The following is a 56,700-nucleotide window of genomic DNA, read 5'->3' as shown; positions in this document are numbered from 1 at the left end:
GCCTCGACCACCTCCTTGAGGCGGCCGTCCACGGTGGAGCCGGTGAACATTAGCCCGGCATCGCGCAGCAGCTCGTAGTACTGATTGTTGAACTCGTAGCGGTGGCGGTGGCGCTCCACCACCTCCTCGCGGCCGTAGGCGCCGCGCACGGTGGAGGTCTCCTCCAGGATGCAGGGATACTCGCCCAGGCGCATGGTGCCACCCAGATCGCCCTCGGCTTGGCGAGTAACCACGTGACCCTCCTCGTCCAGCCACTCGGTGAGCAGAGCGACCACCGGGTGCTGGGCCTGGCCGTCGAGCTCAGTGCTGCTGGCCCCTTCCAGCCCGGCAGCATTGCGGGCGAATTCCACCACCGCTAGCTGCATGCCCAGGCAGATCCCCAGATAGGGCACCTGCTGGGTGCGGGCATGCCCGATGGCAGCTATCTTGCCCTCACTGCCCCGCTCACCGAACCCCCCAGGCACCAGTACGGCGTGCACCCCGTCCAGGTGGGCGGCGGCGCCGTCGCGCTCGATGGCCTCGGCATCCACGTAGCGCACCGCCACCTTGTTCCGGTGATGGATGCCGGCATGGGTCAGGGCCTCGTTAAGGGATTTGTAGGACTCGGTAAGGTCCACATATTTGCCCACCATGGCGATCGCCACCTCACCCTCGGGCTGGTCGAGGGCGTTCACGATGCGCTCCCAGGGGGCCAGGTCGGGGCCGCCGGCTTCAATGCCCAGCCGCTCCAGAACGATGGAATCCAGCTCTTGGCGGTAGAGCCCCAGTGGCACCTTATAAATGGTATCCACGTCCCGGACGGTAACCACGGCCCGCTCGGGAACGTTTGAGAACAGTCCCAGCTTGCGTCGCTGATCCTCGGGGATATCGCGATCGGCGCGGCACAGCAGGATATCGGGCTGGATGCCGATCTCCCGCAGCTCCTTGACCGAATGCTGGGTGGGCTTGGTCTTCATCTCACCGGCGGAGGGGATGTAGGGCACCAGGGTGAGGTGGATGTAGAGGCAGCTGCCGGCGAGCTCCACCCCAAGCTGGCGGATGGCCTCCATGAACGGCAGGGACTCGATATCGCCCACGGTGCCGCCGATCTCCACCAGGGCCACATCGGCGCTGTCCCCCACCGACAGGATGGATGCCTTGATCTCGTCGGTAACATGGGGGATGACCTGCACCGTGCCCCCCAGATAATCACCGCGGCGCTCCTTCTTGATCACCGACTCGTAGATCTGGCCCGTGGTGAAATTGTTCCGGGCCGACATGCGGGCGTGGGAGAAACGCTCATAGTGACCCAGGTCCAGGTCGGTTTCGGCACCGTCGGCGGTGACGAACACCTCGCCATGCTGGAAGGGGCTCATGGTCCCCGGGTCCACGTTGATGTAGGGATCGAGCTTCTGGAAGGTGACCTTGAGACCGCGCGCCTCCAGCAAGGCCCCCAGCGAGGCCGAAGCGATGCCTTTGCCCAGGGAGGAGACCACGCCCCCGGTGATGAAGATGAATTTGGTGTGGCGGCTCGCCGCTTGCGCCCCGATGCTATCGCTCATTCGCCGTCCCGTTGTCCCCGGTGTCGTCATTCGCCCCATCAGGGCCGATTACGGCCCCGACCGATGTTTTGGCGTACCCGTGCGCCCCGCACCCTGGGGCCAGAATGGGGCCCCGTCCCCACCCGGGCAAGGGGTCCGGCCGTCACCGCCCTTCGTCGCCGATCCGCAGCACCAGCTCACCGCCTCGGCGCTGCACCCCGCCACCGGACCATGCCACGCTGCCCGCCGCCTCGATGCGGGCGGCCAGCCGACGGGCGCGCTCCAGCTGGTCCCGTTCCGGCAGGGCCTGCCCGGCCCGGCGCAAGGCCTCCCGCAGCACCAGGCGCCCTTCCGCGGGATTAAGGCCGGCCAGCCCAGCGGCGTCCAGAACCGGGGGCGGACCGGGCCGGCCCAGCTCATCCACTCGGCGGGCCGCCACTCCCTCCAGGACCTCACGGGCGTCCTGGAGAAGGTCGGCGGAACGGGCCACCGCCGGGCTCACCTGCGACCCCACCGCCTCAGTCAGGCAGGGCAGCACCTCTTCCCGGACGCGTACCCGGGCGAAGCGCCGGTCCCGGTTGGAGGGGTCCTTGACGGATGCGAGCCCGCAGCGCTTGGCAAAGGCCGCCAGCTCCGCCCGGCGGAACGGCAGAAGCGGCCGGGCCAGCCGGCCGGCCCCGAAAGGCCGGCAGCGCTCAATGCCGGAGAGGCCGTCGAGCCCGGCGCCACGGGTCAGGAAAAGGACCACGGTCTCCGCCTGATCGTCGGCCTGATGGGCGGTCATCAGCCAGTCGCCAGCGCCCACCTCGGCCTCCAGGAGTCGATAGCGGGCCTCCCGGGCCGCCGCCTCCTCGCTCTCCCCGGCCGCCAACGCCCCTTCCCAGTGACTAACCTGGAGCGCCACCCCCAGGGACGCGGCAGTCTGGCGCGCAACCGCCACCCAGTCGTCGGCCTCGTCCTGGAGCCCATGGTGCACGTGGACGGCTTGGACCTTGTAACCGCGCACGGGAGCCAGCGCCGCCAGGGACACCAACAGGGCGGTGGAGTCCAGACCCCCGCTGAAGGCCGCATGAAGCCGCGCCCCTGCGGGAACCGCAAGATCCCGACGCAAGTGCTCGTCCAGACGGCTCAGGAAAGGATCCCGAAGAGGGTGGCGCGGCAGCATGGGGCCACTCCGCATACGCAATGGCCTGCCCCAGGAGCCCCTACACAATTCTGGGACAGGACACGACAGGCCCGAAACGGGGGAACCTGAGAGGGCGGCTCAGGCTTCCTCGTCGAAGGAACCCAGGCTCATCAGCCGCTGGTAACGCTCCTCCAACAGCTGATCCATGGGCTGGGCCTGCAGGTGATCGATGTGGCCGACCAGGATCGGGCGCAAAACATCGGCCATGGCATCCGGGTCACGATGGGCACCCCCCAGAGGCTCACCAACCACTTCATCAATCAGCCCGAATTTGCGGATCCGTTCGGCCGTGATGCCCATGGCTTCGGCCGCCTCCTCGGCGCGACCGCTGTCCTTGTACAGGATAGAGGCGCAACCCTCAGGGCTAATTACCGAATAGGTGGCGTACTGCAGCATGAGGAGCCGGTCGCCCACACCGATACCCAGGGCGCCGCCGCTACCACCCTCGCCAATTACCGTGGCCATCACAGGCGTACGCAGGCGTGCCATTTCCCGCAGATTGCGGGCGATGGCCTCACTCTGGCCGCGTTCCTCCGCGCCTACCCCTGGATAGGCGCCGGGCGTGTCGATGAAGGTTAGCACCGGAAGCCGGAACTTCTCCGCCAGCCGCATCAGGCGAAGGGCCTTGCGATACCCTTCAGGTCGGGGCATGCCGAAGTTGCGCCGGAGTTTTTCCTTGGTATCCCGGCCCTTCTGGTGGCCGATGATCATAACGGGCCGACCCTCGAGGCGGGCGGTGCCGCCCACCAGGGCGGGATCATCGGCGAACAGCCGGTCGCCATGGAGCTCCTGGAAACCGGTGAAGATGCGCCCTAGGTAATCGAGGGTATAGGGCCGGGTGGGGTGCCGGGCTACCTGGGAAACTTGCCAGGGGGTCAGGTTGCCGTAGATCTTTTCCGTCTGGCGGCGATTCTTGCGCTCGAGGCGTTCAATCTCCTCGGCGATATTGAGATCCGCTTCGTCATCGGTGACGTAGCGCAGCTCCTCGATCTTCGCTTCCAGTTCGGCGATGGGCTGCTCGAAGTCGAGAAAGCGGTTTTTCATGCTCGGCGATCCTCGGTTGCCGATCCGGTGGGGCGCCGAATCCGGGCCCTCCCCTTCCCGGCGCTTAGCGCTGCCGCAAACCGGTGGATTATACCGGTCCTCGACCCCCGATGAAAAACCTAGCCTTCGCGGCCGAATCGCACCTGGACCGCCTCATCGCCGATAACCCCGCCCAAGGCTTCGAGCAAGGCCGGCCCGGGATGGACCATCTGGGGCATGCGTAGCCGGGCCCGGGCCCGCCCGGGGATGCGGTAGTCGATCCACACCGGGCATTGGCCCGGATGCTCCTGGAGCAATCCTCCCAGCCGCTCGGCGGCCGCTGGTCCCAGCTCCGGAGCCCTAACTCCCAGCTCCAGTGCCTGGGCCCGCTCGACCCGGGCCTCCTCCAGCGTCATGATGCGTTCGGCGGTAATCTTGTAGCCGCCTGCCTGCTCGTCAGGCGCGGCCCGGCCCTCCACCACCGCCAAAGGCTCGTCGCCGCGCAGCCAGTCCCTGACCCCGCCGTAGGCCTCGGCGAACACCACCCCCTCCGCCCGGCCGGAAGGGTCCTCCAAGGCGGCGAAGGCCATGCGCTCCCCCCGACGATTGTTGATCTCCTTGAGGCTGGCCACCAGGCCGGCGATGACTACCATGTCACCCTCCCCCGGATTGAGGTCGCGGATGCGGCCGTGGGTGAGCCCGGCGAGCTCGTCCATACGGTCATCCAGCGGGTGCCCGGAGAGGTACAGACCCAGGGTGGCCTTTTCGCCGCGCAGGCGCTCCCGGCTGTCGAGCTCGGGGACTTCGGGGTATTCCCCACCTTCCGCCGGTTCGGCTTCGGCGAACAGGCTGTCCTGGCCAACCGCGATATCCTGCTGGACCCGCACACCTTCCTCGAAGGCGACATCCAGAACCGCCAGCAGGGCCGCCCGCGAGGGCCCCAGGGGATCCATGGCACCGGCACGGATCAGGGCCTCGGCCACCCGCTTGTTGGCCCGCCGCAGATCCACCCGGCTGGCGAACTCGAACAGGTCATTGAAGGGCCCGCCGCTGGCCCGCTCGGCTAGGATGGCCTCCAACGCGGCTTCGCCGGCGCCCTTGATTGCGCCCAGACCGTAGCGGATGTCCCCGGGCTGACCCGACGCCACTGCCTTGTTCTCCACCGTAAACTCCAGGTCGGAGCGGTTGATGTCCGGCGGCAGTACCGCGAGGCCCATCTGGCGGCAGTCACCGATGAAGTTGACCACCTTGTCGGTGTTGTTCATGTCCGACGACAGCACTGCTGCCATGAGCCCGGCCGGGTAGTGGGCCTTGAGGTAGGCTGTGCGGTAGGAGATGAGTGCGTAGGCGGCGGAGTGGGATTTGTTGAAGCCGTAGCCGGCGAACTTCTCCATCAGATCGAAGATGGTGGCGGCCTGGTCGTCGGGGATGCCGTTCTCGCGCGCACCGGCCAAAAAGATCTCGCGCTGCTTGGCCATTTCCTTGGCCTTCTTCTTCCCCATGGCGCGGCGCAGGAGATCGGCGGCGCCCAGGCTGTAGCTGGCCAGCACCTGGGCGATCTGCATCACCTGCTCCTGGTACAGGATGACCCCGTAGGTCTCCTTGAGGACCTCCTCCAGCCAGGGATGGGGGTAGCTCCAGTCCGTCTGCCGCCCGTGCCGGCGTTCCACGTAGTCGTCCACCATGCCCGACTCCAGGGGACCGGGGCGGTAGAGCGCCACCAAGGCGATGAGATCCTCGAACCGCTCCGGCTGCAGGCGCTGGATGAGCTCCTTCATCCCGGAGGACTCCAGCTGAAAAACCGCCGTGGTCTCGCAGCGGCGCAGGAGCTCGAAGGTAGCGCCGTCATCCATGGGGATGTTCTCGATGCCCAGGGGCGCCTCGCCGGCGGCCTGGCGCGAGCGATTGACCTGGGCCACCGCCTTGTCAATCACCGTGAGGGTGCGCAGACCCAGGAAGTCGAACTTGACCAGGCCCGCCTCCTCCACATCGTCCTTGTCGAACTGGGTAGTGACGGTATCGCCGTCGGCTTCCTTGAACAGGGGCGTGAAGTCCGTCAGCGGGCTCGGCGAGATCACCACGCCGCCGGCGTGGGTGCCGGCGTTGCGCGCCAGCCCTTCCAGCCGCCGGCCGTGGTCGATTAGGGTGCGCACGTCCTCCTCGTTCTCGTAACGCCCCCGGAGGTCGTCCTCCTGCTTGAGGGCATCATCCAGGGTAACCCCTAGATCGCCGGGTACCAGCTTGGCGATCTTGTCCACATAGCCGAAGGGGTGGCCGAGCACCCGCCCCACGTCGCGCACCACCGCCTTGGCCTTCATGGTGCCGTAGGTGATGATCTGGGCCACGTTGTCGCGGCCGTACTTGTCGGTGACGTAGTCGATGACCCGGTCCCGCTTCTCCATGCAGAAATCGACGTCGAAGTCGGGCATGGACACGCGCTCGGGATTGAGGAAGCGCTCGAAAAGCAGGCCGTAGCGGATGGGGTCGACATCGGTGACCTGGAGCGCGAAAGCCACCAACGATCCCGCTCCGGAGCCCCGGCCCGGCCCCACCGGGACATCATTGTCCTTGGCCCACTGGATGAAGTCCGCAACGATCAGGAAGTAGGCCGAAAAGCCCATCTGATCGATGATGCCCACCTCGTGCTCCAGCCGGCGCCAGTACTGGTCGCGCACCTCGCCGTGGCGCTCGGCCGGCTCCCGTGCCAGGATCGGTTCGAAGCGCTCCTCCAGGCCGGCGCGCGCCGCTTCGGGGAAATACTCCTCGATAGAGCGACCACCCGGCGGCTGGTAATTGGGTAGATAGGGGGTGCCGAAGGACAGCTCCACATTGCAGCGGGCCGCGATGTGACCGGCGTTGGCCAGGGCCTCGGGGACGTCCTCGAACAGACCGGCCATGTCGTCGCCGCTGCGCAGGTGGTTCTGCTCGGTATAGCGGGAGCCGCGGCGGCGCCGGTCCAGGGTCGTGCCCTCGGCGATGGCCACCCGCACCTCGTGAGCTTCCACGTCCTCCGGCTCGGGGAAGTGGACGTTGTTGGTTGCCACCACTGGCAGCCCCAGCTCACGGGCAACTTCGAGGCTGGCCCGGTTGACCTCTTCCTGGCCGGTGCGCCCGGTACGCTGCAGCTCCAGATAGAAGCCTGCGGGGAAGGTTTCCCGGTACCAACGGGCTGCCGCCTCGGCAGCCTCCTTGCGTCCCCGGGCCAGCCAGTAGCCCACCTCGCCGTCCAGATTGGCGGACAGGGCAATCAGCCCGTCGCCGTGGGCGGCCAGCCATTCGCGCTTAAGCCGCGGCTGACCCCGCACCTGCCCATCCACATAGCCCTTGGAGGATAGCTCCACCAGATTGCGGTAGCCGGTACGGTCGCGGGCGAGCAGCACCAGCTGAGTAGCGGGGGCGTCCCCGTCGGCGGCCAGCCACACCTCCGAGCCGATGATGGGCTTGATCCCAGCCTCAAGGGCCTTGTTGTAGAAGCCCACCAAGGCGAACAGGTTGCCGTGGTCGGTGAGCGCCACCGCCGGCATGCCCATGGCCTTGGCCCGGTCGATGAGGTCCGGGACGCGGAGGGTGCCATCGACTAGGGAGAGCTCGGAGTGGCAGTGGAGATGGACGAAGGGGGGCTGGTCGGGCATGATGGCAAATCCAACAAGTTTTCAGTGTTCAGTTGGCAGTGTTCAGTGAACGGCCAACCCCGCAGCCTGAAAGGCCTTTACTGAAAACTGAACACTGAACACGGATTACTTGATGGTAAACGATCGCCGATGGATCGGCGAGGGGCCTAGGCGCTTGACGGCCTCCCGGTGCTCGGCGGTGCCGTAGCCCTTGTGGCGGGCGAAGCCGTAGCCCGGATAGCGGACGTCGTAGTCGGCCATCCAGTCGTCCCGGATGACCTTGGCCAGGATGGAGGCGGCGCCGATGGCCGAGTCGGCGCCGTCACCGCCGACGATGCAGTGGGCCTGCGGAAGCCCCGCCGGCCGGCTGTTGCCGTCGATCCGAAGCTCGTCGGGTCGCATGCCCAGGGCGGCCACCGCCCGCTCCATGGCCCGGTGGGTGGCCTGGCCGACATTAACCGCATCGATCTCGTCGGCCTCGGCCCAGCCCAGGCCCGCTGCGAAGGCCTGCCCCAGAATGGCGTCCTGAAGCTCCCGCCGGCGCTTGGGGGCCAACTTCTTGGAGTCGGTGATCCCGGTCACCGCGTTAGGCTCGGCCAGCACCACCGCTGCCGCCGCCACTGGCCCGGCCAGGGGGCCGCGCCCGGCCTCGTCGACACCGGCCACCAGCGCTCCGGGCCCCGGCTCGCCGGGGGCTACCAGGGGCCGCTGCGCCGCCTCATACCCTCCGCCGAGGGGGAGCCCCAGCTGGCTATCGTCCTCAATCTTGGTCACAAAAACCCCGCCACCACCTCGGCGGCCCGCGCCGAAGGCTGCGTGCCTAGGGTCTCGCGCACTTCCGCCAGATCGGCCCGGGCCCGGGCCAGGCGCTCGGGGTCGGCCAATAGCTCCTCCAGGACCGTTGCCACCGTCTCCGGCTCGCAGTCCTCCTGGATCAGCTCGGGGGCAACTTCGCGGTGGGCGATCAGATTGACCATGCCGATATACGGCACCTTGACCAACCTGCGGGCCAACCAGAAAGTCAGCGGTGACAGCTTGTAGAGAACGATCAGGGGCGTGCCCACCACCGCCGTCTCCAGGGTGGCCGTCCCCGAAGTCACCGCGGCACAGTCGGCAGCGGCGGTGGCGGTCACGCTGTCTTCGCAGCGGACCAAGTCCGGCGGCCCCATCTCGGACTGGGCCTCGTCCAGAACGCGAGCCACCTGAGGACCCGCCACCGGCAGCACAAAGCGTACGCCGGGGTGCCGTTCGGACAGGCGCTCGGCAGCCTCCAGCAGGATGGGCACCATGCGCAGGGCCTCGGAACGCCGGCTGCCGGGGAGCAGAGCCACCATCGGCCCCTCCGTCGACAGCCCCAAGGATTGGCGGGCCTGGGACCGGCCGGAGACCTCGGCCAAACGCTCCACCACGGGGTGGCCTACGTAGGTAACCGGCACCCCGGCGGCCTCGTAGAGGGCGGTCTCGAAGGGGAAGATGACCATCATGTGATCCACTAGCCGCGCAATGGCACGCACCCGTCCCTGGCGCCAGGCCCACACCTGGGGGCTGACGTAATACACCACGGGGACACCGGCGCGCTTAGCCGCCTTGGCCAGACGTAGGTTGAAATCCGGCAGGTCGACGCACACCAGCAGGTCCGGCGGGTCCGCCCGGAGGCGTTCCTGGAGGCCCCTAAAAACGGCGCGGATGCCTCGGAAGTGGCGCAGGACTTCGGTCAGTCCCACCACGGCAAGCTTGTCCACAGGAAACAGGGCCCGGCAGCCGGCGGCCTCCATGCGGGGTCCGGCCACGCCCTCGAAAGAAGCGTCCGGCAGGCGCTCGCGCAAGGCCCTGATGAGGCCAGCCCCGATGGCGTCGCCGGAGGCCTCGCCGGCCACGATGAGGACCCGCGAACCGGCCTTGGCGGCTACATCGGTCACGGACGGGCCGACCCCTCCACCACGGCGGCGATGCGCTCCACCTCCTCCTTGGCCAGCTCAGGAAAAATAGGCAGGGCCAACACCCGTTGGGCCACCCGGTCGGCCACGTCGCAGCGGGCGTCCCCGGCATGGGGGGCGAACACCGGCTGGCGGTGGAGTGGCACCGCGTAGTAAACGGCCGAGGCGATGTCGGCGGCCTGGAGGGCATCCCGTACCTCGTCGCGGTTGCTGGCCTGGATCACGAACTGGTGGTAGACGTGGGTGCCCTCCACCGCCTCGTTGGGCAGGTGGACGACGGCCTCGGCCAGATTGCGGCGGTAGGCCATGGCCACCCGCCGCCGGCCCTCGTTGTAGGCCCGGATATGGCGTAGCTTGGCGCGCAGCACCACCGCCTGGAACTCGTCCAGCCGGCTATTAAAGCCCAGCTCGTCGTGGTAGTAGGGCCGACTTGAGCCGTGATTGCGCAGCCGCAGCAGGTGATCGGCGAAGTCATCGTCGTCGGTGGTGACCAGCCCACCGTCGCCGGCGCCGCCGAGGTTTTTGCTGGGAAAGAAGCTAAAGGCCCCGGCCCTACCCCAGGCGCCCGTCATGCGCCCACTCCGCGCAGCCCCGAAGCTTTGGGCGCAGTCCTCGATGACGGTCAGCCCGAAGCGCTCGGCGACGTCGTCCAAGGCTTCCATGGCCACCGGCTGGCCGAAAAGATGAACGGGCAGCAGGGCCTTGGTGCGACCGGTTACCTCCGCTTCAGCGCGCTCCGGATCGAGGTTGAGGGTATAGGGGTCGATATCGGCGAACACCGGGGTCGCACCCGTGTAGAGAATGGCCTCGGCGGTGGCGGCGAAGGAAAACGGCGTGGTTATGACTTCGTCGCCCGGACCGACACCCGCCCCGCGCAAAGCCAGATGGAGGGCGTCGGTTCCGGAGGCCACGCCCACGGCCCGCCTTACCCCCAAAAACTCGGCGGCCTCGGCTTCGAAGGCCTGCTCGCGCGGGCCCAGAATGAACTGACCCGAGGCCAGCACCTCGCGGAGCTCCGGCTCGATCTCTGCCATGAGCCCGGCCATCTGAGCGGAAAGGTCCACCATGGGGGTGGTCATGGCGCCACCCCCTGATGCAGGCTGCCAGCACCGTAGCGCTCGAAATGGTCCTCGATGGCGGCGCGCACATCCAGTCCCAGGCTCAGGGCGGCCCGACCCTCGCGGCCGCTGACCCCGTCGCTGAGCCCACCGGCACAGGCCTGGACGAAGGCGTCCACCTCCTCGGCCAGCAGGTCGGCGGCGTCGAGCTCCAGCTGCTTGCCCCGAGTGCCGGGAACGGGGCTGTCATCGGCGGACTCATCGAGCTCGTAGACCCCCATGGTGCTGTCCACGAAATCCACAGAGACGTAGCGATGGGGCTGGAACATCCGAACCTCGCGGACCTGCTTACGAGCCACTCGGGAGGCGGTGAGGTTGGCCACGGCGCCGTTTTCGAAGGCAATGCGGGCGTTGGCCATGTCCACCTTGTCGGTGACCACCGGGATGCCGATGGCGCGCACCTCGGCCACAGGGGAGTCTACCCAGCGCAGGATCAGGTCTAAGTCGTGGACCATCAGATCGAGAATGACGTCGATATCCAGCGACCGAGGCTGGAAGGTGTTGAGGCGGTTGGCCTCCAGGTATTGCGGGGGGCGAGGATCCATGCCGCTTTCGGCGAGCCGACGCACGCCGGGATGGAAGCGCATGAGATGGCCCACCTGGAGGATCCGGCCCGAGGCGTCGGCAGCGGCGACCAGATCGTCCGCCTCCGACCGATTTGCCGCCAGGGGTTTTTCCATGAGGACATCCACCCCGGCGTTCAGGGCCTTCACGCCCAGGGCGGCGTGGACTTCGGTGGGGGCGGCGATGGTCAGCGCGTCCACCCTCTCTACCAGGGACCCGGCATCGGGGAAGGCGACGCAGCCGGTCTCGGCGGCGACCCCTTCGGCCCGCTCCATGTCAGGGTCGAACACACCCACCAGCTCGGTTCCCGCATGGGCGGCGTACTTCTGGGCGTGATAGCGGCCCAGGCTGCCGACGCCCAGAACGCCGGCACGAATTGGCTCACTCATTGGGGTCCTTCCTCTGCGGCACCCTGAGTCCCCTTTTCCATAACGATGGCAATGCCCGCGGCATCGGCCTCGGCCACCAGCTCCGCGCGGTCCAGGACCAGCGTCATGCCCGCCTCCAGGGCCAGGCAGCTGGCCCCCACCGCCGCCATGGCCCGGATGGTGTCGGTCCCCACGGTGGGCACGTCGAAGCGGACATCCTGGCTCGGTTTGGCGACCTTGACCACGGTGACCCCGCCGCCGCCACCCAGCTCGCCACCGCGGGCAATGGCAGCGTCGGTGCCTTCTATCGCCTCTACCGCCATAACCGCCCGGTTCTTGATGACCATGCTCTGGCCCACATCGAGCCCGGCCACGGCCTTGGCCAGATCCCAGCCGAAGTCGATGTCACCACGCTCCTCCCCATTGGGAGCCCGCCGGGTCAGGGGACCGGGACCGGGCAGCAGCTCACCCGCATGGGCAATGGAAGAAACCAACCGGATGCCATTGCGCTCCAATTCGTCGGCTACGGCTCCCAGCAGGGTGTCGTCCTTGTGATCCGGAGCTCGGGCCATGAGCCGAACGGCCCGCATATCGGGGCGCAGCTGATAGATCCGGGTCTTGTGCACCTTGCCGGCCATGACCGCCTCGCCGACCCCGGCGTCGCGGAAGGCGTCGATCAGCTTGCCCAGCTGGCCCAGCCGCAGCCAGCGGCAGTCGTCGACCACCTCGGCCACCGCCGGATCGGTCTCCTCGCGGATGGCGGCACAAAAAATGCGATAGCCTTGAGCTTTGAGGTTCTGCGCGTAAAGCAGAGGAAAGCGTCCGTAGCCCGCAATCAGCCCGATGAGCCCATCGCCCGAGGCGGCTTCGACCGCCGCCGACGCGCCGTTCCGTTGGCGTTTAGGTCGGATAGACTTAGGCGGGGTCGCCGCTGACGCGCCGCCTCGTTGCAGTTTGGATCGGCGCAACTTAGGCGGGCTCACCGCACCACTCCCCGTTCGGATTCCCGGAAGAAGTCCATCAGCTCTCGCACCTCGGGAATGGCGGCATCGGGGCTTTCGGCCATTTCCGCCAAGGCCTGTTCGCGCGGCCGCTTCTTGTGGAACAGGGCCTTGAACGCCCGCTTGAGGCCGTCGACGGTCTCCCTGGAGAAACCGGCGCGCTCCAGCCCCACCGAGTTTGGCCCGTACAGCCTTGCCCGATTGCCCGCCACCGAGGCATACGGCGGCACATCCATGGAGACCGCCGAGGCCCCCCCGATGAAGGCATAGGGGCCGATGCGGCTGAACTGATGGATGGCGCTCATGCCGCCGAGCACAACATGGTCACCGACGTGAACGTGGCCAGCTAGCGTCACCGCATTGGACAGTATGACGCCATCGCCCACCCGGCAATCGTGGGCGATATGCACATAGGCCATCACCAGGCAATCGGCCCCAACCTGGGTGACACCCTCATCCTCCTCGGTGCCCACGTGCAGTGTAGCGCACTCCCGGATAACGGTACCGGCGCCCACCTCCAGGCGGGTATTACCGCCGGCGAACTTCTGGTCCTGGGGCGGCGCCCCCACCGAGGCGAACTGGTACACCTGGCAGCCGGGGCCCAGGTCGGTATTGCCCTCCACGACCGCATGGGGGCCAACGCGGCAGCCCGCACCCAGTCGGACACCCGGTCCGATCATGGTGAACGGACCTACCTCCACATCGTTGGCCACCTCGGCCCGGGGGTCGACCAACGCCGTTTCGTGGATCATGACGTCATTCCGCCGTGATAGTGGCCATGAGCTGGGCATCGGCGACGCGCTCGCCGTCCACTAGGGCAACCGCCTCGAATTGCCAGACCTTGCCCCGGTGCTTGGTGACCTCCACCTCCATACGCACCTGGTCTCCGGGGGTCACCGGGCGCCGAAAGCGGGCCTTATCGATCCCCATAAAGTACAATAACTTGTTGCGATCGGCCTCGGGCTCGGATTTGCAGGCCAAAAGCCCGCCCACCTGGACCATGGCCTCGACAATCAGCACTCCCGGCATGATGGGGTAATCGGGGAAATGGCCATTGAAGAACGGCTCGTTGAAGGTCACGTTCTTAACCGCAGTCATGCGGGTACCCGCCTCCCAGTCGAGGATCCGATCCACCAGCAGGAAGGGGTAGCGGTGGGGGAGATGGTTGAGAATGGTCTCAATGCCGAGCTCGTTCTGATTCCCTTCCACGTCACGAATCTCCTTGGCCGTTTGCCTTGGTCACCCGCTCCAGGGCCTCCAGACGCTTGCGCAGCTCCCGGAGATGACGGAGGGCGGCCATGTCCCGCCGCCATTTCGCGTGGGGTTGGTGGGGGAAGCCCGAATACACCCCGGGCTCCCCGATATCGCTGATGACACCGGCTTTGGCGCTGATGGTGGTGCCGCCGGCCACCTGAAGGTGGCCGGCGACGCCTGCCTGGGCGGCAACGGTGCAGTGGCTGCCAAGCTCGGTGCTGCCGGCGAAGCCCACCTGGCCCGATATGACGCAATGGTCACCGATTTGGACGTTATGGGCGATCTGGACCAGGTTGTCGATCTTGGCCCCGCGGCCGACGCGGGTCTCTTCCAAGGCCGCCCGGTCGATGGCGGTGCCGGCACCGATCTCCACATCATCCGCCACCACCACCCGGCCCACCTGCGGGATCTCGCGGTAGCCCTCACCCTCCGGGGCCAGGCCAAAGCCTCGAGACCCCAGTACAGCCGAGGCATGGATATGGGCCCGTTCACCCACCTCGGTACCGTCATACAGGGTGGCGTTGGGACCGATCCGGGTCCCGGCACCGACGCGACAATCCGCGCCCAGCACCGCATTGGCCTCGATCCAGGCGCCGGCCTCCACTCGGCTTCTGGCCCCGATTACGGCATGGGCGTCGACGCGGGCAGCTGGATCGACCTCGGCCTCGGGGCCGATGACGGCACTGTGATGAACACCCGGCTCAGGCACCGGCTCCGGGAACAGGCGTTCCAGTGCCCGCGCCCAGGCAGCGTAGGGATTGGCTACAAGTAGGGCCACAGTGGGACAGGCCGGGGCCGCCTCCGCGTCTAAGATCACCGCCGCCGCTTCGGTGGCCTCCAGCTGGTTCAGGTAGCGCTTGCTGGTAAAAAAGGCCAAGTCGCCGGTATCGGCGGCTTCCAGCGTAGAAGCCCCGGTGACGGCGATATCCTCGGCACCACGAAGCTCGGCCCCGAGCTCCGCCGCCAGTTCTCCCGTCGTGGACGCTTGACGGGCCCTAGGCATTCAACCACCGCTCCCGCCATCATTGACCTCGGCCAGGACGCGCTGGGTCAGATCCACGCGGTCGGCCACATAAAGGGCCGATGGTGCGGTAAGGATGAGGTCGAACTCCTCTTGCTTGCCGATCCGATTGGCGATCTGGAAGACCTGATCGTAGATGTCCTTGAGCACCTGATTCTTGCGGGTGTCGAGATCCTCCTGGGCCTGTTGCTGGAGGCGGCGGAGCTCGCGCATGGCTTCCTGGAGACGGCGCTTTTTGGCCTTCTCCTGCTCCTCGCTCATCAGGCTCCCCTGGTTCTCCAGCTCCTTTTGCAGGTCCTGCACCTTCTGGCGCTTGCGCGCAAGCTGCTCCTTGCGCTCGGCAACCTTGGTCTCCAGCTCGCCCTTGGCTTGCTGGGCCTGCTCCGATTCCTGGACCACCTTGCGCACATCCACGTAACCGATTTTGTACTCAGCGGCTACAGCCGGAGCGGCGGGGACCAAAACGGCCACCAGGACGGCCAGCATCACCGATTTCCATCTGTGCCCCATAGCGAACTCCTCCTAGGCCCTCCGGCCCCTTGCTGTAACGGTTAGTATAGCGCGCCCCGGAGCAGGGGGCTCGACCGGTCAGCGGCAATGACCAATTGGTTTAGGCTTACCACCGGCAAGCCCCAACCCCTTTGGGCGGCTAGATCTGGGTTCCGATGGTGAACTGGAAGCGTTTGGTGTCATCCCCGGGGTCCTCGATCACCGGTAGGGCGTAATCGAACCGAAGCGGCCCCATGGGCGAGAACCAGCGGAATCCCACGCCCGCAGCGGCGCGCAGCTTGTCGAGATCGATCTCCTCGCCGGCGCCGTACACCCAGCCAGTATCCGCGAACAGGGCCCATCGTAGGCCCCGCCCGGAAGCCTGACCGGGGAACGGGAAGACCAACTCGGTGTTGGCCTGGAGCTTGGTCACGCCACCCACCGGATCGCCATCGGCATCCTTCGGGCCCAGGCTGAAGGTTTCGAAACCGCGCACGCTGCGCGCACCGCCCAGATAGAAGCGCTCGTAGAACGGCACCCGGTTGCCGCCGTAGCCTTCCAGACGGGCGGTTTTGATTCCCAGCGACCAGGCCGAGGCATCGAAAACCGGGAAATACACCTTGGAATCCAGGCCCACCTCGTAGTAGCGAGTATCCCCGCCAGGCACGGACACCTCCCCGCGGAGACTGGTCTTCCAGCCCCGCCGGGGGAAGGTGGTGGAACCCCGCGAATCGTAGGTCAGGGTGTTGCGGAGCTTGATGTGGCTCTGCACCCCGAGGAATTCCTTGTCACCGCCACTCAAGTCCAGGGTTCCGCTCTCGGTGTCGGTGCGCTCGAAGGCCAGCCGCAGCGAGTCCCGCCAATACTCAGACAGTGGGAAGCCCATGCGGACTGCGCCGCCGGCCCGATCCTGGGTGAAGCGGAAGACGGAGAGCCGATCCGTATCGCGCTTGGTAAAGAAAAGGTCCCCGCCGAGAGAGGTACCGTTGACGGTAAAGTAGGGCTCCGTTATCGAAGCGTTTAAGGTCTGGTTCACCCCGCCGATGTCGGCGTTCAGGGAGACCCGCTGGCCCCGCCCGAAGAGGTTCTGCTGCTTGATGGAGCTGGTGAACAAAAGCCCCTCAACGTCTGAGAAACCGAGGCCGATGCTGAACTGGCCCGTGGGCTGCTCCTTCACCGACAGATCCATATCCACGGCTTCCCCGGAGTCCCCGACCGCCGGGGTCTCCAGATTGACCTCTTCAAAATAGCCCAGTCGGTTGACCCGTTGCTTGGAACGCTCGACCTTGCTCGTCTGGTAGCGGGCCGCCTCCATCTGCCGGAATTCGCGGCGGATGACCCGGTCCTGGGTCCGGCTGTTGCCCTCAATCTGGACCCGACGAACATTGACCCGTTTGCCAGGATCCACCCGGAAGGTGAGATCCACGGTTTGACTTTCCTCGTCGACCTTGGGCACGGGGTTGATATTGGCAAAGGCAAAGCCCTCGTCCCCGACCCGCCTGGAGATGGCTTCCACCGTGTCCTGGACCTTGCTGCGGGAGAACAGATCCTTCTCGTCCAGCTGAACCAGCGGCCAAAGCTGATCCTCCCCGACGACCGTGCTTCCCTGGAAATCGATGTTGGCGACCTTGTACTTGGCACCCTCAGTGAGGTTGATGGTGACGAAGACGTGCTTGCGGTCGGGCGAAAGCTGCACCGGAGTAGAATCGATCTGGAAACGGATGTGGCCCCGGTCCATGTAGTAGGAGCGCAGCGCCTCCAAGTCCCCCATGAGGCGCTGCCGAGCGTACTGCCCCCTGCCCGACATGAAGGCAAAGGCGGCCGAATCGCTGAGCTGAAACTGGTCCTTTAATGTGGCGTCGCTGAAGCGCTCGTTGCCTACGATCTGGATCTGGGAGATCTTGGCCGGCTCACCTTCGTCGATCTTGAAGGCCACCCGCACGCCTTCCTCGCCCACCTCTTTAACCTGGCTTTCCACATCCACCGCGTAATAGCCCTGGGCGTGGTACTGGCGCTCCAGCTCCAGGGTAGCCCGCCCGAGCGCGGCCCGGGAGAACATCTTGCGTTCTTCCAGACCGAAGGATTGGAAGGCCTCCCGCACCCGCTCCTCGTCCAGCTGCTCCAGGCCCTCGAAGACAACTTCGGTGACCACCGACTTCTCGGTTACTGCCACGATCAGGGTGCCGTCCTCGCGCAGAAGGCGGACGTCTTGGAAGAAGCCGGTGTCGTAGAGCGCGTGGATGGCCCGTTGGGTGTCCCCCGCCTGCAGATCATCACCTGCCGCAACGGGCAAATAATTGCGGACCGTGCCTTCTTCGATCCGCTGGGCACCCCGGATCCGGATCTCGTCCACGGTGAAGGCGGCGACCTGCTGGGCGGTGACGAGCCCGGTGACCGCCACGACCATAGCGAGCGCAGCGCGGAGCTTGGCCATTACTGGAAGAGCCGTTGGATATCGTTGTAAAAAGCAAAGGCCATGATCGCTAGCAAGAGGGCGATACCGACCTGCTGCCAGCGAACCATGGTCTCGTCGGAAAGGGGTCGACCGCGCAGGCCCTCGACCGCCTGGAACAGTAGATGCCCCCCGTCCAGCACCGGTATGGGCAGCAGATTCAAAAAGCCCAGACTCAGGCTGATCATGGCCAGGAACCACAAGAAGGGCACCAGCCCGGCTTCCGCCGACTGGCCGGCGAACTGGGCAATGGCGATGGGCCCGCCCAGGTTGTCCGATGAGACGGAGCCGGTGATCATCCGGCCCAGCATCTCCACGGTCAGCCACAGCATCTCTCCGGTCTTGGCCAAGCCCTGGCCAACGGCCGCCACCGGTCCGTAGCGCACGGTGACCCGAAGGTCGTCGGGAAGGGGCTCGGGGCGCATGCCGATGCGACCGATGGGCTCGCCCTCTTCCACCACCCGCTCGGGGGTGATGGTTAGCCGGCGCTGACCGGCCTCCCCTTCCACCGTCAGCGACAACGGCTCACCGGGGCTAGCCCTAACCCGGTCCAGAAAGCGCATCCAGGAAGCCAAGGGCTCGCCCTCCAGCTCCATGATGCGGTCCCCGGGGCGCAGCCCCGCCAGGGACGCCGGAGAGTCCTCTTCCACCTCATCGGCGATCACCGGCTGATAGGGGGCCAAACCAATGCTTCGGTAAAGGAAGCCCCTTTGCAGGTTTTCCCCGCCGATATGCGATAGATCCAGCCGAAGCTGACGGCTGGCGCCATCTCCCGCGACCGTTACCGGCACCTCCTCGCTGCCCATGGCGGCGCTCATTAGGCCGACGCGGGCCTCTTGCCAGGACTGGACGGGGCTGCCATCCACCGCTGTGATGCGGTCCCCCGGGCGCAGGCCCGCCTCGGCCGCCGGAGTCTCCTCGGCTACATACCCCACCTGGGGCACCACCCCCTGGACCCCGATCAAATACACCACGACAAAGGCCAAGGCGGCGAACAGAAAGTTCATTACCGGCCCGGCAGCTGCTACCGACATACGATGGGGCACCGGCTTGCGGCTATAGGCGCGGTGCTGCTCCCCGGGCGCCAGGTCGGACTCCTCTCCAGGCACCTCGCCGGCCATCTTGACGTAACCACCCAGTGGCAGGGCTGAGACGGCATACTGCACACCGTCCTTGCCCTTCCATGACAGCAGGGCCGGGCCGAAGCCCACGGAGAACTTGATCACCTTGACGCCCACACGGCGGGCCACCCAGAAGTGGCCGTACTCATGAACGGTGATCAGGACCCCGATGGCCACGACGAACATGGCCAGGGTAAAGAGGATATCCATGGGTGAACTCGGTAGAGCGTTTCAAGTATTAAGTAGTTAAGCCTTAAGGGAACGGCCCATCCCCACCGAAAATCCGGCCGTTTTTGTGCCTTAACTACTTAATACTTAACTACTTAACACTTCCGTCGCGACCTCCCGCGCTTCCACATCGGCGGCCCTTACCGTATTTAGCGAGTCGGCTCGGGCCGGTATGGCCCGGTCCAGGGTCGCGGCGATGGTCCGGCTGATTCCCGGAAAGTCCAATTGGCCGTCAAGGAACGCCGCCACCGCGACCTCGTTGGCCGCGTTGAGGATGGCCGGGGCGGTTCCGCCCACCTCCAGGGCCCGGTAGGCCTGGCCCAGGGCGGGGAAGCGCTCGAAATCGGGCGCCTCGAAGTTCAACTGGGCCACGGCCGGCAGGTCCAGGCGCATCACGCCGGATTCGGTGCGCTGGGGCCAGGAAAGCGCTGCGGCAATGGGGGTGCGCATGTCCGGATGGCCCATCTGGGCAAGCACCGAGCCGTCGAGGTACTCAACCATGGAATGGACAATGCTTTCCGGATGCACGACCACCTCGATGCCGTCCGGGGGGATCCCGAACAGCCAGTGGGCCTCGATCACCTCGAGGGCCTTGTTCATCATGGTGGCGCTGTCCACCGAGATCTTGGGCCCCATGTCCCAGTTGGGGTGGGCAACCGCCTCGGCCGGGGTCACATCGGCCAGGGAGTCCGCCAGCCGGGTCCGGAAAGGACCGCCGGAGGCGGTCAGATGGATGGCACGCACACCAGAGCGGGCCTCGGCGGGTGGGAACACCTGGTAGATGGCGTTGTGCTCGCTGTCCACCGGAATGATGGTCGCCCCATTCCGGCGGGCTTCCTCCATAAACAAGGCCCCGGCCATCACCAGGCATTCCTTGTTGGCCAGAAGCACCCGCTTGCCGGCCCGCACGGCAGCCAGGGTGGGCTCCAGACCCGCGGCGCCCACGATGCCCGCCACCACCTGATCGGCCTCGGGATGCGCCGCTACCTCCTGCATGGCCGTCTCGCCGGAGCGCACCTCGATGCCTTCCAGCCCTTCCCTGCCAAGGAGATCCACCAGTTCCTCCGCGGCGGCCGGATCACGCAGAACGGCATAGCGGGGACGGTGGCGGCGGCAGGCTTCGAGGAGGGCCTCGCCGCTGCGATTGGCCACCAAAGCGAAGGCTTCGTAGCGCTCCGGGCTCAGGGCCATGACCTCCAAGGTGCTGGTACCGATGGAGCCCGTGGCCCCCAGTATGACCACCCGCCTCATAGGCCTACCCCTCGTAGACACAGAACATAGACCGGTACGGCCGCGGTCAGGCTGTCGATGCGATCCAGAATGCCCCCATGTCCAGGCAGGAAACGCCCTGAATCCTTGCGTCCCGCCCGGCGTTTGATCATGGACACGGCCAGGTCGCCGACTTGCCCCACAAGGGCCACCAGCGCCCCTATCCCGGCGAAAACCGGGATGGGACCCACCTCCGAGGCCCCCCAGGCCATGGCCCCGGCGGCCGCAGCGCCTAGCACGGCACCCCCTATCAGACCCTCCCAGGTCTTACCTGGACTGATGTGGGGGACCAAGCGGTGCCGACCCAAAAAGCTACCCACCGCATAGGCACCCACGTCCGCCGCCCACACCGCCACCAGCAGGGTCACCGCCTCCCAGGGGGATTCGCGCACCAGGACCACCAACAACGCCAGTGCCGGCCCCAGAGTGGCCAGCCCGGCGAGGCCATTGGCGGCCCGGTAGGCAAGCTCGTCGGTCTGGGGCCAGAAAACGGGAATCTCCGCCGCAACCAGCAGCCACCACACCAGCGCCGCCGCTGCCAACGCCTCGGGGCGAAGGCCGGTCAAGACGGCGGTGGCGGCCACCACGAGCAGGGCAAAGGGCCATTGGGCCCACCGACGATGGATATGGCTCAATTCGGCCCACTCCAGGCCGGCCAGAAGGGCCAGGATCAGACCCAGGGCAAGAATACCCATGGGCGGCAGGTAGAAGATGCCAACCAGAGCCAGGGCAATTAGGACGATAGCGGTGAGAAGCCGGGCCTTAATCGCTTGGGACCTTATTGACCTGACCACCGGTGCGGCCGAATCGGCGTTGACGCTTGCTGAAGCTCTTGAAGGCCTCTTCCAGGGCCGACTCATCAAAATCAGGCCACAGGGCGGGCGTAAAGTACAGCTCAGTATAGGCCAGCTGCCAGATGAGGAAATTACTGATGCGCTGCTCACCACCGGTGCGGATGAACAGATCCGGTTCGGGCAGATCCGCTAGTGCCATACGCGAGCGAATGGCTTCTTCTGTGATGCTTTCGGGATGCCGCTCGCCGGCCGCAACTTCGGCGCTCAGACGGCGCGCGGCCTGCATCATATCCCACCGCCCGCCATAATTGGCGGCAATGGTCAGGGTCATGCCGTCGACGTCGGCGGTGGCCGCCTCGGCGACCTCGATCTGACGGGCCATGTCGGCGCCGAGGCCATCGCGATCGCCAATCACCCTAAGGCGTACCCCATTGCGCCGAAGCGCCTGCGCTTCCCGCTCGAGCACGAAGCGAAAGAGTCCCATAAGGGAGCTAACCTCCCCCGCCGGGCGACGCCAGTTCTCGCTGGAGAAAGCAAACAGGGTGAGCGCCTCCACCCCCGCTTCCCGGCAGGAGCGCACAGTGGACCGGACGGCCTCCACCCCCCTGCGATGGCCCTCAATGCGGGGCATATGCCGGGCCGCCGCCCACCGACCGTTGCCATCCATGATGATGGTGACGTGGCGGGGGATCCTGAGGTCCGTCCATCCCTGCTCCACGGTCACCCCGTCACACCTCCATCAGATCGGCTTCTTTGGCGTCGAGGATGGCATCCACCTCGGCAATGTAGCGGTCGGTGAGCTCCTGGACCCCCTTCTCCGCCCGCCGCACGTCATCCTCGCTGGCCTCGCCCTCCTTCTCCAGCTGCTTTAGGTCTTGGTTGGCATCCCGTCGGATATTGCGGATAGCCACCCGGGCTCCCTCGCCGAGCTGACGCACGTGCTTGGCCATCTCTTTGCGCCGCTCCTCGGTGAGCTCGGGCATGGGAACGCGCACGACATCGCTGGTGGCGATGGGGTTGAGGCCCAGATCAGCGTTGCGTATGGCGCTTTCGATCTTGGGCATCAGGTCCCGCTCGAAGGGCTTGACCACGATGGACCGGGCATCCGGGACGGACAAGTTGGCCACCTGATAAAGCGGCACCTGGGAGCCGTAATACTCCACCGTCACCGGGTCCAGAATGCTGGCGTTGGCTCGGCCGGTGCGAACCTTGGCGAGGTCATCCTTGAGAGACTCTACGCTTTTTTGCATCCGCTGCTCGGTGTCCTGCTCAATATCCTCGATCATCGTTCGGCCTCCTCCGGCCCCACGAATGTGCCTTCATCCTCGCCGAGGACCACTCGCCGCAGGGCGCCCGGCTTGACGCAATTGAAGACGACGATGGGCAGGTGGTTGTCCCGGCACAGAGTGATGGCGGTGGCATCCATGACCTTGAGGTCCTGGGCGATCACGTCCATGTAAGTGAGATGACGATAGCGCATGGCCTCCGGATTGGTCATGGGATCGTCGGTATAGACCCCGTCCACCTTGGTGCCCTTGAGCACTGCCTCGGCGCCGATCTCCATGGAGCGCAGGCTGGCGGCGGTATCAGTGGTGAAGAAGGGGTTGCCGGTGCCGGCCCCGAAGATTACCACCCGGCCCTTCTCCAAGTGGCGGATGGCCCGCCGCCGGATGTAGGGCTCGGCCATCTGCTGCATGCTGATGGCGGTCTGCACCCGCGTGGGAAGCCCCTCGTTCTCCAGGGCATCCTGCAGGGCGAGGGCATTCATGACCGTGGCTAACATGCCCATATAGTCCGCGGTGGCACGGTCCATGTCGTGCGACGCCGGGGCCACCCCCCGGAAGATGTTGCCGCCGCCGATAACCACCGCCACTTGGACGCCGCTGGCCGCCACTTCCTGGATCTCCAGGGCGATGCGCTCCAGAAAGGGCCGGCTGATGCCGTAGTCCTCCTCCCCCATGAGCGCCTCGCCGGAGAGCTTGAGCAACACGCGGCGGTAAGCCGGCTCCTGCGGCGTTGTCTCGGACTCGCTCACCCCGGTGGTCCCCCGTACGATGATCGGGCAGACGCCGAGCGCCCGCCCCTGACAAACGGCGTTTCCAGAACCTAGCCCGGCCGGGCCCACAGGCCCGCCAAGACGGGGTTACTCCTCGCCCAGCTGAGCCTTGACTTCTTCGGCGAAATCCTCTTGCTCCACCTCGATACCCTCGCCCACCTCGTAGCGCTCGAAGCGGCGAACCCGGACGTTCTCGCCGATGGTGGCCACCAACTCCTTAGTGACCTCCTCGACCGTCTTGTCGGGGTCCTTGACGAAGGGCTGGTCAAGCAAGGTTATGGCCGAAAGGGCCTTGTTCAGCTTGCCATCGAGGATCTGATCCACCACGTGGTCGGGCTTGCCGGCGATGTCGTCGGCGGACTGGGCCTTGATCAAATCCTTCTCCGACTGCACCCGGTCCTCCGGGATGTTATCGCGGCGGACGAACTCCGGGTTGGAGGCGGCGACGTGCATGGCGATGTCCCGGGCGAAGCTCTGGAAGTCGTCCGTCTTGGCGACGAAGTCGGTCTCGCAGTTGACCTCCACTAGAACGCCGATATGGCCGTTGCCGTGGATGTAGCTGGTCACCACCCCCTCGGCGGCGGTGCGGCCGGCCTTTTTCTCGGCCTGGGCGAGGCCCCGCTGCTTGAGCAGCTCCATGGCCTTTTCCATTTCGCCCTCGGCTTCGGTGAGGCACTTTTTGCACTCCATCATGCCGGCACCGGTGCGCTCGCGGAGGGTCTTGACGTCCTGTGCGCTAATACTCATTGCCCTGCCACTCTCCCTGCAATCCATTGGCGAACGCGGGCCGTTGGCGGCCCCTCGAACGGCCGACGCCGCCGGCGGAACCGGCGGCCGGCCTGCGCTTAAGCGAGCGGGCAGCGGTTACTGCTCGCCGCCGCCCTCTTCGGTGACCTCGACCATCTCCTCGTCGTTGCCCACCGGGCTAGTCATCTCCTGCTCCTTGACTTGGCGCCCCTCGATGATGGCGTCGGCCACGGCCTCGGTATAAAGACGGACCGCCCGCACGGAGTCGTCGTTGCCGGGGATGATGTAGTCGGCCTTGCGCGGGTTGACGTTGGTGTCCGCCACCGCCACCACCGGCAGGCCGAGCTTTTTGGCCTCGTTGACGGCGATCTGCTCGCGCTCCATATCGATCACAAATAGAGCATCGGGAATACCGCCCATGTCCTTGATGCCGCCCAGGCTGCGCTCCAGCTTGGAGCGCTCGCGCTCGAGGAGCAGGGCCTCCTTCTTGGGAATGACATCAAAGGTGCCATCCTCCCGCATGCGCTCGATGTCCTTGAGGCGCTGGATGGAGTTGCGGATGGTCTGCCAGTTGGTGAGCATGCCGCCGGGCCAGCGGTGATTCACGTAGTACATGCCGCAGCGCTCGGCTTGCTCCGCGACGGCATCGCGGGCCTGGCTCTTGGTGCCGACGAACAGCACCTTGCCGCCGTCGTGGGCGAGGTCGCGCAGGAAAGCGCGGGCCTGCTCAAACAGCGGCACGGTCTTTTCCAGGTTGATGATGTGGATCTTCTTACGGGCCCCGAAGATGTAGGGGCCCATCTTGGGGTGCCAGCGGCTGGTGCGGTGCCCGAAATGGACGCCCGCTTCCAGCATTTCGCGCATGCTGATAGGTTCCACGATAAAGCTCCTGTGCGCGGGGTTGGCTCCTCCGCCCGCCCGCGTCCGGCGATCCCGCCCCTGGCCCGGCCCCGATATCGGGGCCTTGGCGACCTTTGGCTGCCCGGGCAGGGGCGGGACACCCCACCGAACGTGACGGCGGACGTGCGAATTTCCCGGCCCGGCGGCGCCTTGCCACTGCAGTAGAAGCCGCCCGGCATCGGGATGACAAGCCCATGTTTATACCATCGAGCGGGGTTTGCGGCAATCCTCGGCGCGGGGCGGGGAATCCCCAGAAGGGCGGCGGCGAAGGCTGCCCTTGGCCCGGCAAGCGGGGCGGCGAAGCGCCCGCCCGAGATGACTGCCGTGCCTCGTCGCTCTATCGCTCGGGCAGCCACCGCCGGACCAGGAATAGCCCGACCGGAAGGGGCGAGCAGGCCCACCAGGGGATCCCCGCCAGAGGTCGGGGCCAGGGCCCAGCCCCCGCCTCCGCCGCCACTCCCTAACTATTTGCGTTATCAAGGTCTTGGCCGGAGTCGGCGAACTGGCCTTCGGTGCCGACATGTGTTCCACCTTGGTTAACCAAAACGCTATTGCCGACGTGGGAGTGGTTGGCGGCGAAGGCATCCCGGTCGCCGTCGCGGTCAAGATCGGCCACGTCCTCGCTCCGGCTCGAGCTTAGGCTCTGGCCGCCGTCGGTGAAGCCGATCGCCGCCTGGGCGGGGGCTATCCCTCCCAGCGTCCTGTGCACGGCGGCCCCGGAAAGGGCCGGGGGTAGTATCCGGTTGAAGATGGCTTGAAACATCGCAGCCTCCTGCGATCGGGCGGGAAAGTTACTACACTCCGCCCCTGGCCTGGAACGTTCCGGTTAGGGAAACACCACAACCGAAAGGGCGAAGTGAACGGGATCCTATCCTTGGCGACGGGAGGCATAACTCAGGTCTTTGCAAGGGCCCAACCCGGCGACAAACAAATCGGCTGGCGGGGTTGGGGGAACCGGGAGCGGGGTGACGGCTGCCTTCAGCGGGTTCACTTCCGGCCTAAGCTGACGTGCAAGATTCCGCCGCAAAGCGGGCTAGCCTTTCGGTGGTTCCGGGCAACAAAGGTAACGGCGGGAGCTTCTTCAAACGGGCGGGGCCGAGACCGGCGGGTGGGCGTAATTGGGGCTGATTCTCGATTGTAGTAGGATGACGCGACTATTCCGCCCCGGGCTAGTCTCGCAGTCGGCCTCGGGGCGGTCGCCCCCTTCCCCGGGAGACAAACGTGGAATTCGAGCAGCCCCTTCAGCACGGCCACTTGATCCGGCGTTACAAGCGGTTCATGGCGGACGTGGAGCTCGCTGACGGCAGCGTGGTCACCGCCCATTGCCCCAACTCCGGCTCCATGGCCACGTGCAAGGACTCAGGGCAGGCGGTGGCCATCCAGCCGGCCGACTCGCCCAAGCGCAAACTCGGGCACACCTGGGAGCTCTACCACAGCGGCACCAGTTGGGTAGGGATCAACACCCACCGGTCCAACGCGGTGGTGGCGGAGGCCATCGCCGCCGGCCGGGTCCCCGAGCTTGCCGGCTACGCCGACCTGCGCCGGGAGGTGAAGTACGGCCAAAACAGCCGCATCGACATCCTGTTGGATGACGCCGGGAAGGGGCCCTGCCACGTGGAGGTGAAAAACGCCACCCTGCTGGCGACCGACGGGCGGGTGCGCTTCCCCGATGCCGTCACCGAGCGCGGCCGCAAGCACTTGGACGAGCTGGCGGACCTAGCCGCCAGCGGGGGCCGCGCCGTGATGTTTTTCCTGGTCAACCGCGCCGACGGCGACGGCTTCGGCCCCGCCGATCACATCGATCCGGGCTACGGCGAGCGCCTCCGGTCGGTCAGGGAGGCCGGGGTCGAGGTTCTCGCCTACGGCACCCGCATCACCCCGGAGGCCGTCGAAGTGGCGGCCGCCGAGCCCATCGACCTTGCTCCCGCCCACGAACTCGGGGCCTCTTGAAGGGTCCATTATTACCCATACCACGTCAGCGAACGAGCTCAGGACAGTCATGACGGTGCATATCAAGACCCCCGAAGAGATCGAGCAGATGCGCGTCTCCGGTCGCTTGGCGGCGGAGGTGCTGCAGATGATCCGCCCCCATGTGAAGCCGGGCGTAACCACCGGAGAGCTGGACCGCATCTGCCACGATTACATCATCAACGAGCAGGGCGCCTATCCGTCGCCGCTCAATTACCACGGTTTCCCCAAATCGGTGTGCACCTCCGTGAACCATCAGGTCTGCCATGGCATCCCCGGCGACAAGGAGCTGCGCGAGGGCGACACCCTCAACATCGACATAACCGTCAACAAGGACGGCTGGCACGGCGATACCAGCAAGATGTTCTATGTGGGCGAGCCCACCGCCAAGGGCCGCAAGGTCTCCGAGGTGGCTCACGAGGCCATGGTACGGGGTATCGAGCAGGTGCGCCCGGGGGCTACGCTGGGGGACATTGGCCACGCTATCCAGACCTACGCCGAATCCCAGCGCTGCAGCGTGGTTCGGGAATACTGTGGCCACGGCATTGGCCAGGGCTTCCACGAGGATCCCCAGGTCATGCACTACGGCCAGCCCGGCGAGGGCATGACCCTGGAAAAGGGCATGGTTTTCACCATCGAGCCCATGATCAATTTCGGCAAGCGCCACGTGAAGCTGCTGGCGGACGAGTGGACAGTCGTCACCAAGGATCACAGCCCTTCGGCCCAATGGGAGCACACCCTGACGGTTACCGATGACGGTTACGAGGTCCTGACCCAGCTCCCGGGCGATTCCCTGTAGCCGCGTTCGCCTGGCCCCCGGGCCAGCGGCGCCCCGACCCGAGAAGCCTTCCCGCCTACCGGCCTTTGCCATGCGACCCGCGGGGGCAAGACCGCCATGAGCCAGCCCACCAACGGCCCAAGGGGGCCCCGCAAGCCCGGTGATCAGCCGGTTTACCGGCTCCGCCACCGGCAATGGGTCTTCCCCGAGCGGCGCTTTGCCCGGGATCTGGAGGCACTCCGGGACGAGCACCCCCCTGAAGCCGGCTGGGAACCGGCTCGGCTTGCTTACCTCGATCTATTCCGGGATGCCTATCGCCAGGGGCGGGACTTCCTGCGCCAGCGCTACGAGATCGGAGCCAGCGGCCGTGAGATCGTTCGCGGCCACGCCCTGCTCACCGACCGCCTGCTCCAAAACCTCTGGCGCATGCTGGCCGATTATCTGGCCCACGAGCGCCGCCGGATGTCCCTGTGCCTCGCCGCAGTGGGCGGCTACGGCCGCGCCGAGCTGCATCCTCACTCCGACGTCGATCTGCTCCTGCTCCACGGCGACACGGCTGAGGTCGCCGCCGCCTTCGCCGAGCCCCTGCTGCATTTCCTGTGGGATGTCGGTCTGCCGGTAAGCCAGGCTTTGCGCACCCCCGAGCAGTGCGTAGGCGATGCCCATGACGACCTGACCATCCAGACCAGTCTCCTCGAAGCCCGCCTATTGGCGGGCGATGAGGACCTTTACGGGCAATTTCACGACCGCTTCCGGGCCGAGGCCCTCATCGACGGCGATGCCTTTACGGCCGCCAAGCAGGAGGAGCAGCGGATCCGTCATGCCCGCTACGGCGGCCCGGTGTACAACCTGGAGCCCAACGTCAAAGAGAGCTGGGGCGGGCTGCGCGACATCCAGCTACTGTACTGGGTGGCCCGCTACCGCTTCGACGTCGCCTCGCTACGCGAGCTCATGACCCGGGGCATCCTAACGGCGGCAGAGTGTCGGGCCCTGACCCGGGCCCAGGAATTCCTGTGGCGGGTGCGCAACGGACTGCACTACGCCGCCGGGCGCAACGAGAACCGTCTGCTGTTCGATCACCAGCACGAGCTCGCTGCCGAGTTCGGGTACCGCGACGGCACGGCCACCCTGGCGGTGGAAAAATTTATGAAGCGCTACTACCGCAGCCTCCGGCAGGTGGTGGCGCTCACCAACATCGGCCTTCGCACCCTGGAGCAGGCCCTGCACGGGCCGCCGGTGCGCCAACTGGGTCCGGAGCTGGCCCTCCGCGGCGCCTACCTAGAAGCCGTCAAGCCCGAGCACCTCACGCGGGACCCTGCGGGCATGGTGCCCTTTTTCGTCGAGGCGCAGGAGCGGGAGCCGCTGTCCCCGCTGGGGGCGGAAACCCTGCGGGCGCTGTGGACCGGGGCGCGGGCGGTGGATGCTTCGGTGCGGGGCGACGCAAGGGTCCGATCGGGCCTGCTGCGGATTCTGACGCGGCCCGGCCGGGTGGCAAAAATCCTGCGGCCGATGAACACCTACGGCGTGCTCGGCCGGCTGGTACCCGAATTCGGCCGCATTGTGGGCCAGACCCAGCACAACCTGTTCCACATCTACCCGGTGGATGAGCACACCCTGCGCGCCATGGAGATCGCCGACGCCTTCTTCCGCCAGGATCCCGAGGTCACGGGCGACTCACCCCTGGCCTGCCGGCTGGCCCCGCAGGTGCGCCGCCCCGAGGTGCTCTACCTGGGTCTGATGTGCCACGACATCGCCAAGGGCCAGGCCGGCGACCACTCCGTCCTGGGCGCCCGTGTGGCACGGCGACTGGCCCGGCGCCTGGGTATGGATGCCGAAGACGCCGAGACCGCAGCCTGGCTGGTGCACGAGCACCTGTCGCTGTCGCAGATCAGCCAGAAGCGCGATATCCATGACCCCGAGATCATCGGCGAGGTCGCTGCGCGGGTGGGTACGGCGGAGCACCTGGACCTGCTGTTTTTGCTGACCGAGGCGGACATGCGCGCCACCGGGCCCAAGGTATGGAACACCTGGAAGGCCCAGCTCCTGGGCGATCTCTACGCCAACACCCGCCAGGCCCTGCACGCGGGCAACCCGGGCGACGCCCGAGAGCGCGCACGGCGAATGCAGCGCCGGATCAGCCAGGCCCTGGCCGAGGAAGGCTTCGATACCCGGACGGTACGCGCCCACCTCAAGCGGGTGGACCGTGACTACCTCCTGCACTATCACCCTGAAGAGCTCATCCAGCACACCCGCACCCTGGTCAACCCGGCCCAGGCCACCGTGGTGGAGGTGGCGCCCCATTCGCGCGCCGGCGGTACGGAAATCCTGCTCTACACCCCCGACCGTCCCGGCCTGTTCACCCTGGTAACGGGCGTTCTGGCGGCGCTCGGGCTCAACATCCTTGAGGCCAAGATCCACACCACCCGCGATTTTTGGGCCCTGGACACTTTTCTGGTGCTGGATCAGGAGGACCAGCCAGTGGCGGATCCGGCAGCCCGTGCCAACCTCCGCGAGCGGCTCCAAGCGGCCCTCACCCAGCCCGGCGTCGCCCCCTCCCCCCCGGGGCGCCAAACCTTCCGGGAAAGGGCCCAACGGCATTTCCCCACCCCGGTGCAGGTGACCTTTTACCCCTCGGCCTCGGGCCAGCAGACCGTCGCCGAGGTGGTCGCCCCCGACATTCCCGGGGTGCTCCACCGCATAGCCGGCGTTCTGTCCGAACAAGGGTGTGAGATTCACGCTGCCAAGGTGGCAACCTTCGGTGAGCGCACCGAGGACACCTTCTTCATTACCCGCGAGGGCATGCCCCTTGACGCTCCCGAGGCTCGCCAGGCGCTGGCCAGGGCCGTCAGGGAGGAGCTGGAGCCCCAGGCGGTTAGCGGTTGAGGCTGCCGATCAACCGCCGAAGGGGGCCGGGTCGCCACTGCCGTAGCGAAGTATGGCCGGCTCCTGCTCGGTGAGATCGACCATAGTGGAGGGATTGGGCGGAACCACCCCGGCGTCTAACAGGAGATCGATGGCATCGCCGCATACCTCGGCGATGCTCACCGCATCCTCCAGGGCCCATTCATCCCCTTGGACCCGGGCCGAGGTGGTCACCAGCGGACCGCCGAGCGCATCCAGAAGGCCCTTGACCACGGGGTCGTCCGAGATGCGGATGCCGATGGTGCTACGCTTTTTCTGCTTGAGCTGATTGGGGACCTCGGCCGTGACCGGCAGGACGAAGGTATAGGGCCCCGGGATGACCCGCTTGACCTGCCGGAAATGGGGGGTATCGAGAAGCCCGAATTTTCCCAGGCACCCGAGATCGGGACACAGGAGGGTCCAGGTATGGCTAGCGGTCAGCCCCTTTACCCGCTGGATACGCTGGAGGGCCGACTGGGCGCCGGGGACGCAGCCGAAGGCGTAGCCGGTGTCGGTGGGAAAGGCAACGACGGCCTGGCGCTCGGTCAAGGCCTCCGCCACCTGCTGCATGGTCCGGGGGCTAACCGCCTCCGGGCGAATCTCGATGGTACGCATGCCTGAACCTCGCCGAGAAACTGGCACTCACCCCGTTGAGGTTGGTCTAATCCAAATCCCCATGCAAGCGCCGCCCCTACCAGCCCCCGGTGACGTGCCAGGGCCAGCTCGGGGCGCTCAGGTTGACACGGGGGGCCGACTGTCGCACTTTTTTGAGGTTTTGCGGGAACCCTAAACGCCGGCAATCATACCCTCCGAAGGCCCCTTCGGGGGGTGTCCCAAATACCCGACCAGGGTCCCCCCTAGGACCTTCTGTCCACTACCCGGGAACGAGGAGAGCCAAGGAATGGCATTCGTGGTGGCCGAGCCCTGCATCAAGTGCAAATACACCGATTGCGTCGAGGTTTGCCCCGTGGATTGCTTCCACGAGGGCCCCAACTTCCTGGTGATCGACCCGGACGAGTGCATCGATTGCACCCTGTGCGAACCGGAATGCCCGGTTACGGCCATCTACCGCGAGGAAGAGCTACCCGATAAGTGGGAGCACTACACCGAGCTCAATGCCGAGCTTTCCCAGGAATGGCCCGTGATCACCGAGATAAAGGATCCGCCGCCGGACGCCGACGAATGGGCCGACGTGGAGGACAAGTACGAGCACCTCGAGCGCTGATCACCCGCTGCCCGGAAGGCCCGCGACCAAGGAGGCTTGCATGAACCGTTTGCTGTGCACCTTGACCATCACCCTCGTGGCCGCACTGATGCCATTCAGCGCCAGCGCCGAACGGGCCGATCCCGAAGCGTTCTATCAGATTCCCGCCTTCGGGGATTTCCAGACGAACCTGGAAAAAGCCCTGAGCGAGGGCAAAAAGGGCGTTCTGCTGTATTTCCACCAGGACCAGTGCCCCTTCTGCAAGCAGATGGAACGGCGGGTATTCACCCAGCCCATCGTCCACGAGTTCTTCCACAAGCACTTCGATATCTACAAGGTCAACATCAAGGGCAACAAGGAGTTCGTGGACTTCAAGGGCGAGCCCGTGGCGCAATCCGATTTCGCTGTTCGCCACCGGGCCCGCGCCACTCCCACCTTGATCATCTTCGGCGAAAACGGCGAGGAGCTGGTACGCTTCGTCTCCAATCCTTCCCTCGAGGAGATGCTGGCGCTGGGCAAGTTTGTGGTGGACGGTGCTTACCAGGACGGCACGGATTTCTTCAACTACAAGCGCGCGGCTAGCAACGGCATCGAGCAGGAAATCCGGGAGCAGAACCTGTAGCGCCCGGATTAATCCGGTGACGCAAGCAAAGGGCCCGGCGGCACCGCCGCCGGGCCCTTTGCTTGGCTGCGGGGCCGGTCTTTACTCGGCCTTGATATAGGCAAAGCCCTTTTGCTGCAACTTGGCTACTTCGACCACCCCCGACTCCACGAAGGTGACGCCGTCGTAGAAGGCATCCTTGGGCAGGTCGAGCTGCTCGCGGGTAATGCCGCAGATGGCCACCTGAACATCATAAGTGTCCATCAGCGACCGGATGCGGCCTTTGAGATCTTCCCGCTGGTCTTTGAGCTCTTCACCGGCTTCGAACGGTGTGTCCTCGAGGTTGTTGTCGGTAAAGAAGCGCACGCCGAAGGAGTTGGTCACGATCCGGACGTCGGAGTCGATGAGCTGGTTGCGATAGTCGTGGACCATATTGTAGATGCTGGTCAGCTGGGCGGAGAAGCGCCGCACCCCCTCGTAGTCCACGTGATAGACCACCTTGGGCTTGGGACCGTCCATGCCCATGCCCTGGGCGGAGGCACCTGCCGCCCAGGTCAGGCCCACGAAAAACATTAGCAATAAGGGAATTAGCCGTTGCATGGGTGTGTCCTCCAGGACAAAAAGGGACGAACGTTCACAGTGGCAAACTCCCCCAGCCTAGGCAACCCGATTTACCGGACCGGACCCGAGGTAGCCACCAAAGGCTGTCAACACCGGGCTTGGGGGTTACGATTCAGGACTCGGAAACGATGCGGCCATCTTTGGCCATTGAAAAGGTCCACCCTTTCCGAACTAACCAGAATGAGGAAGGGTCCATGCAATTGGGCATCCTGACCGGCGGCGGCGACGCTCCGGGCCTGAACGCCGTCATCCGGGCCGTTGTCCGGGTGACCATGCGCACTTACGGCTGGCCGGCTGTCCTGGGCATCCCCCAGGGCTTCAAGGGGCTGGTGGAGCGCCTCCCGCCCATACCGCTGACCCCTTACAGCACCCAGGGCCTCATCAACCGCGGGGGGACCATTCTCCACACCACCAACCGGGCGAACCCCTTCCAGTACCCGGTTGACGCTGACACCTACGCGGACCGCTCGGACATGGTGCTGGAGCGGGCAGAGGAGCTGGGCCTGGACGCGCTGGTAATCCTCGGCGGCGACGGCTCGCTGTCCATCGCCTACCACCTGGCCCAGAAGGGGCTGCCAGTGATGGGCACCCCCAAGACCATCGACAACGATATCCGCGGCACCGACCTGTGCTTCGGCCACCTGAGCGCGGTGGCCACCGCCACCGACGCCCTGGACAAGCTGCACGACACCGCCGAGAGCCATCACCGGGTCATGGTGGTGGAAACCATGGGCCGCTACACCGGCTGGATCGCCCTGCGCGCCGGTCTGGCCGGGGCCGCCGATGCCATCCTGGTTCCCGAGACCCCCTTCGACATCGACCACGTCAGCCAAGAGGTCAACTGCCGCGCGGAGGGCGGAGCGCCATTCAGCATCATCGCCGTAGCCGAAGGGGCCCAGCCCAAGGGCGGCGACCTATCGGTGCTGGAAACCGGCTCCAGGGTCTATCAGGCTCGCCTCGGCGGCATCGGCGCCCACGTGGCCAACAAGCTCCAGGAGGATACCCAATTGGAAAGCCGCGTCACCGTACTCGGCCACACCCAGCGCGGTGGCGGGCCGGTGGCCTCGGACCGTATCCTGGCCACCAAGTACGGCGCCGCCGCTGCGGACGCCCTGGCCCGCGGCGAGCGCAACCGTATGGTGGCCCTCCACGGTGAGGGGCTGGATACGGTGCCCCTGGATCAGGTGGTTGGCGCCTACCGCCCCGTTCCCCTGGACCATCCCCTCATGGACACCGCCCGTCAGCTGGGGGTGATCATGGGGGCCTTGGACGAGTAAGCCCGGCCGCCTCGGTCTACCCACTGCAAGCGGGGGCTGTTATCATCCGGCGTTTGCCGAATCCCCTACATGGGCCGGAGCACCATCCTGCTCCCGCCCGCGAGGCCAAAACGGGGCGCCGCCGCCCGGGCGCAGGGGCTGCGGACGATCGCCTTAGCGCCTCCGGAACCGAATCTTCGCAACCGAGACAAGCTTGGAGGACGGCATGTCCAGTAAACACCCGATCGTCGCGGTGACGGGCTCCTCCGGCGCTGGCACGACCACCGTCAAGAACGCGTTCAACGACATCTTCCGGCGCGAAAACCTCACCCCGGCGGTGATCGAGGGCGACAGCTTCCACGCCTACGAGCGCTCCGAGATGAAGGAGAAGATGGCCGAGGCCGAGAAGAAGGGCGAGAACTTCTCCCACTTTGGCCCCGAGCCCAACCACTTCGACAAGCTCGAGGGGCTGTTCAAGAGCTACAGCCAGACCGGGACCGGGCAACGGCGCTTTTACATCCACAGCGAGGAGGAGGCCGCCGAGCACAACGAGCGCTTGGGCACCGACAAGGGCCCCGGCCAGTTCACCCCCTGGGAGGATCTGCCCGAGTCGAACCTGCTGTTCTACGAGGGCCTGCACGGCGGCGTCGCCGACCCCCAGGCCGGCGTCGATGTGGCCCAGTGGACCGACCTGCTGGTGGGCGTGGTGCCGGCGGTGAACCTGGAGTGGATCCAGAAGATCAGCCGCGACACCGCCGAGCGCGGCTACTCGGCCAGCGCGGTGACCGACACCATCCTGCGGCGCATGTACGACTACGTTCACTACATCACGCCGCAGTACTCGCGCACCCACATCAACTTCCAGCGGGTGCCGCTGGTGGACACCTCCAACCCCTTCGTCGCCCGGGACATTCCCACCCCGGACGAGTCCATGGTGGTGATCCACTTCAACGCCTATAAGGACCAGGACTGGACCTACCTGACGTCCATGATCAAGGGCTCGTTCATGTCCCGGCCCAACACCCTGGTGGTCCCCGGCCCCAAGATGGGCTTCGCCATGGAGCTCATCCTCAACCCCATCATCCATGAGCTGGTAGGCAAGAAGCAGGGCTGACCTTCCAAGGAACCAAGCAAACGGCCCGGCCGCTGAAGCGGCCGGGCCGTTTTGCGTCGGCGGGGGAATGGGCGCGTTAGGGAGCGTAACCGAGTGGGGCCTCCCCCCTTAGCCCGGTTCGAGACCCTCCGCCTGCCGGGTGCACTGGCTAAAGCGGTGGAACTCGGCGGCGAAATCGGCGACCTCGGCGCGCAGATCGGGGTTTGCCAGCTCACCGGACTCGGAAAGCTGGTCCTGGATGGCCGGGAAGAACAGGTAGCGGCCGAAGGGGCGGGCGCGGACATGGGCAAGCACCGACAGCAGGGCGTCAGCGGCCCGGGTGCCGGCGAAGCGGGCGGCACCTAGTGCCACCACCCCCACCGGCTTACCCCGCAGCACCGAAGGGTAGCCCAGGTTGTCCAGGACCAGCTTGATCACCCCGGAATAACTGCCGTGATACTCCGGCGTCACCAGGATCACCCCCGAGGCGGCGGCCACGTCGTCGACCACCGGCTGGAAGGCCTCCACCGGTCCTCCGGCCACGGCACCGTCGGCCAGGGCGGCCAGATGGGGCGCGGGGGCGATCCGGCGCACTGGCGCTTCGGCGTTCCCTTCCAGGATGCCGGCCAGCTGCCGGGCCACCAGCCCGGTGCGGCTGTCGGGCCGGGCCGAGCCTTCGATAAGGAGGTAGGACATGAAGGTTGCGCTTCGGACGGGGAAAATAAAAAGGGAACCCCCCTTATTATAGGATCCGCCATCGTCGCCAAACAAGCACATCTGACGCCCCATCCCGGGGCATTTCGCACCAAAAAGGTGCATTAGTCATCCCATATGCCCTACAATGGTTCAATACCCGCTCGGTTCGCCCCTGTTCCGGCCCGTTCCCCCGTTGGCACAGCTTGTGCATCAAAAGGCTCGAATAACCACGGCTACCCCCTTTGAGGAGGCACACCCATGGCCCAAGGCGCTGACAAAGTCTTCACGATGGTCGAGGAGCACAACGCCCGCTTCATCGACTTCCGCTTCACCGACCCCCGGGGCAAGTGGCAGCACATGACCCTGCCCGCCCACGGGCTGGATCAGGAGGCCTTCGAGGAGGGCTTTGGCTTCGACGGCTCCTCCATCGATGGCTGGAAGGAGATCCACGAGTCGGACATGCTGCTCGTCCCTGACCCGGACTCGGCCTTCCTCGACCCCTTCTACGAGGAGCCCACCATCGTCCTGACTTGCGACGTGGCCGAGCCCGACACCATGGAGGGCTATAACCGCGATCCGCGCTCGGTAGCCAAGCGCGCCGAGGCCTACCTCCAGGCAACCGGCATCGGCGACGCCGCCTACTTCGGGCCCGAGCCCGAGTTCTTCATGTTCGACTCGGTGAAGTGGGACGTGAAGATGGAGCGCTGCAGCTACGAGATCGACTCCGAGGAGGGCGTGTGGAACTCCGGCGCCGACTTCGAGGGCGGTAACTTCGGTCACCGCCCCGCGATCAAGGGCGGCTACTTCCCCGTGCCCCCGGTGGACTCCAGCCAGGACATCCGTTCGTCCATGTCCCTGGTGCTCGAGGAGATCGGCATCACCCCCGAAATTCATCACCACGAGGTAGCCACGTCCAACCAGAACGAGGTGGGCTTTAGGTTCGCCGAGTGCGTTGACCAGGGCGATCAGCTCCAGAAGTTCAAGTACGTGGTGCACAACGTCGCCCACGCCTACGGCAAGACCGCGACCTTCATGCCCAAGCCGGTGGTTGGCGACAACGGCACCGGCATGCACGTCCACCAGTCGGTGTGGAAGGACGGCAACAACATCATGGCCGGCGACGGCTACGCCGGGCTGTCGCAGGAGGCTCTGTACTACATCGGCGGCATCATCAAGCACGCCAAGGCCATCAACGCCTTCACCAACGCCTCCACCAACAGCTACAAGCGCCTGGTCCCCGGCTTCGAGGCGCCGGTGCTGCTGGCCTACTCCAACCGTAACCGCTCCGCCAGCATCCGCATCCCGGCGGTGGGCTCGCCCAAGGGCCGGCGCATCGAAGTGCGCTTCCCCGACCCCACGGCGAACCCCTATCTGGCCTTCTCGGCCCTGCTAATGGCCGGCATCGACGGCATCGAGAACAAGATCGACCCCGGCGAGGCACTGGACAAGAACCTCTACGACCTGCCGCCGGAAGAGCTGGAGGACGTACCCACCGTCGCCGCCAGCTTCGAGGAAGCCCTCGACGCCCTGGATGCCGATCGCGAGTTCCTGACCAAGGGCGGCGTGTTCACCGACGATGCCATCGACGGCTACCTCGAGCTGCGCCGCGAGGAGGTGGACCAGGTGCGCATGACCACCCACCCCATGGAGTTCGCCCTCTACTACAGCGTGTAGGCCGGGCCGGCCCGCGGAACAACGACCTCCCCGGGCGGCCGGGGAGGTCGTTTACTTTGGAACCCGCCGGTCCGCGCTACAGGAGCCCAGTGCGCCATGCCAGCGTCCGATCCCGCCAAGCGCCCCGCCCAGGTCCTGGATTCCCTGACCACCTCGGTGCTGACCTTCGACGACCGGCTCCAGCTGCAGTGGCTGAATCCGGCCGCCGAGGAGCTGTTCGCGGTGGGCCTTCGCCAGGGCACCGAGCGAAGCCTCGGCGAACTGTTCCCGGGACGCACCAATCTGGTGCACCAAGCACTAGGGGTTTTGGCCCAGCCCCGCGTGGTCAGCGAGCGCGAGGTCTGGCTCCAATGCCCGAGTGAAACCGGTCACCTGGTGGACGTGACGCTATCGCCGCTGCCCCTGGATGACGGCGACCACCTGGGCCTGCTGGCCGAGGTGACCCTGTCCGACCGGCGCAGCCGCATCGCTCAGGAGGGTCGCCGGCTGGAGGAGCAGCGCGCCCTGCACCGTGTGATCCGCGGCCTGGCCCACGAGGTCAAGAATCCCCTGGGCGGACTTCGGGGCGCGGCCCAGCTGCTGGCCGCCCACCTCAGCGACCCGGAGCTGGCCGAGTACACCGACGTCATCGAGCACGAGGTGGACCGCCTTCTCAAGCTCCTGGAACAGCTCCAGGGCCCCCGCTCAGGGGCCGAGCACGGACCGGTCAACATCCACGAGGTGCTGGAGCGGGTGCGCCGGCTGGCCGCCGCGGAGGCCCCGGAGAAAGTGACCATCACCAGCGACTACGATCCCAGCCTCCCCGAGGCGACGGGCAACTTCGACCAACTGGTGCAGGTCTTCCTCAACCTGGCCACCAACGCGGTCAATGCCGTTTCCGACCGGAACCAGGGTCGGGTAACGCTGCGCACGCGCGTGGTGCGCAACTACACCATCGAGGGTCGGCGCCATCCGCTGGCCCTGCGCGTGGAGGTGGCCGACAACGGTCCCGGCATCCCCGAGGCCGAGCACAGCCAGATCTTCTACCCGCTGGTTACAAGCCGGGCAGAGGGCCGCGGGCTGGGCCTGTCCATCGCCCAGGACCTGGTCACCACCCATGGCGGCGTCATCAACCTCAAGAGCCGGCCCGGGGAGACCGTGTTCCAGGTCACTCTGCCCCTTAAGCCACCGGCGTCCGAACCAGGCGGTTCCGACGAAGGGAGCCAAGCGCAATGACCTCCACTGTCTGGGTAATCGACGACGACCCCTCCATCCGCTGGGTGCTGGAAAAGGCCCTGACCGAGGCGGGCATGCAGGTGCGTGCCTTCGAAACGGCCGACGCCCTGCACCGGGCGCTGGGCGACGGTCACCCCGATCTGGTTATCTCCGACGTGCGCATGCCCGGCGAAGACGGCTTCGAGCTGCTGCGCCGCATCCACGCCCAGGAGCCCGACCTGCCTGTCATCCTGACTACCGCCTACAGCGACATGGACGCCGCGGTCTCCGCCTTCGAGGAGGGCGCCTTCGAGTACCTGCCCAAGCCCTTCGACGTCGCCGAGGCCGTCTCCCTGGCTCGCCACGCCCTCACTCGAGCCCCCGCCGAGACGGCCGAGGCCGCCGGCGAGCGCCCCGAGATCCTGGGCGAGGCCCCTGCCATGCAGAGGGTGTTCCGCATCATTGGGCGCCTGGTGCACTCCGAGGCCAACGTCCTTATCACCGGGGAGTCCGGCACCGGCAAGGAGCTGGTGGCCCGCGCTCTGCACCGCCACAGCCCCCGCGCCGAGGGCCCCTTCGTGGCGCTGAACACCGCCGCCGTGCCGGCCGAGCTGCTGGAGTCGGAGCTGTTCGGCCACGATAAGGGCGCCTTCACCGGCGCCGTGGAGCGCCGCATCGGCCGCTTCGAGGAGGCGGAGGGCGGCACCCTGTTCCTCGACGAGATCGGCGACATGCCCGCCGACCTCCAGACCCGACTGCTGCGGGTGCTCGCCGAGGGCGAGATCCAGCGCGTCGGCGGGCGCCAGTTGATCCGCACTGACGTCAGGGTGATCGCCGCCACCCACCAGGACCTGCCCCAGCTGATCGCCGAGGGGCGCTTCCGCGAGGACCTCTTCCACCGCCTCAACGTCGTTCCCATCCACCTGCCGGCGCTGCGCGAGCGCCGCGAGGACATCCCCCAGCTCGCCAGCTACTTCCTGCGCGACTTGGCGGACGAGCTGGGCCTGCAGCCCAAGCAGCTCGCCCCCGAGACTCTGGAGCGGCTCCAGGCCGCTGACTGGCCAGGCAACGTCCGCGAGCTGGAGAATCTGTGCCGGCGGCTGACGCTGATGGCCCCGGGTACCACCATCTACCCGGAGGACCTGCCTACCCCGTACCGCGAATCGGGTACCGCCCCGGCCGCCACCGGCGATTGGCAGCAGGCCTTGGCGGACTGGGTGCACCAGGCGCTCCAGGCCGGCAAGACCGACGTGGGCGACCGCGCCCAAGCCGAGCTGGAGCGCGTCCTCATCCGGGAGACCCTCGCCCACACCGGCGGCCACCGCCAGCGTGCCGCAGCTCTGCTGGGGTGGGGACGGAACACCCTGACCCGGAAGATCCGGGAGCGGGGTCTGGTCGCAGACGAGGGCGATTAAACCGCCCCGCCACCTGACCGCCTTCCTCCCCAACAAAACGGGCGAGTCCGAAAGCCCGCCCGCCGGCACGCCTTCGTCTTTCGGCTCAGAAGGTCACCGCCCCGTTGACCTCCAGATCCTTCATGGTCACCCCTTCGTGGAGGTGCTCCGACAGGTCGGCTGGTCGGCCCTCGAGCACCCCGAAGGTACCGTAGTGCATGGGCACCACCACATCCGGCTGGATCAGGCGATTGACCGCGTAGGCGGCGCGCTCGGGGTCCATGGTGAAGTGGCCGCCGATGGGCGCGAGCATCACATCCACCGGGGACAGCTTGCGGATGAGGGCCATATCGCCGAAGACGTCGGTATCGCCGGCGTGGTAGATGGCGGGCCCGGCCTCGACCTGGATGCGGTAGCCCACGGGATTGGACCCGTAGTAGTGCGACGGCGCTCCGTCGTCGTCGCCCGGGCGCTCCAGTCCAGAGCTATGCACCGCCCGGGTCATGAGCACCTCCACCTCGCCGTCGAGGATGCTGATGGTGCCGCCGATGTTCATGAGGCCGTTCGTGCCCACCTGGTCGGCGGGATAGCCCTGGGCCTTGAGCTGCTGCCCCAGCTCGAAGGGTGCCACCAGCCGGGCCCCGGTCTTCTTGGCCAGCTCCACGGCGTTGCCCACATGATCGGGGTGGGCGTGGGTGAGCAGGATGCGGTCCACCGCGGCCATATCGGCCAGGATGGCCTTGCCCTCGACATTGGCAGGGTTGGTGATCCAGGGATCGATCAAGAGGACGCCGCCGGAAGGTGTTTCGACCTTGAAGGCGGCATGACCCAGCCAGGTGATGCGGGTCTTTTCCGCGGCCACGGCTCCCGGGGCCATTGCCGCGGCGACGAGGAAGCAAGCAGCGGTAACGAGGTAGCGCATGGGGTCCCTCCTTTTGGGCGCGCATCAGGGCACGGCATAGCGGAGCCCGGGCAAAAGCCGACCGGGGGCTCCACCACCTCCAGGGCCTTCATCATAGCGCAAAAAGGCCAAGCTTTCGCGGGGTTCGCGCCCGGTGGGTTGCCTTTCCCCGGACCCCGGCGGCGCGGGTATCCCGTGCTCACGCAACTCAGGGGGCCCCACCGCACCACTAAGGGGCAGGGCGCACCATGGCGGTGCCGGCCTTGCCGCCCAAGGCGAGCATATTACAAACTAAGTCACTGTTTTTAGGTTATTTTTTGTTTTGGCACGGGCCGTGCAAATGGGGCAGCGAACCATTTATATCGCTCAATCCAAGGAGCACAGCCATGCATTCCACCTCGTTCTCCCGTTTTGCCCCCTTGGCAGCCGGCGCGCTCCTCCTGACCGGCGCGGGCGCGGCCCAAGCCGAGATCACCGGCAATGCCAGCGTGGTCTCCAAGTATATTTTCCGCGGTGGCGCGGAGGACGCCCGCACCGCCTTTCAGGGCGGTCTGGATTACGCCCACGGGTCGGGCTTCTACGCCGGAACCTGGTTCTCCACCCTCAACTACAACGACCCGGCAGCCAACGAGATCGATGCCTACGCCGGCTATGGCGGTTCCGCCGGCGAGCTCGGTTACGACGTAGGACTGCTGTATTTCTACTACACCGGCGACGCCACCGAGGGCAGCAGCGTGCCGGAGGGCACTGCCTCCGTTTCCTATGGCCCGGTGAGCCTATCGGCTAATGTGGCCCTGGACACAGTCGACTGGACCGCGGCCGGTGACACCTACGTCAACCTCAGTTTCGAGCAACCCCTACCGCAGGATTTCACATTTAGCATCGATGCCGGTTACTACTTTTATGCGGGCGACCTCGAGGACGAAGACGGCAACACAACCGTAGTAATGACGGAGGACGGCGCTTTCCGCGACGCCACCGTCAGCTTGAGTCATCCCCTGGCCGCTACCGGTGCCAGCATGCACATCAACTACACCGTTGGCGGCTACGACCGGACCGACGCAAATCTCGACGACAACTTCTGGGCCGGGGCGACCTGGACCTTCTAAAGGAGCCTGCCATGAAGCTCGTATCCGCCATCATCAAGCCGTTCAAGCTGGACGACGTCCGCGAGGCCCTGGGCGAGGCCGGAGTCCAAGGCATCACGGTGACCGAGGTCAAGGGCTTCGGCCGCCAGAAGGGCCACACCGAGCTCTACCGCGGCGCCGAGTACGTGGTCGATTTCCTGCCCAAGGTGCGCCTCGACGTGGTGGTGCCCGAGGACCAGGTGCAGGCGGTGGCCGAGGCCATCAGCAACGCCGCCCATACCGGCAAGATCGGCGACGGCAAGATCTTCGTCTCCCCGGTGGAGCAGGTGATCCGCATCCGCACCGGCGAAACCGACGGCGACGCCCTCTAGGCCATAAGGGATCAAGGAGCCGCAATCATGGATGCCATGAATCAGCTTGCGCAGTTGAGCTACGCCCTGGATACCTTCTACTTTTTGGTATCCGGCGCCCTGGTGATGTGGATGGCCGCCGGCTTCGCCATGCTGGAGGCGGGCCTGGTCCGGGCCAAAAACACCACCGAGATCCTCACCAAGAACGTTGCCCTGTACAGCATCGCCAGCATCATGTACCTGCTGCTGGGCTACCAGCTGATGTACGGTTGGGCCATGAACAGTGTGATCCCGGGGCTGGACTTCCTGATCGGGGCGGACAACTCGGCCGCCGCGGTCACCGGCGGCGGCGATGACGCCCCCTACTACTCCAACCTGTCGGATTTCTTCTTCCAGGTGGTGTTCGTGGCCACGGCCATGTCCATCGTCTCGGGAGCGGTGGCCGAGCGCATGAAGCTGTGGGCCTTTCTGATCTTCGCCGTGGTGCTGACCGGGGTGATCTACCCGGTCCAGGGCATGTGGACCTGGGGCGGCGGCTGGCTGGATCAGCTGGGCTACAGCGACTACGCCGGCTCCGGCATCGTCCACATGGCCGGCGCCGCCGCGGCCCTGGCGGGTGTGCTGATGCTCGGGCCGCGCAAGGGCAAATACGGCGCCGACGGCTCGGTCCGGGCCATCCCCGGCGCCAACCTGCCCCTGGCAACCCTGGGCACCTTCGTCCTGTGGCTGGGCTGGTTCGGCTTCAACGGCGGCTCGGAGCTGGCGGTGTCCAGCGTCGATTCGGCCAACAACGTCGCCGCGGTGTTCGTCAACACCAACACCGCCGCCGCCGGCGGCGTGGTGGCGGCGCTGCTGACCGCCCGGGCCCTGTTCGGCAAGGCCGACCTGTCCATGGCCCTCAACGGCGCCATCGCCGGCCTGGTGTCGATCACCGCACAGCCGCTGAACCCGTCGCCGCTGCTGGCCACCGGCATCGGCATCGTCGGCGGCATCCTGGTGGTGCTGGCCATCGTCGCCTTCGACAAGGCCAAGGTCGACGATCCCGTGGGCGCCATCTCGGCCCACGGCGTGGCCGGCATCTGGGGCATTCTGGCGGTGCTCCTGTCCACCGAGAGTGCCACCATCGGCGGCCAACTCATCGGCATCGTCGGCATCTTCGCCTGGGTGTTCCTCGCCAGCCTGATCGTCTGGGCCGTCCTCAAGGCGTTGATGGGCATCCGCGTGGACGAGGAGCTGGAGTACGAGGGCCTCGACCTCGCCGAGTGCGGCATGGAGGCCTACCCCGAGTTCACGGGGTCGCAGAGCTGAGCCGTTAACCGCGCAATCCTCCCTCAGCGGTTGAGGCGGCCCTTTTGGGGCCGCCTTTTTTTGAGGAGTTTTAAGTATTAAGTTTTAAGAAAAAACCCAAAAAAACCGGGGATTGGCGTTTCTTCTTGCCTTAATACTTAATACTTAATACTTAAAACTGCCTTCCCGCCCTCCCCCCGGCCGCCGGCTTTGACAGGGCGCCCCGCCCTCCTTTAAATTGATGCTCTTCCAAATCGTACGGAGAGGTGGCCGAGTGGCTGAAGGCGCTCCCCTGCTAAGGGAGTATGCGGTTGACCCCGCATCGAGGGTTCGAATCCCTCCCTCTCCGCCAATCCTGTTCGCCGCTTTCCTGGCGGCGCTGCTGGCCGCGGTCCCCGCAGGGACTTGGGCCGTTTCGCACCCGGAAACGTCGCGAATCGAGCGCCCCGAATCCCGGGTGGATCGGGTCCGGTTGCGGGTTTTGGACAAGGTGGAGGCCCGGAAGGTAGAGATGGCTGTTCCCACCGGGGTTACCGTGGCACTCCCCGATGCCGTCCACAGCATTCGAGTGACGCGCTATACCGAGGATTTCTCCCTCGACCGAATGCCGCCGGGGGAGAACGAAACCCCGGACGCCGAACCGGTCCCCCGTGAGCCGGGAAAAACCAACCCGGCCGTCCGTCTCAAGCTTTTCAGGCAGGGGGAGCCGGTTGCCGAGACCTGGGTATTTGCCCGGCTTCCTTCCTTGTTCCAGCCGCCGAACATGCGCTATAGTTTCGCGCTTATCGGGGCCGAGGGCTTCGAAGAAGATAGCAAGCGCCCGTAGCTCAGCCGGATAGAGCAACTGACTACGAATCAGTAGGTCGGAGGTTCGAATCCTCCCGGGCGCACCATACCCGCCAGGGCCTGGTCGGCAGCCATTCCGTCCAGGCCCTTGCTGTTTGCAGGCCGTACAGGCACCTTGGCCCGCGGCCAACCTGACCTCACCACGACGGTATCCTACCGTGACGCATCCAACCGAAGACCTGCGCATCGCATCCGTCCAGGAGGTCGTTTCTCCCGCCGAGCTGCACCGCGAGATTCCGCTGTCGGAGGCGGGCGCAGAGACGGTCCACGGCGCCCGCCAGGCTATCCAGCGAATCCTGAGCGGCGAGGACGACCGCCTGCTGGTGATCGTCGGCCCCTGTTCGATCCACGATCCGGAGGCGGCCATGGACTACGCGCGCCGCCTCAAGGAGGCAGCCGCCGAGCACGCCGATGACCTGCTGGTGGTCATGCGGGTGTACTTCGAGAAACCGCGCACCACTGTGGGCTGGAAGGGCCTGATCAACGATCCCGGCCTGGACGACAGCTTCCGAATTAACGACGGCCTGCGCAGCGCCCGCCGTCTCCTGCGCGACCTTGCGGAGACCGGTGTTCCCGCCGCCACCGAATTCCTGGAGCTGGTGGTGCCCCAGTACATCGACGACCTGGTGAGCTGGGGGGCCATCGGCGCGCGCACCGCCGAGAGCCAGGTCCATCGGCAGATGGCCTCGGGCCTGTCGTGCCCGGTGGGCGTCAAGAACGGCACCGGCGGCAGCCTGCAGGCCCCGGTAGATGCCATCCGCTCGGCCGCCCACCCCCACCATTTCATGTCCCTGACCAAGGACGGCCACTCGGCCATCTTTACCACCACCGGCAACCCTGACGGTCATCTTATCCTGCGCGGCGGCACCAGCGGTCCCAATTACGACCCCGGCAGCATGGAGGAAGCCTCGGCTCTTCTGGAAAAGGTTGGCCTGCCGGTGCGGCTCATGGTGGACTGCAGTCACGCCAACAGCGGCAAGAACACCGAGCGCCAGTACCAGGTCTGCCGCGATTTGGCGGCGCGGGTCGGAGCCGGCGAGCACCGCCTGATCGGGCTCATGATGGAGAGCCACCTAGTGGCCGGCCGGCAGGATCTGGTGCCGGGTACCAAGCTCACTTACGGCCAGAGCATCACCGATCCCTGCATGGGTTGGGACACCACCACCGATCTGCTGGTGGACCTGGCCACCGGCGTGCGCAGCCGCCGCCAACAAGGTGGCGCGGCCTGACACCCTCGGGCCGACCCACCCCGACTCCCCCATCTTCCCCGGCACTTCCCGAGTAGGCTATAGTCGAATGGCTTGGGCGTGGTTCTCGGGGAGGTTACCCCATGATGCTCGGCGAGATTCGCACCTGGCAGCCCGAAGGGGCACCGGAAGGGGTCCGAATGCTGGAGATCGCTCAGCAGCCCTTGCGCGCCCTGCACATCCCCCGCACCCAGCTACCGGAGGTCACCGGGCTGGCCGACCTGGCCGGCTTCGGGGTTCTTTTTCTGATCGAGCCTGCCGCGGCTCCCGGTCACCGGCCTCGCGTTTTCATCGGGGGAACCAAGGACCTGACCGGCCAGCTGACCGACTACGGTGAGCGGGCCCCGTTGGCCTGGGAGACCGCGGTGGCCATCCCCATCGCTCGACCCCGGGTACCACGCTTTCACAAGGAGCTCACCAAGCTGGTGCAGTTTCACTGCCACCGGCGGGCGGTGCAGGTCAGCAACCACGAGGTGGTGGGTCATGCACCCGCTTGCCCTTCCCTGGTTCCCGCCTTCCTGGATCGGGATCTCGGTGCCAGCCGTGCCGCCATCCAGACCCTGCTGTTCGCCCTCGGCCATCCCGTCCTGGGCCGCCAGCTGCGGGTGGTCAAGTAGGTAGCGGCCCAGGGTTAGGTCGCGTAGCTTTGCTGGTGCCGAAGATACGATGGGCCCAGGGGGCGCAGCCCAACACAAGAAAGCCCCGGCCGGGGCCGAGGAGACGCCGGCCGCCTGTACTACTAGGGCGGCGAAGACCAGAAGCGGCATGACCACGAACTGGGCGGCCACACCCAGGCCGATACGCCCTGGGCGAGCCCAGGGGTCCCGAGCCTCTTACGAGAACAGGGCCAGCCCCAAGCAGACCATGGTAGCCGCGAAAAGGGCCAGAAAGACATGGGCCAAAAACCCGAAAGCGGTCGGTTAGCAAAAGGCACCAACCACCCCAAGCAGTATCAAGACGGCCAGATCGACGGAGAGCAGAGAAAAGACCATACCGCTCCCATCGGAGAGGCACAGCTGGTCACGCCAGACTGGCTTGTCCTAGGGCAGGGATAAGGTACCATCGCCGTTGAGGGCAAATCCTCCCACCGGCGCGAGGGGCGCATGATCGGTCGCAAGCTCAAGGACAAGCGTTCCGGGGGCACCACGGAGCCCGACGAGCAGCCTGAGGAGGGCTGGGAGGCGCGGTCCCGGGAGCGCCAATGGTCCCGTATCGAGGCCACCCTGGAACAGGCCCTGGCCCGGCTCGCGCTTTTCGGTTTCGAGCAAGACCCCCAGCTAGACAGCGCGCTAAGCGATCTGCGCGCGGCCATCCGCGAAGGCCAAGAGCCCGCCCGAGTTGCCGAGCTTGCCGGTCAAGCCGAGGCCACTATCCGCAACCTGGGCCTTCCCAAAGCCAGCCGGGAACAGGCGGCTCAGCCTCGGGCCCTGCTACTCGACGTCCTGAATAGCATCGGATTCCCTCGCCGGTTGGCCGGCGATGTTCGCGACCTCCGGCGTCGCCTGCGGGATCCCGACCAAGAAGGCAACTTGCCGTATCTGGCCAAGGATCTCGCCGAGCTGGTCCAGGCCGGCCAGAAGGAGTCCCGGCAAGGGGGGCTGAAGGGCATGTTCGGGGGTGACCCTGGAGTGCCCTTGCGCGGCCTGCTAAACCGGCTGCACGTGCCCGAGCCGCATCGAGAACCGGTAGCGGATATTCAGGGCCGCTTGGAAGGGACCCGAGATGGCCAGGACCTGGTAGAGCTAGCGGAAGAGCTGGCGGGCCGGCTAAACGCCGCCCTTTCCGGCGAAGGGGCCCTGATCAGCAAGGGCGGCAGCTGCGCCCCGGAGTTGGTCCGCCCGGTCCACCGGATTCTGGACGCTCTCGGCGGCACCAGCGATGACTTGAGCACCGAGGCCGACCGGCTGCGCAACCGCCTATACGCCAACCCCGCCCCCAGCGATCTGCCCACCATTCTAGCCGGTGCCGCAGACCTTTCGGGGCGCGCCCGGGAGCACTACGAGCGGGAACGCCAAGACCTGGAAACCTTCCTCCAGCAGATGGCCGAGAACCTCGGCACGCTTGGGCAGCGCTTTCAGGCCGCCCAGGCCGAGCAGGCCGACGCATCGGAACAGACCCGCCGTCACAGCGAAGATATCCAAGCCCAGATGGACGGCCTGGCCACCGATATCCAGGCCAGTGAGGAGCTCGAGGGCCTCAAGGATGCGGTACAAGGCCGGTTAGAGGTTATCCAGGAGCGGGTGGAAGCGGTTCAGCAGACTGAGGCCCAGCGCGAAAAGGACCTGGAGCGGCGGGTAGCTACTCTATCCGCCCGCCTCGAGGAGATGGAACAGGAATCTCAGCAACTGCGGCAACAGCTTCAGCAGAAATGGCGCCTGGCCCACACCGATAGCCTTACGGAGCTACCCAACCGCCTCGGCTATGAGGAGCAAGCGGCCCCTGCTGTGGCCCACTGGCGCCGTCACGGTCAGGCCCTGGCCCTTATCGTGGTGGATGTGGACAATTTCAAAGCAGTCAACGACCACTACGGTCACCAGGCCGGGGACAAGGCCCTGCAGGTCATTGGCGGGCTACTCCAGAATCAGCTCCAGCGAGAGACCGACTTCATCGCCCGTTACGGCGGTGAGGAATTCGTCGCCATGCTCCCGGAAACCGGCCTTGACCAGGCAGTCAATATCGCGGAGGGCATGCGACAGACCGTCGATAACGCTCGCTTCACCTTCCGCGGCGAACGGGCCGAGATCAGCATCTCCGCCGGGGTGGCCGAATTCGGTTCCGGCGAAACCCTGGAGTCGGTTTTCCACCGCGCCGATCAGGCGGTCCTTACCGGCAAGAACCAGGGCCGCAACCGGGTTATCCGCGCCGAGGCTGGGGCTAACGCGCCAGAAGCTTCAGGACCGCCTTCCTGAAGGCCTCGCCTTCCATGTCCCGGCCGCCAACCGCCTTGTAGGCCAACCGCCCCTGCTTGTCCACCAGGAAGCTGGTGGGCAAGCCACGGACCGGGTAACGGTCAATCACTTTGGCGTCGGGATCGAGCAGGATGGGGAAGGTAAGCTCGGCCTCCAGCTCGCCGTGGACGAAGGGGAAGACGTCGCCCTCCTGTTCCCCCACGTTCACCGCGAGCACCTCGAAGGGCTCGTTCTTAAGATCCTCGTACAGGCCCTGCATGGAGGGCATTTCCTCCCGGCAGGGCGGACACCACGTGGCCCAGAAGTTGACCAGAACCACCTTGCCTCGCAGATCGGAAAGGCGGTAGTTGTTGCCTTCCAGCCCGGGCAGGTCAAACTCCCGGGCCTCAGGTTGGCCGGCCACCCGTTGCAAGCCTTCCCCCTGCTGGGCACCGACGCTCTGAAGGGAGAAACCTAAGGCGGCCACGGCTAACCAGCACAGAACAAGCCCGATTCGCTTGAACCCTCGCATCACCTCTCCTGCCTGTTGACGTTACGGGGGCAACGCAGATCCTCCAGGGCCACCCGTCGCCCGTGGCCACCCTGGTGCCACTTGATGATCAGGTCGAAGCGCTCGCCTGGCGCTAGGCCCATGGCCACCATGCCCATGAGATAGGCCCCCTCCCCCATGGTTTCCTGCGTCGGGAAAGTGGCCCAGGCGAAAGCGGTTCGCGCCCGCTCGGGAACGCCCATTTCCCGCCAACGTTCCTGCCAACGGGCTTCGGAAAGGGGTGGGTAAATTTTATCCCCGATTCGAACCCGCCATTGGGCCAGTTGGTGGCGAATGGGACCACCGGCAGCGCGATTGCGTAGGGTCATGCCGAAGACGCAGCTGCGGGCATAGCGGCGGGCGGCCTCATTCGGGAATCCCCGCCCGATGAAAAAGGCCTGTGCCTGATCCGGGGGCCGTCCCATGGCCCGGACGGTCATACCGTCGCCCTCCCACTTCCATACCGGAGCACCGCTGCGCGAGTCGGTTCGCTCGGGGACGGTAACCGCACCGACGTTACCGGAAACGGCGGCCAGGGCCGCCACCATCAAACCATTCCAAAGGTTCAAGCCGCCACGCTCCGCCAGGCGGACTCCCAGGTTTCGGCCAGCTGCTCGGTGAGCGGCCGCTCAAGGACGCCTTCCAGGCGCAGCTGGACCATGCGTACGGGCATGCCCAGCAGCGCCGCCGAGGCGATAATCTCATCCATGGCACGGATCTCGCCGGCGGCCATGCCCTCGCCGATGATGCCTTTGATCAGCTCGAAAGGCCGGGAGGAGCAAATGGGCTTCTCGGCGGGCAACACCTCCCGGTGCTTGAAGTACAGGACGTATTCCATGATCTCCGGGGCCTCCTCGGTGGTCTCGAAAAGGCGCCGGATGACGTGGTAGCAGCGCTCCCGGGCCCCGCTGTAGGCGGCGTAGACCCCCTGGATATCGCCTTCGACGAAGGCCAGGGTGTCGTAGAAAAGGTCCCGGGCGATCTGCTCCTTGCCGCAGAAGTGATGATAGATGGAGCCGATGGATAGGCCGCTGGCGCGGCGGATGTCCTGCAGGGACGTATTGAAGTAGCCGCGCTCGGTAAACAGATGACGAGCCGCTTCCAGAATGCGCTGCCGGGTGGCCAGCGAGGCCTCGGCGCGCACGGCTACCCTGTCACCCATGGCCTTTACCCCTTTATCCACAGGACCGGACCGAATGCATGTTCTAGGTTAGGTGGGGCACCAGGGGGTGTCAATCGGCCTCGGCGGGGCTGGGTTCGGGACCCGGCAGTGAACGGCCCAAGGACAGCCCGCTGTCGGCCAGATAATCCACGGTAGGGCCCACGCAGCGCCGCACCACCTGAGCGCGATGGGGGTTGGCGCGTGCCCGCCGGGCTATATCCCCTGGATTGGCCAGACCCGCCTGGGCGTAGACCGCCGCCGGGGGGTAGAAGCACTGATCGATGAACTGGCCCAGTACCCGCCGCACTAAAAGCCCCAGAGCGCGCCGGCGCAACCACGAAAGCCCGGCCAGGCGCTCCCCTACACGACTGCGGGCGTAGGCGATGTGTCGGGCCTCCTCCCGCATGTGAACCGCCATAACCTGGCGCACGGCCTCGGGCAGGGCCTCGTCCCGCGAAAGGATGCGGTTCATCTGGTCCGGGACGGCCTCGCCGATCAGGATAGTGGCCCAGAAGGCGGCGGAATCGAAAGGAGCCAGGCGGGCGAAGGCAGTGGCCATGCGGGGCCGGCGCAGCCGGCTGACCAGGGGCGGGATCCTGCTGCGGCGAATGAGCTCGACGAACATCAGGCTGTGGCCGGCTTCCTCCCGCAGCTCGTGGAGCTGGTAGGTGTAGCCGGCAAGATCCCCACCGGGGCCCTCGCTGGCCCGGCGGGCGATGCGCTGCATGAACAACGCTTCCAGCCAGAGCCCCAGCTCCAGAAAGGCGATGAGCTCGCACTGCCCCAGATGACGCCGCTGGACCTCGGACATGCCCTCCCACTCCGGCAGCCCGTACAGGGAAACCATCTCCTCGGGCATCCAGGGGCGCTGAGGATCGAGGGTTGCCCAGTCCACCTGCGCCAGAGGGTCCCGGTATTCGGCGCTGCTGGCGCTCAGCCGATCCGACAGCGAAGGCAGGTTGGCGATTCGGGTCATGGCTCGGGATTCTGAGACGGCTTACCGGCCGTTTGGGAAAGGCTCCAGCACAAGTCGACGCAGTCTGCCACAGAATAGTTGGCCCGCCAATGCAGGTAGCCCTCAGCCCGCGTGCAGTCAACCACCAGCGGATAGCGCATGCCCGCCAACCAGCCCGGGTCGCCGAGAGCGGGGGTCACATGCCACAGGAGGCGGTGCGCCGGCTCCGCAACCCGGTAGGGGATGCCCACCGTTACCCGGTGATGGCGTGTCGCCAGCTCCGGCCACGGCCGGGGGTCGGGGGCACCGATATTGAAGGCACCGTCAACGCGGTTTTGCAGCGCCCGCAGCACGGCGTCGATGGCGTCATCTTCCCAAAGGCACTGCACCGGGGGCGCCTCCTCGGGCGTGCGGATGTAGAAGCGGCTACGCGCCAGGCGGTTGAGCAGGGGCTGGGCATGCGGGCCCACCACCGCGTGGAGCCGCAGCCGCGTCACCGTGGGCGCGCCCGTCTCGCGCTCGAAGGCGTCCAGCCAGAACTCCACAGCCGCCTTGTCCTCACTGTAGCCGAAGCCGGGCATGGGCCGGCGCTGCGCATTCTCGGTAAGGGGCACGGGATTGTCGGGCCAGGCCCCGTAAACGGCCACGCTGGAGGTGTGGATCACATGGCCCACCCCGGCCAACCGCGCGGCAGTGAACAGATTGCGGCTGCCCTCGAGGTTAATGGAGCGCATCAGGTTGCGCTCCTTGCGCCGCCGGCCGAGGGCCGAGCCCAGCACCACGAAGGCCATATGGATCACCACCTCCATCTCCCGGAGGTGCTCGGTCAGGTCGGCATCCCGGATGTCGGCCCGCACGAAGCGGAAGCGGGGATGGGGGTAGGTGACCGGCGCCCAATCCAGGCCCACTACTTCCTCGATCCCGGGCCACTCCAGAAGCCGCGGCAGCAGGGCCTGAGCCAGGTGGCCACCGACGCCGGTAACCAGGACCCTCAAGCCCGCCCTGTTCCGACAGTGGGGCCTATGTGCCAGATGCGCGGCATGAATCCATCCTTTGCGGCATGGTGAGCCCCCTCCTGTAAAAGGTAAGCCCTAGTCCCGGAAGTTGGGCATAACCTGTTCGGCCACCGTCTGCAAAGACTCCTGCACCACTTCGGTGGGCAGGGCACCCGCCCCTACCGCCAGTAGCAGATGATCGACCCCGGCCTCTCGGTACTTTTCCAGTTTGCGGATGCACTCCTGCGGCGAGCCCACCACCACCATGCCCATGGCCTCCAGCAGGGACAGCCGCACGGCCCGCTTGAGCAGGGGCTGAAGGCGGCCCAGCTTTTGGTAGTAAGCGTAGCTCTCCTGGAAGCGCTCCAGAACCGGGCGGGTCTGCGCCAGCAGGCGTTCGTAGTACCAGGTGAAAGGCTCCCGGGCCAGCTCCCGGGCACGGTCGCCGTCGGGCAGGCACAGCAGGCCGATGGTCATGCCGAAGCGCGGATTGGCACCGGGCTCGGGACTATCCCCCTGGTGCTCGGCCCAGGCCCGACGGTACGCCTTGAGATCCTGACGAACCAGGAACCAGGGCTTGAATGGCCCCGCAAGCGCCCCCAACCCCTCCTTGGCGGCCCAGGTGTAGGTCTCGGGGGAAACGGCCGCCGTCCACATGGGGGGATGGGGCCTCTGGGCCGGCTTGGGCAGGACTTCCACACCGTCCAGCCGGTAATGCTCACCGGCGAAGTCCACTGACCCTTCGACAAAGCCTTCCCGCATCACCGATAGGGACTCGTCGACGATCTGGCGGCTGTCAGCCATATCGGCCCCGAACACGAGGTATTCGGTGGGCGAGAAGCCCCGGCCTACGCCCAGCTCCACCCGGCCCTGGCAGAGCAGATCCAGGGTTGCGGCCCGCTCAGCCACCCGGACGGCATGGTTGTAGGGCAGCACTACCACCGCGTGGCCCAGCCGGATGGTACTCGTGCGCTGACTGGCGGCGCCCAGGAAGACTTCCGGGGCGGAGGAATGGGAGTACTCGCGGGCGAAATGGTGCTCCACCACCCAGGCGGTGGTGAACCCCAGCTCATCGGCCAGGGCGATTTCGCTCAAGGTGTCGGCTAAGACCTCGCGCTCGCAGCGACCGGTGTGCCCCGGTACGGCCAGTTCGAAAAAGAGGTCGAATTGCATGCTGCGGCCTATCCCGGTAGCGGGCCGATTGTTTACGATTTGATGAGGATTCTACCCTATCAATACCGGAAGGATCAGCGATCCTGCCAGCACCGAGGCTACGCTATCATGGAGCCCGAGCTCGACGCGGACGAAGTGCGGGAATCGATGACCTTTGATCCCGATCGGATTGCGGATTTCCGGGCGCGCTGGAGCCGCCTCATGGAGGTGGCCGTGTGGGGGGATCTCAAGGCCGGCGAGGTGGGTGCCCTGCCCAAGCTGCGTAAGCGCATGCTGGAATACGGGGAGAAGATGCGCTCCCTGTTCAATGACCGCGGCTGGATCCCTCAGCCCCGTGAGCAGGTCAAGAGCGTGCTTACCGCCAGCCTGGACGTCCGCGACAAGCAGCAGGCCTTGGACAAGGAGGTGGCGGCCCTAACGGGGGGTGCTGATTACGAGGCCTTCACCACCGAGGTGGCCGCGCTGCGCGATGACCTAGTGGCATTCATGCAGGCCCACGAGGCCGTCTGGCGGGACCTGTTGAATCGCCTCTACGAAGGCTACGATGAGTGGAAGGCGGGCCAAGAGCCGGGCCCGGGCGCCGACAACTGAGCCGCCCAAACAAAGGAACAAACGCCATGAAAGCCGTCGTCTTGCCCAAGCCCGGCGATGCCGGAGTGCTGGAGCCGCACCAGGTGGCCGATCCGGAAACCGTTGGCGACCGCGACCTGCGCATCCGCCTCAAGGCCGCCGGCGTCAATCCGGTGGACACCAAGATGCGCGCCGGCGGCACCTACGGGGGCGGAAACCAGCCGGTCATCCTGGGCTGCGACGGTGCCGGTGTGGTCGAGGACACCGGCCCCGCCTGCCAGCGTTTTCAGCCCGGTGACGAGGTCTATTTCTTCAACGGCGGTATCGGCACGGAACAGGGCAACTACGCCGAATACTCCGTGATCGACGAGCGCTGGGTGGCAGCCAAGCCGGCCAGCCTGTCCTTCGCCGAAGCGGCCGCGGTGCCGCTGGTGGCGATCACCGCCTGGGAGTCCCTTTTCGACCAGGGTGGCCTGGAGGCCGGCGAGCACGCACTGATTCACGCCGGTGCCGGTGGCGTCGGTCATGTCGCCTGCCAGCTGGCTCTCGACGTCGGCGCCGACGTCTGCACCACGGTGGGCTCGGAGGCTAAGGCAGAGCTGGTCCGAAACCTCGGGGTCAACCGCACCATCCCCTACCAGGAGGTGGATTTCGTCGATGCCACCTTGGCCTTCTCCCAGGGCCGCGGCGTGGACCTGGCGTTCGACACCGTGGGCCCCCAGGTGCTGCAGGCGACCTTCCCGGCGGTGCGGTTCTATGGGCGCTCCGTGACCCTGCTCGACCCCACGGAGGTGAGCTTTAAGGAGGCGCGTCTGCGCAACCAGGCGATCCACCTGGAGCTCATGCTGTCGCCCATGTTCTTCGGTCTGGAGGAGGCTCGCGGCCACCAGACGAGCATCCTGGAAAATTGCGCCCGCATGCTCGACGAAGGTCGGCTTGGGGTGCACCTGGAGCGGACCCTGCCACTCGACAAGGCGGCGGAAGCCCACCGCCTCATCGAGGGAGGGCATATGACGGGCAAGATCTGCCTGACCATGGACAACTGAGCGCTCCGGCCACCGATCAATTCACCGGCCTCCCGAGGGCCCTAGCCACTGGTCGATCATGCCCGATCCGCTGCCGCCTGGAACCCTATGGGGACGCATCCGCGAACGTACTGCCCACGCCCTGGAGACCGGCGCCCTCAAGCCCATTCCGACGGAATGCGAGCTGGTGCCCAACGCCGGCGTTGACTTCCAAGTGCGCATCGCCCCCAACCTATCGGAGAAGATTCGCGAGGTGCGCGAGCAGAAGGAGCGCGAGGCTGCCGGCGAAAACGCCGACCCCCTCTCCGACCCCGAGCCGGACCTGTGGGTGGGCGATCTCTCGCCCACCCACTTCGGCCTGCTCAACAAATTCCCGGTCCTGGAGCATCACCTCCTGTTGGTCACGCTGGACTACGAGGACCAGGAGGCACCTCTGACCGAGGCGGACTTCGACGCCTTGCACCGGGCCCTGACGGAAATGGACGGCCTGGCCTTCTACAACGCCGGCAAGACCGCCGGTGCCAGCCAGGGCCACAAGCACTTGCAGGTGGTGCCACTACCCCTGGGCACGGAACACCCCCGACCCCCCATGGAAGAGCTTCTGCTCTCCCCCGAGCTGGGCAGGGCCGCCGGCACCAGTTCCCACTTGCCCTTCCCCCACACCGCCTGTCGGCTGGATTTCGCCACCGCTGACGGTCGGACCCTTCTGGGGCGCTATAAGTCCCTGCGGCAGGTCCTGGGATTGAGCAAGGGGGAAACGCCCTACAACTTACTAGTAACCCGGGACTGGATGATGCTTGTGCCGCGAACGAGGGAGCGTTTTCAGGGCATCATGATTAACGCCCTGGGCTTTGCCGGGGGTTTTTTGGTGCGCGACCGCGACGACCTTGATCATCTTCGCCAAACCGGCCCCATGCGCGTGCTTCAGGGCGTGACCGGGGCCATCCGGGAACAGGGGGCCTGACCATGCGCATCCTTTTGCACGGCCCCGAGGATCTGACCGTTACCGATTTCGGTGATCCCGAATTCCAGGTGGTGCCGGAGGCGGAAGGGGTCCATTTCAGCGCTATGGAGATGTTCGCCACCTCCATCGTCCTGTGCACCTATTCGGTGCTGGTGAGCTACGCCGAACAGGCGGCGACCGACACCACCGGCCTGGCCGTGCGCATGGGCTGGGCCTACCACGAGGACCCCTACCGCATTGGCGACATCCAGATGGACATAAGCTGGCCTGGCATCCCGGAGAGCCGGCTCCAAGCCGCCGAGCGGGCAGCGGAGCAGTGCACCCTACACCACACCCTCCAAACGCCGCCCAACTTCGAGACGCGGGTTCATCAGGGCCCGGTCTAGCCGGCTCAAGAAAGCTCACCGGAGGGGCCGCGGTCGCCTGCAACCACCTCCCGGTCCTCCCGAGGTTCCGGTTTCCGGAAACGGAAGGCCACTTCGTCGTCGCTCAGCACGAACTCCCCCGATGCGGACGACCAGCCAAGGCCCTGGACGAGCCGATCCAGGCGCTCGAACAGGCGCTGCAAGGCCAAACCCAGCTCGGCGCGGCGATCGTAGCTCAGACCGGTTCGACGCCATGCGGCCTGCGCCTCTTCCACGCTCGTCCACCCCAGGTGGA

The 56,700-nt window shown here is 66.3% G+C and carries 55 protein-coding genes and 2 tRNA genes (2 of these 57 only partly in view); 23 read left to right on the top strand and 34 right to left on the bottom strand.

Features of this window, described 5'->3' with window-relative positions; translation table 11 throughout:
* The 23 genes from V5A19_RS01495 to V5A19_RS01385 form a co-directional block, all read right to left on the bottom strand.
* Window positions 1-1,541, bottom strand: the 5' portion of a protein-coding gene (locus V5A19_RS01495; RefSeq protein ID WP_332317338.1) for a CTP synthase. The gene continues 133 nt to the left of window position 1, outside the view; only the first 1,541 of its 1,674 coding nucleotides appear in the window; the start codon lies at window positions 1,539-1,541; its stop codon lies off the left edge, out of view.
* A 142-nt stretch (window positions 1,542-1,683) separates the two neighbouring features.
* On the bottom strand, window positions 1,684-2,685 hold the full coding sequence (tilS, locus tag V5A19_RS01490) for a tRNA lysidine(34) synthetase TilS (RefSeq protein ID WP_332317337.1): 1,002 nt from the start codon (window positions 2,683-2,685) through the stop codon (window positions 1,684-1,686).
* 99 nt (window positions 2,686-2,784) lie between these two features.
* Window positions 2,785-3,750 carry an acetyl-CoA carboxylase carboxyltransferase subunit alpha gene (locus tag V5A19_RS01485; protein WP_332317336.1) on the bottom strand — a complete coding sequence of 322 codons (966 nt, stop codon included), beginning with the start codon at window positions 3,748-3,750 and terminating at the stop codon, window positions 2,785-2,787.
* Between the two features lie 119 nt (window positions 3,751-3,869).
* Window positions 3,870-7,361, bottom strand: coding sequence for a DNA polymerase III subunit alpha (gene dnaE / locus V5A19_RS01480; protein WP_332317335.1), 3,492 nt, complete (start codon window positions 7,359-7,361; stop codon window positions 3,870-3,872).
* A 105-nt stretch (window positions 7,362-7,466) separates the two neighbouring features.
* Window positions 7,467-8,042, bottom strand: a complete 576-nt coding sequence (locus tag V5A19_RS01475) for a ribonuclease HII (RefSeq protein ID WP_443081389.1) — start codon at window positions 8,040-8,042, stop codon at window positions 7,467-7,469.
* 68 nt (window positions 8,043-8,110) lie between these two features.
* On the bottom strand, window positions 8,111-9,259 hold the full coding sequence (gene lpxB, locus V5A19_RS01470) for a lipid-A-disaccharide synthase (protein ID WP_332317333.1): 1,149 nt from the start codon (window positions 9,257-9,259) through the stop codon (window positions 8,111-8,113).
* On the bottom strand, window positions 9,256-10,356 hold the full coding sequence (locus V5A19_RS01465) for a DegT/DnrJ/EryC1/StrS family aminotransferase (protein WP_332317332.1): 1,101 nt from the start codon (window positions 10,354-10,356) through the stop codon (window positions 9,256-9,258). The genes lpxB and V5A19_RS01465 overlap by 4 nt, the downstream gene beginning before the upstream one ends.
* Entirely contained in the window at window positions 10,353-11,348 is a 996-nt protein-coding gene (locus V5A19_RS01460; protein WP_332327676.1) for a Gfo/Idh/MocA family protein, read from the bottom strand. Before V5A19_RS01460 ends, V5A19_RS01465 begins: the two co-directional genes overlap by 4 nt.
* A complete protein-coding gene (locus tag V5A19_RS01455) occupies window positions 11,345-12,163 on the bottom strand; it encodes an LpxI family protein (RefSeq protein WP_443081388.1) in 819 nt (272 codons plus the stop codon). The genes V5A19_RS01460 and V5A19_RS01455 overlap by 4 nt, the downstream gene beginning before the upstream one ends.
* Before the next feature lie 143 nt (window positions 12,164-12,306).
* Window positions 12,307-13,080, bottom strand: coding sequence for an acyl-ACP--UDP-N-acetylglucosamine O-acyltransferase (gene lpxA, locus V5A19_RS01450; RefSeq protein ID WP_332317329.1), 774 nt, complete (start codon window positions 13,078-13,080; stop codon window positions 12,307-12,309).
* A gap of 4 nt (window positions 13,081-13,084) precedes the next feature.
* Window positions 13,085-13,537: a 3-hydroxyacyl-ACP dehydratase FabZ gene (gene fabZ, locus V5A19_RS01445; RefSeq protein WP_443081384.1), complete on the bottom strand. Its 453-nt coding sequence runs from the start codon at window positions 13,535-13,537 to the stop codon at window positions 13,085-13,087.
* 1 nt (window position 13,538) lies between these two features.
* The gene (gene lpxD / locus V5A19_RS01440; RefSeq protein WP_332317328.1) at window positions 13,539-14,585 is read right to left on the bottom strand and encodes a UDP-3-O-(3-hydroxymyristoyl)glucosamine N-acyltransferase; all 1,047 of its coding nucleotides are present in this window, start codon (window positions 14,583-14,585) and stop codon (window positions 13,539-13,541) included.
* Entirely contained in the window at window positions 14,586-15,113 is a 528-nt protein-coding gene (locus V5A19_RS01435; RefSeq protein WP_332317327.1) for an OmpH family outer membrane protein, read from the bottom strand.
* Window positions 15,114-15,252: 139 nt separating this feature from the next.
* Window positions 15,253-17,526: an outer membrane protein assembly factor BamA gene (gene bamA, locus V5A19_RS01430; protein WP_332317326.1), complete on the bottom strand. Its 2,274-nt coding sequence runs from the start codon at window positions 17,524-17,526 to the stop codon at window positions 15,253-15,255.
* Entirely contained in the window at window positions 17,526-18,875 is a 1,350-nt protein-coding gene (rseP, locus tag V5A19_RS01425) for an RIP metalloprotease RseP (protein ID WP_332317325.1), read from the bottom strand. The genes bamA and rseP overlap by 1 nt, the downstream gene beginning before the upstream one ends.
* A 105-nt stretch (window positions 18,876-18,980) precedes the next feature.
* Window positions 18,981-20,144 (bottom strand): 1-deoxy-D-xylulose-5-phosphate reductoisomerase, encoded by a 1,164-nt coding sequence (locus tag V5A19_RS01420; protein WP_332317324.1) that lies wholly within the window; start codon window positions 20,142-20,144, stop codon window positions 18,981-18,983.
* Window positions 20,141-21,022, bottom strand: a complete 882-nt coding sequence (locus V5A19_RS01415; protein ID WP_332317323.1) for a phosphatidate cytidylyltransferase — start codon at window positions 21,020-21,022, stop codon at window positions 20,141-20,143. Before V5A19_RS01415 ends, V5A19_RS01420 begins: the two co-directional genes overlap by 4 nt.
* On the bottom strand, window positions 20,925-21,680 hold the full coding sequence (gene uppS, locus V5A19_RS01410) for a polyprenyl diphosphate synthase (RefSeq protein ID WP_332317322.1): 756 nt from the start codon (window positions 21,678-21,680) through the stop codon (window positions 20,925-20,927). The genes V5A19_RS01415 and uppS overlap by 98 nt, the downstream gene beginning before the upstream one ends.
* 4 nt (window positions 21,681-21,684) lie before the next feature.
* A complete protein-coding gene (gene frr, locus V5A19_RS01405; protein ID WP_332317321.1) occupies window positions 21,685-22,242 on the bottom strand; it encodes a ribosome recycling factor in 558 nt (185 codons plus the stop codon).
* Window positions 22,239-22,991 (bottom strand): UMP kinase, encoded by a 753-nt coding sequence (gene pyrH, locus V5A19_RS01400; protein WP_332317320.1) that lies wholly within the window; start codon window positions 22,989-22,991, stop codon window positions 22,239-22,241. The genes frr and pyrH overlap by 4 nt, the downstream gene beginning before the upstream one ends.
* A 108-nt stretch (window positions 22,992-23,099) precedes the next feature.
* Complete coding sequence (tsf, locus tag V5A19_RS01395) at window positions 23,100-23,759, bottom strand: translation elongation factor Ts (RefSeq protein WP_332317319.1); 660 nt, start codon at window positions 23,757-23,759, stop codon at window positions 23,100-23,102.
* Between the two features lie 117 nt (window positions 23,760-23,876).
* The gene (gene rpsB / locus V5A19_RS01390; protein WP_332317318.1) at window positions 23,877-24,638 is read right to left on the bottom strand and encodes a 30S ribosomal protein S2; all 762 of its coding nucleotides are present in this window, start codon (window positions 24,636-24,638) and stop codon (window positions 23,877-23,879) included.
* 481 nt (window positions 24,639-25,119) lie between these two features.
* Entirely contained in the window at window positions 25,120-25,422 is a 303-nt protein-coding gene (locus V5A19_RS01385; protein ID WP_332317317.1) for a hypothetical protein, read from the bottom strand.
* Between the two features lie 458 nt (window positions 25,423-25,880).
* Here V5A19_RS01385 and sfsA point away from each other — a divergent pair, with 458 nt between their 5' ends.
* The 3 genes from sfsA (at window position 25,881) to glnD (ending at window position 30,288) form a co-directional block, all read left to right on the top strand.
* On the top strand, window positions 25,881-26,609 hold the full coding sequence (gene sfsA / locus V5A19_RS01380) for a DNA/RNA nuclease SfsA (RefSeq protein WP_332317316.1): 729 nt from the start codon (window positions 25,881-25,883) through the stop codon (window positions 26,607-26,609).
* A gap of 49 nt (window positions 26,610-26,658) precedes the next feature.
* Window positions 26,659-27,426, top strand: a complete 768-nt coding sequence (gene map, locus V5A19_RS01375; protein WP_332317315.1) for a type I methionyl aminopeptidase — start codon at window positions 26,659-26,661, stop codon at window positions 27,424-27,426.
* A 96-nt stretch (window positions 27,427-27,522) separates the two neighbouring features.
* Window positions 27,523-30,288, top strand: a complete 2,766-nt coding sequence (gene glnD / locus V5A19_RS01370; protein WP_332317314.1) for a [protein-PII] uridylyltransferase — start codon at window positions 27,523-27,525, stop codon at window positions 30,286-30,288.
* A gap of 9 nt (window positions 30,289-30,297) precedes the next feature.
* Here the strand turns inward: glnD and V5A19_RS01365 are convergent, their stop codons facing one another.
* Window positions 30,298-30,921 carry an L-threonylcarbamoyladenylate synthase gene (locus V5A19_RS01365; RefSeq protein WP_332317313.1) on the bottom strand — a complete coding sequence of 208 codons (624 nt, stop codon included), beginning with the start codon at window positions 30,919-30,921 and terminating at the stop codon, window positions 30,298-30,300.
* A 286-nt stretch (window positions 30,922-31,207) separates the two neighbouring features.
* On the opposite strand from V5A19_RS01365, the gene fdxA reads away from it, so the two are divergent.
* Both fdxA and V5A19_RS01355 read left to right on the top strand, forming a co-directional pair.
* Entirely contained in the window at window positions 31,208-31,531 is a 324-nt protein-coding gene (gene fdxA, locus V5A19_RS01360; RefSeq protein WP_332317312.1) for a ferredoxin FdxA, read from the top strand.
* A 40-nt stretch (window positions 31,532-31,571) separates the two neighbouring features.
* Entirely contained in the window at window positions 31,572-32,132 is a 561-nt protein-coding gene (locus V5A19_RS01355) for a thioredoxin family protein (RefSeq protein WP_332317311.1), read from the top strand.
* An 81-nt stretch (window positions 32,133-32,213) separates the two neighbouring features.
* Here V5A19_RS01355 and V5A19_RS01350 read toward each other — a convergent pair whose 3' ends face one another.
* Window positions 32,214-32,711: a DsrE family protein gene (locus V5A19_RS01350; protein WP_332317310.1), complete on the bottom strand. Its 498-nt coding sequence runs from the start codon at window positions 32,709-32,711 to the stop codon at window positions 32,214-32,216.
* A gap of 215 nt (window positions 32,712-32,926) precedes the next feature.
* Here V5A19_RS01350 and V5A19_RS01345 point away from each other — a divergent pair, with 215 nt between their 5' ends.
* A complete protein-coding gene (locus V5A19_RS01345) occupies window positions 32,927-34,009 on the top strand; it encodes a 6-phosphofructokinase (RefSeq protein ID WP_332317309.1) in 1,083 nt (360 codons plus the stop codon).
* Window positions 34,010-34,214: 205 nt separating this feature from the next.
* On the top strand, window positions 34,215-35,102 hold the full coding sequence (locus tag V5A19_RS01340) for a phosphoribulokinase (RefSeq protein WP_332317308.1): 888 nt from the start codon (window positions 34,215-34,217) through the stop codon (window positions 35,100-35,102).
* Between the two features lie 108 nt (window positions 35,103-35,210).
* Here the strand turns inward: V5A19_RS01340 and V5A19_RS01335 are convergent, their stop codons facing one another.
* A complete protein-coding gene (locus tag V5A19_RS01335) occupies window positions 35,211-35,777 on the bottom strand; it encodes an NADPH-dependent FMN reductase (RefSeq protein ID WP_332317307.1) in 567 nt (188 codons plus the stop codon).
* Between the two features lie 258 nt (window positions 35,778-36,035).
* On the opposite strand from V5A19_RS01335, the gene glnA reads away from it, so the two are divergent.
* The 3 genes from glnA (at window position 36,036) to ntrC (ending at window position 40,060) form a co-directional block, all read left to right on the top strand.
* Entirely contained in the window at window positions 36,036-37,451 is a 1,416-nt protein-coding gene (glnA, locus tag V5A19_RS01330; protein WP_332317306.1) for a type I glutamate--ammonia ligase, read from the top strand.
* Window positions 37,452-37,547: 96 nt separating this feature from the next.
* The gene (gene glnL / locus V5A19_RS01325; protein WP_332317305.1) at window positions 37,548-38,666 is read left to right on the top strand and encodes a nitrogen regulation protein NR(II); all 1,119 of its coding nucleotides are present in this window, start codon (window positions 37,548-37,550) and stop codon (window positions 38,664-38,666) included.
* Entirely contained in the window at window positions 38,663-40,060 is a 1,398-nt protein-coding gene (ntrC, locus tag V5A19_RS01320; RefSeq protein WP_332317304.1) for a nitrogen regulation protein NR(I), read from the top strand. The genes glnL and ntrC overlap by 4 nt, the downstream gene beginning before the upstream one ends.
* A gap of 85 nt (window positions 40,061-40,145) precedes the next feature.
* Here ntrC and V5A19_RS01315 read toward each other — a convergent pair whose 3' ends face one another.
* Entirely contained in the window at window positions 40,146-40,961 is an 816-nt protein-coding gene (locus tag V5A19_RS01315) for a metal-dependent hydrolase (protein WP_332317303.1), read from the bottom strand.
* Window positions 40,962-41,326: 365 nt separating this feature from the next.
* Between V5A19_RS01315 and V5A19_RS01310 the strand changes: the two genes are divergently transcribed.
* The 9 genes from V5A19_RS01310 to V5A19_RS01270 all read left to right on the top strand — a co-directional run bounded on the left by V5A19_RS01310 (window position 41,327) and on the right by V5A19_RS01270 (window position 48,667).
* Window positions 41,327-42,049, top strand: coding sequence for a TorF family putative porin (locus tag V5A19_RS01310; RefSeq protein WP_332317302.1), 723 nt, complete (start codon window positions 41,327-41,329; stop codon window positions 42,047-42,049).
* Between the two features lie 11 nt (window positions 42,050-42,060).
* Window positions 42,061-42,399, top strand: a complete 339-nt coding sequence (locus V5A19_RS01305; RefSeq protein ID WP_332317301.1) for a P-II family nitrogen regulator — start codon at window positions 42,061-42,063, stop codon at window positions 42,397-42,399.
* A 36-nt stretch (window positions 42,400-42,435) separates the two neighbouring features.
* A complete protein-coding gene (locus V5A19_RS01300; RefSeq protein WP_443081387.1) occupies window positions 42,436-43,686 on the top strand; it encodes an ammonium transporter in 1,251 nt (416 codons plus the stop codon).
* A 239-nt stretch (window positions 43,687-43,925) separates the two neighbouring features.
* Window positions 43,926-44,017: transfer RNA gene (locus V5A19_RS01295), tRNA-Ser, on the top strand.
* A gap of 159 nt (window positions 44,018-44,176) precedes the next feature.
* Window positions 44,177-44,491, top strand: coding sequence for a hypothetical protein (locus V5A19_RS01290; protein ID WP_332317299.1), 315 nt, complete (start codon window positions 44,177-44,179; stop codon window positions 44,489-44,491).
* A tRNA-Arg gene (locus V5A19_RS01285) sits at window positions 44,482-44,558 on the top strand. Before V5A19_RS01290 ends, V5A19_RS01285 begins: the two co-directional genes overlap by 10 nt.
* A gap of 111 nt (window positions 44,559-44,669) precedes the next feature.
* The gene (locus V5A19_RS01280; RefSeq protein WP_332317298.1) at window positions 44,670-45,740 is read left to right on the top strand and encodes a 3-deoxy-7-phosphoheptulonate synthase; all 1,071 of its coding nucleotides are present in this window, start codon (window positions 44,670-44,672) and stop codon (window positions 45,738-45,740) included.
* A 101-nt stretch (window positions 45,741-45,841) separates the two neighbouring features.
* Entirely contained in the window at window positions 45,842-46,375 is a 534-nt protein-coding gene (locus V5A19_RS01275; protein ID WP_332317297.1) for a hypothetical protein, read from the top strand.
* Window positions 46,376-46,861: 486 nt separating this feature from the next.
* Complete coding sequence (locus V5A19_RS01270) at window positions 46,862-48,667, top strand: GGDEF domain-containing protein (RefSeq protein WP_332317296.1); 1,806 nt, start codon at window positions 46,862-46,864, stop codon at window positions 48,665-48,667.
* On the opposite strand, the gene V5A19_RS01265 is transcribed toward V5A19_RS01270, so the two are convergent.
* The 6 genes from V5A19_RS01265 to V5A19_RS01240 form a co-directional block, all read right to left on the bottom strand.
* A complete protein-coding gene (locus tag V5A19_RS01265) occupies window positions 48,633-49,178 on the bottom strand; it encodes a TlpA family protein disulfide reductase (RefSeq protein ID WP_332317295.1) in 546 nt (181 codons plus the stop codon). The genes V5A19_RS01270 and V5A19_RS01265 overlap by 35 nt on opposite strands.
* Window positions 49,178-49,765, bottom strand: coding sequence for a hypothetical protein (locus V5A19_RS01260; protein ID WP_332327675.1), 588 nt, complete (start codon window positions 49,763-49,765; stop codon window positions 49,178-49,180). Before V5A19_RS01260 ends, V5A19_RS01265 begins: the two co-directional genes overlap by 1 nt.
* Window positions 49,762-50,358, bottom strand: coding sequence for a TetR/AcrR family transcriptional regulator (locus tag V5A19_RS01255; RefSeq protein WP_332317293.1), 597 nt, complete (start codon window positions 50,356-50,358; stop codon window positions 49,762-49,764). The genes V5A19_RS01260 and V5A19_RS01255 overlap by 4 nt, the downstream gene beginning before the upstream one ends.
* 70 nt (window positions 50,359-50,428) lie before the next feature.
* Window positions 50,429-51,334, bottom strand: coding sequence for an AurF N-oxygenase family protein (locus V5A19_RS01250; RefSeq protein WP_332317292.1), 906 nt, complete (start codon window positions 51,332-51,334; stop codon window positions 50,429-50,431).
* The gene (locus V5A19_RS01245; protein WP_332317291.1) at window positions 51,331-52,308 is read right to left on the bottom strand and encodes an NAD-dependent epimerase/dehydratase family protein; all 978 of its coding nucleotides are present in this window, start codon (window positions 52,306-52,308) and stop codon (window positions 51,331-51,333) included. The genes V5A19_RS01250 and V5A19_RS01245 overlap by 4 nt, the downstream gene beginning before the upstream one ends.
* 96 nt (window positions 52,309-52,404) lie before the next feature.
* Window positions 52,405-53,481 (bottom strand): LLM class flavin-dependent oxidoreductase, encoded by a 1,077-nt coding sequence (locus tag V5A19_RS01240; RefSeq protein ID WP_332317290.1) that lies wholly within the window; start codon window positions 53,479-53,481, stop codon window positions 52,405-52,407.
* 108 nt (window positions 53,482-53,589) lie between these two features.
* On the opposite strand from V5A19_RS01240, the gene V5A19_RS01235 reads away from it, so the two are divergent.
* The 4 genes from V5A19_RS01235 to V5A19_RS01220 are packed head-to-tail and all read left to right on the top strand — an operon-like array spanning window position 53,590 to window position 56,426.
* Entirely contained in the window at window positions 53,590-54,072 is a 483-nt protein-coding gene (locus tag V5A19_RS01235) for a hypothetical protein (protein WP_332317289.1), read from the top strand.
* Window positions 54,073-54,098: 26 nt separating this feature from the next.
* Window positions 54,099-55,097 (top strand): zinc-dependent alcohol dehydrogenase family protein, encoded by a 999-nt coding sequence (locus V5A19_RS01230; RefSeq protein WP_332317288.1) that lies wholly within the window; start codon window positions 54,099-54,101, stop codon window positions 55,095-55,097.
* 58 nt (window positions 55,098-55,155) lie between these two features.
* Window positions 55,156-56,040 carry an ATP adenylyltransferase family protein gene (locus V5A19_RS01225; RefSeq protein WP_332317287.1) on the top strand — a complete coding sequence of 295 codons (885 nt, stop codon included), beginning with the start codon at window positions 55,156-55,158 and terminating at the stop codon, window positions 56,038-56,040.
* 2 nt (window positions 56,041-56,042) lie between these two features.
* Complete coding sequence (locus V5A19_RS01220) at window positions 56,043-56,426, top strand: OsmC family protein (protein WP_332317286.1); 384 nt, start codon at window positions 56,043-56,045, stop codon at window positions 56,424-56,426.
* Between the two features lie 5 nt (window positions 56,427-56,431).
* Here the strand turns inward: V5A19_RS01220 and V5A19_RS01215 are convergent, their stop codons facing one another.
* On the bottom strand, window positions 56,432-56,700 hold the 3' portion of the coding sequence (locus V5A19_RS01215) for a hypothetical protein (RefSeq protein ID WP_332317285.1). It continues 175 nt past the right edge of the window; 269 of the gene's 444 nt are visible here — the last part of the coding sequence; its start codon lies off the right edge, out of view; its stop codon occupies window positions 56,432-56,434.

This window comes from Thiohalorhabdus sp., assembly GCF_036628635.1.
Classification (GTDB): Bacteria; Pseudomonadota; Gammaproteobacteria; order Thiohalorhabdales; family Thiohalorhabdaceae; genus Thiohalorhabdus.
The sequence above is the reverse complement of the archived record's forward strand: the minus strand, read 5'-3'. Positions and strand labels throughout refer to the sequence as shown.

Coding starts and splice junctions, on each gene's coding strand:
- tilS (WP_332317337.1), bottom strand. CDS start 2,685: ATGCTGCCGCGCCACCCTCTTCGGGATCCTTTCCTGAGCCGTCTGGAC.
- V5A19_RS01485 (WP_332317336.1), bottom strand. CDS start 3,750: ATGAAAAACCGCTTTCTCGACTTCGAGCAGCCCATCGCCGAACTGGAA.
- dnaE (WP_332317335.1), bottom strand. CDS start 7,361: ATGCCCGACCAGCCCCCCTTCGTCCATCTCCACTGCCACTCCGAGCTC.
- V5A19_RS01465 (WP_332317332.1), bottom strand. CDS start 10,356: ATGACCACCCCCATGGTGGACCTTTCCGCTCAGATGGCCGGGCTCATG.
- V5A19_RS01460 (WP_332327676.1), bottom strand. CDS start 11,348: ATGAGTGAGCCAATTCGTGCCGGCGTTCTGGGCGTCGGCAGCCTGGGC.
- lpxA (WP_332317329.1), bottom strand. CDS start 13,080: ATGATCCACGAAACGGCGTTGGTCGACCCCCGGGCCGAGGTGGCCAAC.
- lpxD (WP_332317328.1), bottom strand. CDS start 14,585: ATGCCTAGGGCCCGTCAAGCGTCCACGACGGGAGAACTGGCGGCGGAG.
- V5A19_RS01435 (WP_332317327.1), bottom strand. CDS start 15,113: ATGGGGCACAGATGGAAATCGGTGATGCTGGCCGTCCTGGTGGCCGTT.
- bamA (WP_332317326.1), bottom strand. CDS start 17,526: ATGGCCAAGCTCCGCGCTGCGCTCGCTATGGTCGTGGCGGTCACCGGG.
- rseP (WP_332317325.1), bottom strand. CDS start 18,875: ATGGATATCCTCTTTACCCTGGCCATGTTCGTCGTGGCCATCGGGGTC.
- V5A19_RS01420 (WP_332317324.1), bottom strand. CDS start 20,144: ATGAGGCGGGTGGTCATACTGGGGGCCACGGGCTCCATCGGTACCAGC.
- V5A19_RS01415 (WP_332317323.1), bottom strand. CDS start 21,022: ATGAGTCGGCCCTGGAAGAGGCCTTCAAGAGCTTCAGCAAGCGTCAAC.
- frr (WP_332317321.1), bottom strand. CDS start 22,242: ATGATCGAGGATATTGAGCAGGACACCGAGCAGCGGATGCAAAAAAGC.
- tsf (WP_332317319.1), bottom strand. CDS start 23,759: ATGAGTATTAGCGCACAGGACGTCAAGACCCTCCGCGAGCGCACCGGT.
- V5A19_RS01385 (WP_332317317.1), bottom strand. CDS start 25,422: ATGTTTCAAGCCATCTTCAACCGGATACTACCCCCGGCCCTTTCCGGG.
- map (WP_332317315.1), top strand. CDS start 26,659: ATGACGGTGCATATCAAGACCCCCGAAGAGATCGAGCAGATGCGCGTC.
- glnD (WP_332317314.1), top strand. CDS start 27,523: ATGAGCCAGCCCACCAACGGCCCAAGGGGGCCCCGCAAGCCCGGTGAT.
- V5A19_RS01365 (WP_332317313.1), bottom strand. CDS start 30,921: ATGCGTACCATCGAGATTCGCCCGGAGGCGGTTAGCCCCCGGACCATG.
- fdxA (WP_332317312.1), top strand. CDS start 31,208: ATGGCATTCGTGGTGGCCGAGCCCTGCATCAAGTGCAAATACACCGAT.
- V5A19_RS01355 (WP_332317311.1), top strand. CDS start 31,572: ATGAACCGTTTGCTGTGCACCTTGACCATCACCCTCGTGGCCGCACTG.
- V5A19_RS01350 (WP_332317310.1), bottom strand. CDS start 32,711: ATGCAACGGCTAATTCCCTTATTGCTAATGTTTTTCGTGGGCCTGACC.
- V5A19_RS01345 (WP_332317309.1), top strand. CDS start 32,927: ATGCAATTGGGCATCCTGACCGGCGGCGGCGACGCTCCGGGCCTGAAC.
- V5A19_RS01340 (WP_332317308.1), top strand. CDS start 34,215: ATGTCCAGTAAACACCCGATCGTCGCGGTGACGGGCTCCTCCGGCGCT.
- V5A19_RS01335 (WP_332317307.1), bottom strand. CDS start 35,777: ATGTCCTACCTCCTTATCGAAGGCTCGGCCCGGCCCGACAGCCGCACC.
- glnA (WP_332317306.1), top strand. CDS start 36,036: ATGGCCCAAGGCGCTGACAAAGTCTTCACGATGGTCGAGGAGCACAAC.
- glnL (WP_332317305.1), top strand. CDS start 37,548: ATGCCAGCGTCCGATCCCGCCAAGCGCCCCGCCCAGGTCCTGGATTCC.
- ntrC (WP_332317304.1), top strand. CDS start 38,663: ATGACCTCCACTGTCTGGGTAATCGACGACGACCCCTCCATCCGCTGG.
- V5A19_RS01315 (WP_332317303.1), bottom strand. CDS start 40,961: ATGCGCTACCTCGTTACCGCTGCTTGCTTCCTCGTCGCCGCGGCAATG.
- V5A19_RS01310 (WP_332317302.1), top strand. CDS start 41,327: ATGCATTCCACCTCGTTCTCCCGTTTTGCCCCCTTGGCAGCCGGCGCG.
- V5A19_RS01305 (WP_332317301.1), top strand. CDS start 42,061: ATGAAGCTCGTATCCGCCATCATCAAGCCGTTCAAGCTGGACGACGTC.
- V5A19_RS01300 (WP_443081387.1), top strand. CDS start 42,436: ATGAATCAGCTTGCGCAGTTGAGCTACGCCCTGGATACCTTCTACTTT.
- V5A19_RS01290 (WP_332317299.1), top strand. CDS start 44,177: ATGGCTGTTCCCACCGGGGTTACCGTGGCACTCCCCGATGCCGTCCAC.
- V5A19_RS01275 (WP_332317297.1), top strand. CDS start 45,842: ATGATGCTCGGCGAGATTCGCACCTGGCAGCCCGAAGGGGCACCGGAA.
- V5A19_RS01270 (WP_332317296.1), top strand. CDS start 46,862: ATGATCGGTCGCAAGCTCAAGGACAAGCGTTCCGGGGGCACCACGGAG.
- V5A19_RS01265 (WP_332317295.1), bottom strand. CDS start 49,178: ATGCGAGGGTTCAAGCGAATCGGGCTTGTTCTGTGCTGGTTAGCCGTG.
- V5A19_RS01255 (WP_332317293.1), bottom strand. CDS start 50,358: ATGGGTGACAGGGTAGCCGTGCGCGCCGAGGCCTCGCTGGCCACCCGG.
- V5A19_RS01250 (WP_332317292.1), bottom strand. CDS start 51,334: ATGACCCGAATCGCCAACCTGCCTTCGCTGTCGGATCGGCTGAGCGCC.
- V5A19_RS01240 (WP_332317290.1), bottom strand. CDS start 53,481: ATGCAATTCGACCTCTTTTTCGAACTGGCCGTACCGGGGCACACCGGT.
- V5A19_RS01235 (WP_332317289.1), top strand. CDS start 53,590: ATGGAGCCCGAGCTCGACGCGGACGAAGTGCGGGAATCGATGACCTTT.
- V5A19_RS01230 (WP_332317288.1), top strand. CDS start 54,099: ATGAAAGCCGTCGTCTTGCCCAAGCCCGGCGATGCCGGAGTGCTGGAG.
- V5A19_RS01225 (WP_332317287.1), top strand. CDS start 55,156: ATGCCCGATCCGCTGCCGCCTGGAACCCTATGGGGACGCATCCGCGAA.
- V5A19_RS01220 (WP_332317286.1), top strand. CDS start 56,043: ATGCGCATCCTTTTGCACGGCCCCGAGGATCTGACCGTTACCGATTTC.